Genomic DNA, 57,517 nt, shown 5'->3' on the forward strand with positions numbered 1-57,517 from the left:
CATATTGCCCAGGTGGTATTGGATGGTCAGTGGGCCGGCGTCGAGCCCGGCTGCGGTGAGTTTGGTGCGTAGTTCAAGGATGAGCTCGACAGTTTTCGGGTCGGTAGCTCGTGGGTTGCTCAGCGGCCGGCGTGATTGTGGTTCCAGGGCTTGATCGCCGCCGGCGTCGTACGCTTTGAGGAGCTGGTAGATGCGTTGGCGGGAGATTTTGTATTGGCGTGACGCGGTGGTGACGCTCATCCCGGCATCGCGGATTTGGTGGACGATGACATGATTCTTGGACATGTCTCAGAGTCAAGGATGACGCAGCTCATAGGTCAATGGGTGAGTGTCTAGGATGTCTGGACTCATGTGTCTAATATGTCGTGAATCTACACACCCTTACCTCCACAAATTAAAATCCTGCGATTCGGCTCGGGCCGAATCGCAGGATTTTTTCTTTTCCACAGTCTGGCCGAGCCCGCCTTTGCGCGCTCTGGATTCGGTGCAAGCTGTATCCATGACCACTGACACCGCCAAAGCACTGCAACAGCTCGCTGAAGCCTCCGAGCTCATCGGCGCAGCCACCGCTGTGCTTGGTGCGGGCAATATCCCCGCCGGCCATGCTGCCTGCTACGCCAAATTAACCGAGCGTATCGCCCAGCAGACTTCCCGAGCCCAGGTTCACGCAGCGCACGCGCTGCGCCGCACCGGTGCCCACAAGCTCGACCAGTCTTCCTTCCAGGCTATCGAAGAAGCCGCCGAGCACCCGAAGCTGCAGAACATCGAAGATGCAGCCGGCCGCACCATTACCGGCCGGACCCACTTCAGGAACACGCGTGGAATGATGCGCGACTGGCTGGATATCCCGCTGGGCACCGCCAGCGAACGGCTCATCCTTGCTGACTGCTTGCTAGGCGGCGTCGATGAGGCAGGACTGCCGACGCCCCCGTGGCTGCCCCAGCTTGCGACCGAATTCAATGATCCTGCGTCAGACCCACGTCTGGTCTTTGCGGCCAGCAAGAAACTGCATTCGGCACGCAAGGACTTGGGCGAGGGGGAGGCTGCTGAGGCGAAGAAGGCGCAGCTTGAACGAGAATCCTTGACTTTCATGCATGCGGAGCCCAAATCGGCCCGGAAGCATATCAGCGACTTGGTGGCGCAAGTGAAGGCCGGTAAGCGTTCGATCAAGGCACTGCTGGAAAGCATCGGAATCTTCAAAAAGGGCCTTCGCCATGGCCTCATCGAATATGTGGTGAAGGCGTTGCCTTCCCAAGCAGCCTATATCGAGGCGTTCTTCGCCTCGCTGGACAACCCGGCGACCGTGGCGGGCAACCGCGAGGGCTTGAAGGATGCCGAAGCGCAATTCACGGGAGAAGAAGCCAGCGATTGGGACGACGAGCAGTCCATGCCCGATTGGACTCAAGATCATGCCGAAGGCACCGAAGCCGATGCCGACGAGGCAGAAGCGGACACCGAGGCGCCCGAAGCCACGGACGCAGACGATGCAACAGCTTCCGAAACCGCGAATGAGCATGGAACTACGGAACACCAGCAGGAACCAGGCACCGAATCAGCCCCGTGGGAAGATCTGAATCCTGAACGCAGGCGGCTCATCGGTTTCATGGCCCTGCTGACGAGCGATCGAACGGCAAGACCGCCGAACAAGCAACCGGGACTAGCCACTCCGCAGGTGAGCATCATCCTGAATTATGAGCGGATGCTGGCACGGGCATCCGATTTCGCGGTCACTTCTTCGGGAATCCAGCTATCTCCGGGCGAAGCCAGGGCAGCGCTGTGCCAAGCAGGGATCTATCCGGTGGTGCTGAACGGAAAGAGCCTGCCTCTCGACTTGGGCCGGACGCAACGCTTGTATTCCAAGGCTCAACGCAGGGCGATACGGGCAGCCTATCGGGGCTGTTCCTATCCTGGGTGCAGCATGCCCGCCGAACGGTGCGAAATCGATCATCTGGACGCCTGGGAAAAGGGCGGGCGAACGGATATCAAGAATGCGGCCTTGAGTTGCGTGATCCATCACACGGCCCGTCATTGCGGACTATTCCATGCGGTGAAGATCCCGCAAAGCAGACCCATGGTGCTGCTTTCACCCGAATTGGATCCCGAGCAGAAATTGCGAATCAATACCTATTTCATGACACCGGCAGAGGCGTTGGAAGCTGAAGCGTTGGCCGATGAGGCTACGGAACAGTGGCGTGCCGGAAAGCTGGATGCAGAAATCGTCGACCCCTAGGCTTCGGCCGCCAAGAATCGGCCGTCGCAAAGCCGGAGAACTGATCAACGCCAAAATGCGTTCGGGACTTGCCATACTTGAATGAACGAAGATCATTCAGGAGCAAAATGTCACGACTTCAACGCCGGGCAGCGAACGCCAGAGCAGCCTATGGAACCCATCAGTCATCACATGCCTCGATGGCAGTGCGTTATATTGACGACGGCACCGTGGAATCCGCACCGGAAGGCACCAGCGCAGCCGATGCGTTGGCCTTCGGCCAGTCCGGACCCCAGCGCATCGCGTTGTCACTCTATCCCACCCCGGATGAAGCTGACATCCAAGAACTCACCGAGGCGTGGGACCTGCACCCGGTGCTCGTTGAAGACCTCGTCCACGCCCGCCAGCGGCCGAAGCTCGAACGCTACGGCGAGGTGCTTCTGCTAGTTGTGCGTTCGGCTCTGTACCTGGACGAAACCGAAGAAGTGGAGCTGTCCGAGTTCCACATCCTGGTCCGCAAAGGCGCTGTAGCTGTCCTCTGCCAGGACCACCGATGGATCGATGGCACCGACGGCGAAGGGTTCGTCGAGTCCATCAGGAACGGGCGCCTGCGCAAGGACCAGTTGCTGCTCAAGGACCCGGAACTGCTCCGTCTGGGCGCAGAGGCAGTCCTGTACCGGATCCTGGATGAGATCGTCGATGGATACGTCCCGGTGCTCCACGGGCTGGGTATCGACAAGGAACAGATCGAACGCCAAGTCTTCAGCGGGGACGCTGCGGTCACCGAACGCATCTACCGATTGAGCCAAGAAGTCATCGACATGCAGCACGCGACCGCGTCGTTGCTGGAAGTGGTGCAATCGCTCGATGACGGGTTCAAGAAGTACCCGGTGCCGGACGAACTGGAAACCTACCTCCAGGATGTTACCGACCACCTCACCCGCGCGCATTCCCAAGCCGTGGAATACAGGGATGCACTCTCGCAGATCTTGAACGTGAACTCCACCCTTGTAGCACAGCGCCAAAACGAGGACATGAAGAAGATCTCGGGTTGGGCTGCCATCCTGTTCGCGCCGACGCTGATCGCAGCGATCTACGGGATGAACTTCGATAACATGCCAGAACTTCACTGGTCATTCGGCTACCCGGTGGCAGTCTGCCTCATGCTCGGCTTTGCCGCAGCCCTGTATGGTGTATTCAAATGGCGTAAATGGTTCTAGACGGAAGGCTTCAGGCGAGACCTTGCCGGAGAAAATTGACTTCAAGAAGTCGCTGGACGGATACCGGTCGAAAGCCGGGGAAATCCGTGTCCTGCAGGTGCCAGCAGCACAATACCTGATGATCGACGGAACCGGAGATCCCAACACCAGCGATGCGTACCAGCAAGCCTTGCAAACTCCGTATCCCGTCGCCTACAAGCTCAAATTCGCGAGCAAGGCCCAGGGCCGCGACTATGTCGTCCCGCCATTGGAAGGCCTCTGGTGGGCCGAGGACATGGCAGTGTTTACCGAGCGGCGGGATAAGTCGAAATGGAGCTGGACGATGATGCTCATGGCTCCTGCATGGATCACCGAGGAAGACTTCGCGTCAGCCGTGGAAGCGGCACAGGAGAAGAAGCAGCTGCCATGCCCCGAACGCATCCGCTTCGAGACGCTCCTTGAAGGCCAATGCGTGCAGACACTGCACATCGGCCCCTACGATGACGAAGCCGGAATTCTGGCCACGATGCACCACGAATTCATTCCGGCGCAGGGTTTGCGCATGACCGGCAAGCACCACGAAATCTACCTCGGCGACCCGCGCAAGGTGGCACCGGAAAAGCTTCGCACCATCCTGCGTCAGCCCGTTGAACCGCTTCAGCAGAAGGAAGACACATGGAACTGACACCGCAGAGCACCGTTGCCGACGTGCAGCAGGCCTTGGCCGAACTTGAAGACCCCAAGCACCGGGCAGTCAATGAGAAGCATGGCGACGATTTTGGCGTGAACCTGGGCAAGCTCAGGGCACTGGCCAAGGCGTTGAAAAGCAACCAGGAACTTGCCAACGAGCTCTGGGCGACGGGGGACACCGCAACCCGGCTGGTCGCGCTGCTGATCGCCAAGCCACGCAGTTTTTTACTCGACCAGCTGCAGGCCTGGAGCAAGGACGCCACCACTCCCAAGGTCCAAGCCTGGTTTCTGAGCTACATCGTTAAGAAATCCAAGCTGCTCGAAGAACTCCGCGTGCTGCTCATGGGGGAGTCCGACCCGGTGCAACAGGCTGCCGCGTGGGAATTGACCGCGCACCAGGTCGTGAAGGCCCCGGAACTGCTGGATTTGGAGCAGCTGCTGGACACCATCGAAGCCGAGATGCGTACCGCACCGGACCGCTTGCAATGGGCGATGAATACGACGCTGGCACAGATCGGCATCGAGCATGAGCGGCTGCGCCCGCGCGCGCTGGCGATCGGCGAGTCGCTGCAGGTGCTGGCGGACTATCCGACCTCTGCCGGGTGCATTTCCCCCTTCGCGCCAATTTGGATCACCGAAATGGCAAAGAGAAAAGCCTAGGCCCGGCAATTGCTGGACCTAGGCTTCACGGAGATGTTCAGGCGTCCGCCGAATCCCCGCTCTCATCGCGCAGCGCGATCTTGGAGATCACCCAGATCGCGGCGGTCAGCCCGCCGGTGAGCAGCAGCTGGGTGCGTGCGGCTGGATCGGTCATCGCAATGGCGACAATCGCTGCCAAGAGGACGATCGTCGCGATCGACAAGCCCGGGAAACCCCACAGGCGCAACGGCAGGTGCGCACCGTCGCGGTCCGCACGACGACGCAGGATCAGCTGCGTGACGGCAATGAACGCCCAGATGACGATGATGGTCGAACCGACCACGTTCAGCAGGATCGGCATGACCGCATCCGGCCAGATCCAGTTCAGGCCCACGGCCAGGAACGAGAAGGACACCGAGCTAATGACGGACTTCGCCGGCACGCCCTTGCCGGTCACATGGGTGACGGCGCGCGGGGCGAGCTTGCGCTGGCCCAGCGAGTAAAGCATGCGCGAGGAACCATAGATGTTCGCGTTCATCGCCGAAAGCAGCGCGACCACGACCACGGCGTTCATCATGAAGCCCACGCCCGGAATGTGCATGACATCCAGCGCGGCGGCAAATGGCCCTTCGGCGACGGCCGGGTCATTCCATGGCACCAGGGCGACAATCACCAGGATCGAACCGAGGTAGAAGAACAGGATGCGCAGCATCACCGACTTGACCACGCGCTTGATGTTGCCAGCCGGGTCCTTGGACTCGGCGGCCGCGATCGAGACGACTTCGGTGCCGCCGAAGGAGAAGATGACGATCAGCACGGCCGCGGCAATCCCTGCCATGCCGCCGGGGGCGAAGCCTCCGTGGGCGGCCAGGTTGGCAAAGCCCACCGGTTCAGGGGTGGGGATCACGCCCGCCAGTACTAGTGCGCCGAAGGCCAAGAAGGCGATGATCGCCGCCACCTTGATCACGGCGAACCAGTATTCGAAACGTCCGTAGTTGCGCACGCCGAGCAGATTCGCCCCGGTGAGGATCACCACGAAGCTGAGCACCCATGCCCACTGCGGGAATGCGGGCACCCACCCGGCGGTAATGGCGGCGGCCCCGGTGGCTTCTGCGGCGATCACCACGACCAGCTGGACCCAGTACAGCCAGCCCAGCGTGGAGCCGGCGCTGCGGCCCATGGCCTGGCCGGCGAAGGTCGAGAACGCACCCGAGGAGGGGTTCGCGGCAACCATTTCGGCAAGCATCGCCATGATCACGATGATCACAGTGCCGGCGATCAGGTAGGAGACCAGCACCGCCGGTCCGGCAATGGAGATCGCCTGGCCGGACCCGACGAACAGGCCAGCGCCGATCGCGCCACCCAGGCCCATCATGGAGATCTGGCGCTGGGTCAGCCCGGCATGCAGCTGCTCGGGGGCTTTGACTGCGCTCACGCGGTGGCCTCCTGCACGGCTGGCAGGGCGGCGAGCACGCGGTCGACATCTTCCGCGGTGCCCGAAGAGATCCGCAACCCTTCACCCGGGAAGGCGCGAACCACCACGCCGCCGGCTGCCAGCATGGCTTCGAGCTCCACGGTCGACTCGCCGGCATCGACCCAGACGAAATTCGCCTGCGACTTCACTACCGGGTATCCGGCGGCGGCCAGGGCATCGTGCATCCGCTCGCGCTGGGCGACGACTTCCTCGATGCGCACCGACAGTTCGTCAACGGCGGCCAGCGAGGCCACCGCAGCGCGCTGGGCCAGGTCGGTGACGCCGAACGGCACGGCGACCTTGCGCAGGTTCGCAGCGACTTCCAGCGGACTGATCGCGTATCCCACGCGCAAGCCGGCCAGCCCGTAGGCCTTGGAGAAGGTGTGCAGCACCGCCACATGCGGGTACTTGCGGAACAGCTCGATCCCGTCGGCCCGCACGGCCGAACGGTCGAAATGCACGTAGGCTTCGTCGACGACGACCAGCACATTGCGCGGCACGGCGTTGATGAACTCATCCAGCGCCTGGGCCTCCACGACGGTGCCGGTCGGGTTGTTCGGATTGCAGATGAAGATCAGCCGGGTCTTCTCGGTGATGGCGTCCAGCATGGCTGGAAGATCGTGTCGGCATTCGGCATCCAGCGGCACCTCGACGGGGGTGGCCCCGGCGATGCGCACCAGCGAGGGGTAGGCCTCGAAGGAGCGCCACGCGTACATGACCTCGTCGCCTTCGGCGGCGACTGCATGGATGATCTGGGCCGCGACCTCAACCGATCCGGCACCCAGGGTGATGTGCTCGGCCGGGATGCCGAACTGCGCGCTGAGCGCGCCGGTCAGTTCGGGTGCCGCAATGCTCGGGTAGCGGTGGATGGTGGCCAGGCCGTCCTGGATGCTGTCCAGCACCGATGGCAACGGCGCATGCGGCGACTCGTTGGACGAAAGTTTCGAGGCTCCAGCGGCTGCGGGTTTGCCTTGCTTGTAAGCGGGCACATCCTGCAAGGAGGGGCGCTGGTGAAGGGTCATGAGGTTCCTCTCTGACTGCCAGAGCTGCACGAGGCCGGCAATCGTTCGTATGGCAAAGCCGTGGTGCGTGGTCAGCGGTGGCCCTGCTCATATCCTCGCGTGTCGCGATTCACAAGCATCGACTGTAGGTTGCTTGAATCTGCCGGCGCAATCGCGACCCCTGTTCCTATGCAGGCTGCATAGCGTTCTCCGCCAAGTAGCCCATTTTACTGGTCAATCTGCCCACTCTTTTCCACATCGGCCGCGCTCCTAGCGCACGCTGCGACCAGTGGCAGGGTTCTCCCCTGGAAATGCTCGTGCAGGGCGAAGGACGATGAGGTCCTTGCCACACCTGGCACCTTGTTGATCCGGTTGAAGATTTCCTGCAGGTCCTCGGGGGTCCGGGCCACCACGCGCAACTGCAAATCCGAGCTGCCGGTCACGGTGTACATGTCGACGATCTCCGGGATGGATTCCTCCAGCGCGGTCGCCACCGGGTCATGCCCATAGCGCTGGATGATCTCCACCTGGCAGAACGCGACCAGCGTGTAGCCGAACCCGGCAGGCTTGATCCGCGGGATGATGCCCTGGATGACGCCGGCCTCGTGGAGCCGGGCCAGCCGGCTGCTGATCGTGCCGCGGGCAACACCCAGGCGCCGGGCGCACTCCATCACCGGCAGCATCGGCGATTCGGTAAGCAGTTCGATCAAATCCGCGTCCAAGCGGTCAATGCGCACGGTCGTCCTTTCGACAAGTCGGTCCAATGCTCCAAGGCTAGCGGTGAATGCTGGGCGCACTGAATGAAAATAGCCCAATTGTTAGCCGCGACACAGGCTAGGCTGATGCCATACGGATCCTGAAGGAGTACAGATATGGGCAAGACGCCTCTTGAATCGGTAGCCGGTTTGCATGTCCTGATCACCGGGGCGGCGCAGGGGATGGGCTTGCTCTTCGCCAAGCAGGCCTGCCGCGAAGGCGCGGCGCGCGTGGTCATCTGGGATATCGACACGGCAAGGCTCGACGCGGCCGCCGAAGAATTGCGCCGGCTCGGCGGCACTGTCGAGGCGTACGTGGTGGACCTTGCCGACCCGGCCCAGATCCACCACTACGCAGCCGAAGCGGTTGAGAGCGGGGGAATCGACGTGCTGGTCAACAACGCCGGGGTGGTAACCGGCACGTCCTTCGCGAAACACCGCACCGCGCAGATTACCGCGACCATGCAGGTCAACGCACTGGCCCCGATGTACTTGACCCACGCCCTGCTTCCGCAGCTGGGGCGGCGAGGCAAGGGCCGGGTGCTGACCATGGCGTCGGCGGCCGCATTGGTGTCCAACCCGAACATGAGCGTCTACGCTGCTTCCAAGGCCGCGGCTCTGTCCTTCAGCGATTCGCTGCGCCTCGAACTGGAGGACAACGACCAGATCGCCGTGAGCACGATTTGCCCGACCTATATCAGCACCGGCATGTTCGCCGGCGCCAAGTCGATGCTGCTGACCCCGATCCTGGAACCGGAAGTGGTGGTGGACCGCGCGTGGCGGGCGATGCTTGCGGGCACCCCGCTGGTGCTGATGCCGTGGACCAGCAAGCTGGGCCAGCTGCTGCGCGGCGTTCTGCCCCGAGCGGCGTGGGATTTCGTGGCGGGCAAGGTCATCGGCGTGTACCACTCGATGGACGAGTTCACCGGGCGAACATCGCGGGACGCGCAGGTGAACCGGGGCTGAAAAATCACTGTTCCGCCTGTTGCCAGCGGGCTTGAAGGGGTAGCTTGGGAGCATCGCCCAGCGAGGAGGTCCGTCATGCAAAATCTCACTGTCAACCTATGGATGCAAGGCAATGGCGAGGAGGCGGGGGAGTTCTATGCCCGCTCCTTGCCGGAGGCAACTACCGAAGTTGAATCGCGCTACCCGAACGAAGGGCTGCTGGATTTCCAGCAACCTTTCGCTGGCAAGCCGCTGACCGTATCCCTGTGGGTGCGCGGAACGAAAATCACGCTGGTCAACGCCGGCGGAGAATTCGCGCCCAATCCCTCGATATCGATCATCCTGGTCTTCAACACCGGCCAGCGCGAGTCGCTCGACGCCACCTGGTCCGCGTTGATGGAAGGTGGCACCGCGTTGATGCCGCTGGATGCCTACCCGTTCAGCACACGCTACGGCTGGGTGAAAGACAAGTACGGCGTTTCCTGGCAGCTGATGGAATCCAGCGAACCGGTCGAGCCCCGCGCGTCGGTGATTCCCTCGCTGATGTTCGGCGGTGCCGCGCAGAACCGTGCGGCCGAGGCCATCGAATTCTACGGGCAGGTGCTCGGCGCGAAGCTGGACAGCGCCTACCCGTACGGCCAGCCGACAGAATCCGCCACCGCCGAGGCGCTGATGTACGCCCAATTCACCTTGGGCGAGGATTGCGTGGCGGCCATGGACTCGGGTGTGCCGCAGGACTTCACCTTCACCCCCGGCGTCTCGCTGGAATGGCACTGCGACGGGCAGGCCGAAATCGACCGCGTCTGGGATGCTATGTCGGCGGTGCCCGAAGCCGAGGCCTGCGGCTGGCTCACCGACAAATTCGGGGTGAGCTGGCAGATCGTCCCGTCGAACATGGGCGAGTTGATGGAGCGGCCCGGCGCTTTCGAGAATATGCTGAAGATGAAGAAACTGGTGATCAACGACTTCTAGCGGGGAACAATGGGCGGCGCTGCACGGCGGGCGGTAGTGGCAGGAGCCAGCGGGTTCATCGGCGTGCGGCTGATCGCGCAGCTGCGCGAGGGCGGATACCAAGTGGCGGTGATCGGCCGCGGCGAGAAGTCCGATGCCCAGTGGGGCGATGGCCCGGGGCTGGAGGCACTGGTCGACGGCGCGGATCTGCTGGTGAACCTGGCCGGGAAGAATGTCGGGTGTCGCTATCACGATGCGGCCCGAAACGAGATCCTCGCTTCGCGGGTGGACACGACCCGTGCGCTGCACGAAGCGGTTAGCCGGGCCGCGAATCCGCCGCAGCTGTGGCTGAATGCGTCAACCGCGACCATCTACCGGCACAGCATGGATGCGCCGAACACCGAGGCCGACGGCCGGATCGGTGAAGGCTTCTCGGTGGATGTGGCGCGCAACTGGGAACGCGAGTTCTTCCGCGGCCAGCTGCCCACGCGCCGGGTGGCCCTGCGCATGGCGATCGTGCTCGGCGATGGCCCAGCCACGCGCAAGCTGCTGGCCATTGCGCGGCTGTGGCTTGGCGGGGCGCAGCACGATGGCTGGTGGCCTGCGCATCGGCGGTACCGCGGCATCGGGGAAGACCCGAGCGGATCCGAACGCAGCGGCTGGCATCGCACGCGCGGGAACCAGCGCTTCAGCTGGATCCACGTGGATGATGCGCTCGGCGCGATCAGGCATATCATCGAGCACCCCGAAATCTCCGGGCCGGTCAATCTCAGCTCGCCGTACCCGGTGGCGAATCGGGAACTGATGGCCTCGCTGCGCCGCGCCGCAGGCAGGAAATTCGGGTTACCCGCGTATCGTTGGATGCTGGAACCGGCCATGTTCGTGCTGCGCGTGGAACCCGAAATGCTGCTGAAGTCCCGTTGGGTGCTGCCCGGGGTGCTGCAGGACAGCGGCTACGAATTCCGCTGGCCGCACCTGGACGTGGCACTGGAAGACGTCGCCGGGAATCTGGCCGGAAAACAACTTTAAGGACGCGCATTGGCACCGAGGATCCGCCGCTTCACCCTGCCCGAGCTGGCCCGCGGCTACCGCGGAGACCTGGGAGACGACTACATTGAACTGCTGCACTTCCGGAATTTCGATGCACCGCTGGCGGCCGATGGCGCGCGGCTGGAGGAATGCCGGTTCAGTTCCGTGCAGATCGAGTCCTTGCGCAACGCCCGGCTGATCCAGTGCGAGCTCGAGCAGGCCGGGGCACCGGCGCTGCAGGCTGCCGGGGTGTTCCTCAACGACGTGCGGGTCAACCACAGCCGCTTCGGCTCCGCGGATTTCGCTGAGGCACAGCTTGATGGCGTGGCGTTCGAGAACTGCAAATTCGGCTGGCTGAACCTGCGCGGCGCCACGGTGCGGGACGTGCGCTTCCGCAATTGCCAGTTCGAGGAGATCGATCTGGGCGGACAGATCCAGCGCCTGGGCTTCGCCGATTCGCGGGCAGGGCAGATCAACTGCCATGGTGCGCAACTGCGCGAGGTGGATTTGCAGGGGCTGGATTTCGCTGATGTGGAAGGTGTCGATGGGTTGCGCGGCGCGCAGATCAGCTCGCTGCAGCTGGGCCTGCTGGGCGAGGCGATGGCCAGCCACCTGGGGATCAAGCTAGGTAGCTGATTTGCCCGTGCCTGGCCGCCAGCTGCGCGGCCGTTTCGGACAGCAGGTGCTGCATGGCCGCGGCCGCGCGGGTCAATGAGACATCGCGCCGGTGCGCCAGTCCGATGGTGCGGGCCAGCGGTTCGCGCAGGGCAATGGAGCGCACGCCTGGGGCGTCCAGCGCCACCGTCGCTGGAACCACGGCGACGCCGAGCCCGCGCTGCACGAAGCGCAGCACCGCGTCCATTTCCCCGCCTTCCACGACGATGTTCGGCATCAGGCCGGCAAGCTTGTAGGCCGCAGCGGTGCTGGCGCGCAGGTCGTAGCTGTGCGCGAAGGCTAGCTGCGGCACTGGCGCCAACGCGCGCAGGTCGAGTTCGCTGCCGGCCAGATGCGGGTGCTCCAGCGAGTCGATGACCACCAATTGTTCTTCCAGCAGCGGCAGGTTCTCCAGATGGCTGCCGTTCACCGCGTGTTCCGAGGTCACGATGAGCGCCAGATCCAGCGCGCCGCCGTCGAGCTGCTCCAGCAGCTTGTGCGATCCCGCTTCGAACATTTGCAGCTGCACCCCGGGGTAGCGGGTGCGGAAGATCGACAGCGCTTCGGCCACCAGCGAAACGCACAGTGACGGAGGCGCGCCCAGGCGAACCCGGCCGCGTCGCAGCCCTGCCAGATCAGCCATTTCGGTGCGGATGGATTCCTCGTCGGCCAGCATCCGGCGCGCGCGGGGCAGCACGGCCTGTCCGGCGGCGGTGAGGGTGATGTTGCCGCGGGCGCGGTGGAACAGCTCGGAGCCCAGCTCCTGCTCCAGCGTGGCGATCTGCCGGCTCAGGGAGGGCTGGGTCAGATGCAGCTGTTCGGCAGCCCGGGTGAAGTGCCCCACATCGGCGATGGCGGTGAAGCCGCGCAATTGCTCTAGGTTCATGCTGCATAGCCTACTGCTATGGACATCATGCCAATAATTCATTGGACGTATTCTTGGCGCGGGTCGATGCTGGAAAACATGAGAAATGAACAGCAGATATCCACTTCCGTACTGGTCATCGGCACCGGCGGTTCCGGCTTGCGCGCGGCCATCGAGCTGGCAGAGGCGGGCACCGATGTGCTGGCCGTGGGCAAGCGCCCGCGCCACGATGCGCACACCGCGCTGGCCGCCGGCGGCATCAACGCGGCGCTGGGCACGATGGACGCCGAGGACAGCTGGCAGCAGCATGCGGCGGACACCATCAAGGAGAGCTACTTCCTGGCCGATCCGCGCACCGTGCAGGTCGTCGCCGAAGGCGCGGCCCGCGGCATCGAGGACCTGGAACGCTACGGCATGAACTTCGCCCGCGAAACCGACGGCCGCATCTCGCAGCGCTTCTTCGGCGCCCACAAGTTCCGGCGCACCGCCTTCGCCGGGGACTACACCGGGCTGGAAATCCAGCGCACCCTCATCAAACGGGCCGAGCAGCTACAGGTCCCGATCCTCGACACCGTCTACATCACCGAACTGCTCACCGCCGAAGGCCGGATTTTCGGCGCCTACGGCTTCGACGTCAACGATGGCACCGGCTACCTCATCCACGCTGACGCGGTCATCCTGGCCGCCGGCGGGCACAACCGCATCTGGCGCCGCAGCAGCTCGCGCCGCGACGAGAACACCGGCGACTCGTTCCGCCTGGCTGTCCAGGCCGGCGCCCGGCTGCGCGACCCGGAACTGGTGCAGTTCCACCCCTCGGGCATCATCGAACCGGAAAGCGACGCCGGAACCCTGGTCTCCGAGGCCGCGCGCGGCGAAGGTGGCATCCTCACCAATGCGCTGGGCGAACGCTTCATGGCCCGCTATGATGCGAAGCGCATGGAGCTGTCCACCCGCGACCGCGTCGCACTGGCCGCCTACACCGAAATCCGCGAGGGCCGCGGCACCGAAAACGGCGGAGTATGGCTGGACGTGTCGCACCTGGACCGCGAGGTCATCATGAAGCGGCTGCCGCGGGTCTATCAGACCATGATGGAACTGCAGATGCTGGACATCACCGAACAGAAGATGGAGATCGCCCCGACCGCGCACTACTCCATGGGCGGGGTGTGGGTGGATCCGCTGACGCATGCCACCGAGGTTCCCGGGCTCTACGCCATCGGCGAGGCTTCCTCCGGGCTGCACGGGGCCAACCGGCTGGGCGGCAACTCGCTGATCGAACTGCTGGTCTTCGGGCGCATCGTGGGGCAACACGCGGCGCAGTACTCCGCGTCGCTGGCCGCCCAGCCACGCTCGGCCCAGGCCGTCACCGCCGCCCGCACCCACATCGCCGAGCTGCTCGGATCCCGGGGCCAGGAAAACGTGCGCAGCCTGCAGCGCGCCATTCGGGACCTGATGACTGAGCATCCCGGGGTGGTGCGTGATGAAGCGGGATTGCTGGCAGGCCTGGCGAAGCTGGAGAGAATCGAGCAGCGCATGGAGAACGTGGGAATCCACCCGGACATCGCCGGCTACCAGGACCTGGCGCACGCCTTCGACCTGCAGTCCGCGGCGTTGGCCGCACGCGCCACGCTGGAAGCGGCGCTCGAACGCCGCGAAACCCGCGGCTGCCACAACCGCAGCGACTACCCGGCCATGGACCCGGCCCTGCAGGTGAACCTGGTCTGGTCGCCGAGCACCGGGATCACCCGCGAAGCGATTCCCGAGGTCCCGGAGCAGATCGCGGAACTGATCACCGAAGTCTCCCAGGAGGGCAAGCTGGTCGAGTAGCGATTTCACCCGAATTTGCCAGCCGGGCATCGGTACCTGAAACTGTCGTTAGCGGCAGGAGACGGGTCCGGTTCCCGGATCCGCATCCGGGGGTGAGCCGCGCGAGTGGAGGAATCAATGGCCCACGTCGGGCTGGTCTTCGTAGGCCTGATCTTGTTCATCAACGGGCTGGTGTCCCTGGGCCGAATTCCGGCCCGTTCGGCCGCAGTGCTCAACCTCATGGTGGGCGGCGTTCAAATCCTGCTGCCTACGCTGATCATGGTCCAGGCCGGCAGCGACACCCTGATGGTCAATGGCGCCTGGCCGAGCTACCTGTTCGGAATGACCTATCTTCTGGTGGGCCTGAATACGCTCTGCGGCTTCGATACCGGCGCCTTCGGCTGGTTCAGCGCCTTCGTGGCGGTGATCGCCGTGTACAAGGCGGTGATGTCCCTGAGCACGGATCCCATCTTCGCGGTGATTTGGCTGTCGTGGGCGCTGATGTGGCTGTGCCTGTTCCTGCAGCATGCGCTGGGGGTGCAACGGCTAGGTGGCATCGAGCTGCAGCGCTTCGCCGGCTGGCTGCTGGTCAGCGCCGGAATCCCGTCCAGCACGGTGCCGGCGCTGTTCGCCCAGAACGGGATCTGGACGACCGCCCCGGCCGCCGGCCTTGCGGCGTTGGCGGCTCTGGCGGTGTCACTGGGCTTCAGCGCCTGGCAGGGGCTTCGCTCGGACAGAACGCTGGAGGCGCGCCAGAACCTCGCGGCCTAGCGGTCGCGCTGCACCCGGGCCTCGTCCCACACCGGCGTGTCGGACTCGTAGACTTTGCCGTCGGAGCCGAAGACCAGGAAGCGGTCGAAGCCACGGGCGAACCAGCGGTCGTGGGTGACTGCCAGGACGGTGCCCTCGAACGCGTCGATGGCGCGTTCCAGCGCCTCGCCCGAATGCAGGTCCAGGTTGTCGGTGGGCTCATCGAGCAGCAGCAGCGTCGCCCCGGAGAGCTGCAGCAGCAGGATCTGGAAACGTGCCTGCTGGCCGCCGGAGAGCGAGTCGAATTTCTGCTCCGACTGGCCGGCCAGGCCGTAGCCATCCAGCGCGCCGGCGGCCGCCTCGCGCGGCAGGCCCGAGCGGTGCTCGTCGCCGCGGTGCAGGATTTCCAGCAGCGTGCGGCCGAACAGGTCCGGGCGCGAATGGGTCTGCGCGAAGTAGCCGGGGCGGATGCGCGCCCCGAGCTTCACCGTGCCGGCGTGTTCCACCGGCTCGATGACCACGTCGGAGACCGGCAGGTGCTCGCGCTCCGGGTCGGTGCCGCCGGAGGCCAGCAGGCGCAGGAAGTGCGATTTGCCCGAGCCGTTGGATCCCAGGATGCCGACGCGGTCGCCGAACCAGATCTCGGTATTGAAGGGCTTCATGAGGTTGGTTAGCTCAAGCTTCTCGGCGACGATCGCGCGCTTGGCGGTGCGACCGCCCTTCAGCCGCATCTGCACGTTCTGCTCCAGCGGGATGGCCTGCGGTGGGCCGGCTTCCAGGAACTTCTCCAGCCGGGTGGTGGCCGCCTGGTAGCGGTTGGCCATGTCGGAGCGGAACGCGGCCTTGGTCTTGTACATGTTCACCAGCTCCTTGAGCTTGGCATGCTCCTCGTCCCAGCGCTTGCGCAGCTCCTCGAAGCGCTCGTTGCGCTCCTTGCGGGCGTCCACATAGGAACCGAACGCCCCGCCGTGCACCCAGGCGGTCGCCCCGCCATGGCCCGGCTCCAGGGTGACGATGCGGGTAGCGGCGTTGTTCAGCAGCTCGCGATCGTGGCTGATGAACAGCACGGTCTTGTTGGAGCGGGACATCGTCTCCTCCAGCCAGCGCTTGCCCGGCACGTCCAGGTAGTTGTCCGGCTCGTCCAGCAGCAGCAGCTCGTCGTTGCCCTCGAACAGCGCTTCGAGCACCAGGCGCTTTTGCTCGCCGCCGGACAGGGTGCGCGCCAGCCGGTCCCCGGCCTTGTCGAAGCCGACACCCAAGGCGGCCATGCAGACCTTGTCCCAGGTGGTTTCCAGCTCGTAGCCGCCGGCGTCGCCCCATTCGATGATCGCCTCGGCGTAGCGCATGTGGACTTTCTCGTCCTCGCTGGTGAGCATCTTCGCCTCGTACTCGGCGACCTTGGCGGCGGCCTGGGCCAGCGCCGGGGCGGCGGTGGACAGCAGCAGGTCCTTCACCGTCGACTCGTCGCGCACCTGCCCGACGAACTGGCGCATGATGCCCAGGGTGCCGGTGCGGTTAATGGAGCCTTCGTCGGCCTTCAGATCTCCTGCGATGATCTTGAACAGGGTGGTCTTGCCGGTGCCGTTGGGTCCGATCAGCGCGGTCTTTGAACCGGCGGTGACTTTGAACGCCACCCCGCCCAGCAACTGGGTGCCGTCGGAAAGGAAATACTGGATGTCTGTTACGTCGATATGGGCCACTTGGCAATCCTATCGGGCTTTGGCCGGTTCGTTCCCGCCGCGGCAACCCGCGCTAGGCTAGCGTAGTGCCATGCAGATCGAATTGGACATCTCCGGCGCGCTTCATGCCTGCTGCCATCCGGGCTTCGCAGTGGGCGAGAAGGTGCTCTGGGAGATCGCGCGGCTGCGCTACCCGGATGGCACCGTGGTCTACGAGCTGAATGACCACGACACGTTCAGCGAATCCGGGATGCCGGTGAGTCCGGTGCACGGCATAGTGGCGGACATCCACTACATCGACCACCACTACGAGCCGGCCATCGGCGATCCCGGAGTGCTGCAGCCCTCCGGGGAACCGGCCAGGATCACCCCGACCACCAGCGTCCCTGCGGGCACGGACTTCAATCACGATCTCATCCACGTCATCCTGGAACTTCTCGACCCAAACCAGCTGCCGCAGATCTGCGACTGGGATCCGCAATTGGACTGCCCGTCGGATCCCTCAGCGCGCGAAGACGCCGCTCGCGCGCAGTTCGAGCTCAGCAGCGCAAGCGTCCACTTGCGTGAACTCGCTGAGGAACTGGCGAAGCGCTACGGCCACTTGGCCCAGGTGCGCTCCGATAGCCTAGGCCAGATCTCGATGCTGCCGCGGGCCGCCGGCGCCGCCGAAGTGCACTGGCGGCTGGATTTCAGCGATGTCCCCACGCAGCTGGTGCTCACCGTGGCCGGCGCCGAGTGGACCTGGCCAGCTGATGCGGCATCGATCGGGCAGCTGGCGCAGATCGTGGAAGCGGTCACCGCCGGGCGCCTTGAAGAACAGCGGCAGGCAACCGGCGCCAGCATGGTCCTTGCGATGAGCATCGAGCTGGCCGATGGCACCACACTGATCCAGCGCGACACGGTCCAGGGTTTCGCTGGGCAGGACTCGTTCGCGGTCATCGGTCCATTGGGCGACCGGTTGGCCCGAAGCGGCGCCTTCATACCCTGGGGCTAGCTGCCGCCTGCCTGCTGGATCAGCTTGGTCGAAAGCGACGTCCAGCGGACACTCGCGCGTCACCTGGTGTTCGCCTGCCGGTCTCAAAGGCTTGCGAATCTTGGGAGGTCATCTCAAGCAAACGCCAAGCAATTTTCGGGGGACTACCGACGTGAATCGAACCGCACAGAGGTCAGCGGGCATCCTTGCCGCGCTGGCATTGGGGGCCGGGGGCCTTGCACCGCTGGCACTGGCCGCAGGAGCCAACGCGGAGAGCGGAAGCTATTTCGAGCGCACCGCCACGTACCCGGTGCACCAGAACCATCCTGAGGGCGCAGCGGCCGAAACCGCCGCGGAAATCTCCACGGTCTCGGCCGATGGGCAGACGCTGATCTACACCGATGCGCTCTCGCGCCAGATCGGCTTCGTCGACATTTCCGACGCCGCGAAGCCGGTGGGCCTGGGCACCCTGCCGCTGCACCAGCTGGACAGCGCCGAGGACGAGCCGACCAGTGTCGCCGCCTTCGGCGAGTACGTGCTGGTGGTGGTCAACACCTCCACCAGCTACAGCGAGCCCTCGGGCCGCGTGGACGTGGTGCGCATCGCCGACCGCACGCTGGTGCACAGCATTGCGCTGCCGGGCCAGCCCGATTCCATCGCGCTGTCTGCCGACGGCGCCTATGCGGCGATCGCCATCGAGAACGAACGCGACGAGGATGCCGGCGACGGAGGGCTGCCGCAGGCCCCTGCCGGTTCGGTGGCGATCCTCGACACCGTGGGCCAGTCCCCGGCGGACTGGTCTCTGCGCGAGGTGCCGCTGGCCGGCGGAACCCGCGAGAACCCCGAAGCGCTGGATGAGCTGGCGCAGGCGGGGCTGGATACCCCGCAGGATCCGGAACCCGAATACGTGAGCATCAACTCGCGCAACCAGGCGGCGGTCTCCCTCCAGGAAAACAACGGCATCGTGCTGATCGACCTGCCCAGCGGCACCATCGCCAAGGCCTTCAGCGCCGGCACCGTGGACCTGGAAGGCATCGATACCGAAGAGGACGGAAAACTCGACCCCGCAGGCTCGCTGCTGGGCGTGCCGCGCGAACCGGATGCCATCGGCTGGATCCAGGACCGCTACCTGGCCACCGCGAACGAGGGCGACTGGAAGGGCGGCAGCCGCGGCTTCACCGTCTTCGATTCGAGCACCGGCGAACCGGTGTGGGATGCCGGAAGCAGCTTCGAGCATCTCGCGCTGTCCCAGGGGCTGTTCCCCGACGGCCGGGCGGGGAAGAAGGGCACCGAGCCGGAGGGCCTGGCCATCGGCGAATACCAGGGCACCGACTACGCCTTCGTCGCCTCCGAACGCGGGAACTTCGTCGCGGTATACGATATGGCCGATCCGCGCGCGCCGAAGTACGTGCAGACCCTGCCCACCACCAACGGGCCCGAGGGCATCCTGCCGATCCCGGGCCGCGAGCTGCTCGCCGTCTCCTCGGAAACAGACGAGGCCGAGAACGGGGTGCGTTCGGCGCTGAACCTGTTCAGCTTCGGTGCCGCCGCGCCGCAATTCCCGCAGCTGTCCTCCGATCCGGCCGATCCGGTGCCGTTCGGCGCGCTCAGCGGGCTGTCGGCCAACCCGGCCGATGCCTCGCAGCTCTTCGCAGTCAGCGACAACGCGTACCAGCCGCGCATCTACACGCTGGAGGCCGGCACCCCGGCCACCGTCGAATCCTCGATGGCGGTCACCGGCGCCAGCGTCGAACTGGACCTGGAAGGCATCACCGCCCGCGCTGATGGCGGATTCTGGGCAGCCCATGAAGGGGAAACCGGGGCGCAGAACCTGCTGGTGCGCATCGACGCGGAAGGCGTGGTGCAGGAGGAAATCGCGCTGCCTGAACTGGCGGAGCTGGGCAAGCACGGGCTGGAAGGCATCGCCGCCACCGGCTCGGACGATGAGGAAGAAGTGGTGTTCGCGGTGCAGCGCGAGCTGCCCGGCGAGGATTACGTCCGCCTGGGCAGGTACCTCCCGGCCACCGGCGAGTTCAGCTGGTACGGCTACCAGCTGGAAGCGGCGGTGGACGGCGCCTGGAACGGCCTGTCGGAAATCACCGCCCTGCCCGATGGCTCCTACGCGGTGATCGAGCGCGATAACCAGGTGGGCCCTGGTGCCGCGCACAAGAAGATCTACCAGGTGCGGCTTCCGGATGCTGCGGCCGGGGAAGTGCCGCTGGTGCAGAAGATGCTGGCGGCCGATGTGCTGCCGGCGCTGCAGGAAACCAGCGGATGGACCCAGGAGAAGCTCGAGGGCCTGGCCGTTGCCGATGGCGAGGTCTACGTGGTGACCGACAACGATGCGGTGGACGACGCCACTGGCGAAACCGTGTTCGCGCACCTGGGTGCGGCCGATGAGGTGTTCGACCTGGCCGGCCCGGAACCGAGCGAGCAGCCAAGCGAAGAACCGAGCGAGGAACAGGGCGAAGCGCCGGTTGCGGAACCAACCGCGAGCCCTTCGCAGGCCCCGCAGCAGGATTCCAACCAGCCCCAGGCGCCCACGGATGCGCCGCAGCAATGGCGGCCAACCGAGCCTGAGGCCGGCGGGGACCTCGCGGACACCGGCGCCAACAGCTTCTGGCTGATCCCGGTGGGCGCGGTGATCGCGCTGCTCGGCGCGGCGGCGGCGATCAAGAGCGCACGGGCCCGCGCCAAGTAGCACGGGTCGAGTAGTCCGGGAGCAGCCCGGCCCCGGGCACAGCGAAGGCGTGGCACCCGCAGGTGCCACGCCTTCGCTGATTAAAACTAGTTCTTCTTCTGCGAGATCACGACCGCAGCCACGGCGGCGATGACCAGCGAGATGAGCAGGAACTTGCCGCCCTTGCCGGACTTCTTCTCCGGGGCGGAAAGGCTCTTCTGGGCCGCCTGCACGGCGTTCTCCACGGAGGCGCGGGCCCGCTTGGCGGCCTTGGAGTTCCCGCCGACATTCTCGATCAGGTTGGCGCCGGCCTTGCTGATGGCATCGGTGTTGACGCCGGCGACGGCCTCGTTCCAGCTGCCGCGGATTTCCTTGGGCAGCTCTTCCTTGGCGGTCTTGGCGAGTTTCGCCAGCGACTTCTCAACTTGCTTCAAGCTCTTGGCAGTCTTCGACATGTTGTTCCTCTCTGGTGGACCTGGAGTCGGGTAGACCTTGAGGTCTCTGTTCCAGCCTAGCCAGCCGGAGGTTGGCGCTCAAGGACGTGCCGTTGCGCTCACTGCGAACTGGGAACTTACTGGGAGGGCGGGCGCAGCGCGCGGATCCGGGTGCGCAACGCGCTGAACAGGCACAGCAGCATCAGGATCGCGGCGACCGAGAGCACCGTGGCGAACCCCGGCGAAGTGGACTGCCCGGTATAGCGGTCGGCGATGATCCAGCCGATCACCCACAGCGCACCGGCGTTCAGGTAGATCCCCATCGGGTTCTTGAAGCTGACCGCGCTGAGGAAGAGCGCCAGCAGCAGCACCGCGAGCGCGCAGGCTCCCTTGAACATCAGCGAGCCGGCGTCGGCGCCGGAGTGCGCGGTGAAGGCGACGGCCTCGGCCAGCACGATCACCGAGAGCCACCCGGCGAACAGGCCGAAGCTGGCGCGGGTGATCCACCGGTCCACCTGCCGCAGCGCCGCGGTCCTGCCGACCATCACCACAATGCGGATCAGCAGGGCCAGCAGGAGCAGGCCGAAGGCCAGCGAGGCGCCGATGCGGTCGCGCTCCAGGAACGCCACCCACAGCGCATTGCACAGCACCGCGCCGAGCACCCAGGGCCGCAGCCGGTGGTGCAGCCCGGTGCGTTCTTGCGGCAGGCACTGCCAGATCGCGTAGAACGCCACGGCGGCCATCAGCCCGAACCAGGGCAGCTGCCCGATGGGCGGAACGGAGGCGACGGTGGCGTCGGGCCCCAGCCAGCCGCCGGCGATGTCCTCCAGCCCGGCGGCCGAAAGCACCGCCCATGCCGCCCAGCCCAAGCCGAGCAGGATGGCGGCCGCATAGCCCACGGTAACCAGCCTTGTCTTCACGATTCCGAACGTACCACGGCCCGGGGACCAAAACGGTTCGCCACGGCTAGAGTGGAAGCATGACTGAGCCTTGGGTACGACGTGCCATTTCCCTGCTCGACGCTGACGCGAACCGCAGCGCCGACACCCACCTGCATCGCTTCGAGCTCCCCGGCCACTGGGGGATCGAGCTCTACCTGAAGGACGAGTCGGTGCACCCCACCGGCTCGCTCAAGCACCGGCTGGCCCGCTCGCTGATCCTCTACGGGCTGGTCAACGGAAAGATCGCCGAAGGCACCACGCTGGTGGAAGCCTCCAGCGGGTCCACCGCGGTCTCCGAAGCCTACTTCGCGCGGATGCTGGGGCTGGAGTTCATTGCGGTGGTGCCCAGGTCCACCAGCGCGGAGAAGATCGAGCTCATCGAGTTCTACGGCGGCCGCTGCCACCTGGTGGACGCGGCCGGAGAAGTCGACGCGGCGGCCCGCGAGCTGGCCGCCGGCACCGGCGGCTACTACCTGGACCAGTTCACCTATGCCGAGCGGGCCACCGACTGGCGCGGGAACAACAACATTGCCGAGTCGGTGTACGCGCAGATGGCTGCCGAAGCGCATCCGATTCCCAGCTGGATCGTCGTCGGCGCCGGGACCGGCGGCACCAGCGCCACGTTCGGGCGCTATGCGCGCTACAAGCGGCATGAGACCCGGATCTGCGTGGGCGACCCGGAAGGCTCGTCGTTCTATGAGGGCTGGCGCACCGGGGACCTGGGCTACGCCACGGGCCGCGGATCGCGCATCGAGGGGATCGGCCGGCCCAGCGTGGAGCCGAGCTTCGTCCCCGGGGTGATCGACCGCATGGTGCAGGTGCCCGACGCCGCCTCGCTGGCCGCCATGCACTTCCTGCGCGCCAAGACCCGCTATTTCGCCGGCGGTTCCACCGGAACCAACCTCTATGCGGCCTTTACGATCATCGCGCAGATGCTGCAGCGCGGCGAGCAGGGCTCGGTGGTGACGCTGATCTGCGACTCCGGCGAGCGCTACGCGAAGACCTACTACAACCCCGACTGGGTGGCCGGGCAGGGCCTGGACCTGGCGCCCTATCAAGCGCAGCTCGAGCGCTTCCTCGAAACGGGAGCCTGGGACTAGCTGCGCAGGCTGGGCATCAGCCCGGCCTTGTGCTTGCGCTGGTGCACCGAGAAGTAGCCCAAGCCGGCGTCGCCTGCCACGAACTGCCGCTGGGAGCGGGCGGGCAGGTAGATGATGTCGCCGATGGCCAGCTCGATGGATCCGCTGGCGGTGCGCAGCACCCCGGAACCTGCAAAGACGTGCAGCAGCACGTCGAGCTCCGGGCCCTGGTGCTGCCCGATCTCCTCGCCCGGGGCCAGGGAGATGACGTTGGCGTCCAGGTCGCGCTGCTCGGGTTCCAGCTTCCAGATCGCTCCGTTAGATTTTCCGGCGGCCAGTTCGGTGGTGTTGGCCATGCGGCGCGGTTCGGGCATTGTCTCTCCTTGAAGTGCTGTGCTGCTGCTTCCAGCCTAGCCAATCCCGCAGGGCGCCGGAGCGGCGGCAGGTGCGGACGCAGGCGATTGGTGCCTAGGATGAGAGCCAAGGAGGGAAGATGACTGAAAGTCCAGCAGCGCGGCATGCGAGCACCCAAGCGGATTTCGCAGCGAACCTGGCTTCCATCCGCGCGCGGATTGCCGCGGCGGAGGCCAAGGCCGGTCGGGCGGCGGGCAGCGTGCGGCTGCTGCCGGTTACCAAGACGGTCCCGGCTGAACGGCTGCGCCTGGCGATCGCGGCCGGGGTTCACTGGCTGGGGGAGAACAAGGTGCAGGAAGCGTGGGAGAAATCCCAGGCGCTGGCGGACCTGCCGCAGCTGAAGTACTCGGTGATCGGGCACCTGCAAACCAACAAGGCCAAGTACGTGGCCCGGTTCGCCGACGAGTTCCAGGCCCTGGATAATCTGCGCCAGGCACAGGCGTTGGAGCGCCGGCTGGAGATCGAGGACCGCACCCTTGAAGTGTTCATCCAGGTGAACACGTCGTCAGAAGAATCCAAGTTCGGGCTGGAACCTGGCCAGGCTCCGGAATTCCTCAGGCAGTTGCAGGGCTTCGAGCGGCTGCAGGTTAAGGGATTGATGACCTTGGCGGTGTTCTCGCCACAGCAGGAACTGGTCCGCGCCTGCTTCCGGAAGCTGGTTGCCGTGCGCGAAGAGCTTCGCCAATTGAACCTGGGCAGCGTGGAAGAGCTGTCCATGGGGATGAGCGGGGACTTCGAGCTGGCCATTGCCGATGGAGCCACGGTGGTGCGCGTGGGCCAGGGCCTATTCGGTGCACGGGCCTTGCCTGATTCGCACTATTGGCCAGGGTTCGCCGGCTAGTTTCCGGCGGCGTGGGAGGCCGGTCTGCGCTTGTTCGTCCTGTCACAGGCCGGTGTGCTGGGAAGAACTTGAAGTTGCGGCGTATGCCCATGACAGCAGCCGGTCGACGCAGTAGGGTGAAGAGCAGACCCACTGGAACATTGTGTGCAGGAGGAATGTTTTGCCTACCGTAGCCGACCACCTGATTGAACAGCTCGATACCCAGGGAGTGCGCCGCATCTACGGCATCCCGGGCGATTCCCTGAACGGCTTGACCGATTCCCTGCGGGAGAACGGGCGGATCGAATGGGTCCACCACCGCCATGAGGAAGCCGCCGCCTTCGCGGCAGCGGCGGAGGCGGAAATCACCGGCGAGCTGACCGTCTGCGTCGGCTCGTGCGGACCGGGCAACCTGCACTTGATCAACGGGCTGTACGACGCGAACCGCTCGCGCGTCCCGGTACTGGCGATCGCCGCGCACATCCCTACCGGGGAGATCGGCTCCAACTATTTCCAGGAGACGCACCCGGTCGAAGTCTTCCGCGAATGCTCGGTCTATGCCGAACAGGTTTCCGATCCCAAGCAGATGCCCCGGATGCTGCGCATTGCGATGCGCGAGGCCATCGAGAAGCGCGGTGTGGCGGTGCTGGTGATTTCCGGCGATGTGGCGCTGGCGGAGATGGAACGCACGCCAACGCAGAAGATCATCAAGACCAATCCGCGGGTGCTGCCCAATGAAGAGGAGCTCGAGCGCGCCGCCGAGGTCCTCGAAGCCTCGCGCAAGGTCACCATTCTCGCCGGTGCGGGCGTGGCCGGAGCGCATGAGGAGGTCATCGAGCTGGCTGGCAAGCTCGGTGCGCCGATCGTGCATGCCATGCGCGGCAAGGAGCATATCGAATACGACAACCCGTACGATGTGGGCATGACCGGCCTGCTGGGCTTCGCTTCGGGCGCCAAGGCGATCGCCGAATGCGATGTGCTGCTGATGCTGGGCACCGATTTCCCCTACCAGCAGTTCTACCCGCAGGATGCGACCATCATCCAGGTGGATATCCGCGGCGAGCAGATCGGCAAGCGCACCCGGGTGGACATCCCGCTGGTCGGCACGGTGAAGGACACGGCCGCGGCACTGGCCGCCGTGCTTCCGGTGCAGACCCACCGCAAGCACCTGGAGGCCGCGGTGGAGCACTACCGCAAGACCCGTACGAAGCTCGACGAGCTGGCTACGCCCTCCAAGGCCGGCGCCGCAATCCACCCGCAGTATTTGGCCCGGCTGATCGACCAGCACGCAGATGAAGATGCGATCTTCACCGCCGACGTGGGTTCCCCGGTGATCTGGGCGGCCCGCTACCTCTCGATGACCGGCAAGCGCCGGGTGCTGGGCTCCTTCAACCACGGTTCCATGGCCAACGCGCTGTGCCACGCCCTGGGCGCCCAGGCAATTGACCGGCAGCGCCAGGTGATCGCCTTCGCCGGGGATGGCGGATTGGCCATGATGCTCGGCGAGCTGCTCACTGCCACGCAGAACAAGCTGCCGGTCAAGATCGTCGTGTTCAACAACTCCTCGCTGAATTTCGTGGAACTGGAGATGAAGGCCGCCGGGTTCGTCACCTACGCCACCGATCTGCACAATCCGGACTTCGGGGCCGTGGCCACCGCCTCCGGGCTCAAGGGCTACCGGGTGGATGATTCGGCGCGGCTCGAAGCCACGGTGGAAGAATTCCTGGCTCATGACGGGCCTGCGCTGCTGGATGTGTCGACCGACCGCCAGGAGATGTCGATGCCTCCGGCAATCAAGCTGGAACAGGCCAAGGGCTTTGCCTTGTACGCCTTGAGGACCGTGCTCTCCGGGCGCGGCGATGAGCTGCTGGATCTGGCGAAAACCAACTGGCGCCAACTGTTCTAGCGGATTTGTGCCTATGCTTGTTGCTGGTGCCCTTGGCACCAGCAACACGTTTGTGACATCAGAAAGTTGGCGCTTTGGCTTCGCAACCTGCCGCTCTGCATGCGGCCACCATCGAGGATTTCACCCGCAACCTGGCAACTGTCAACCAGAAGATCGCCGCTGCGGCAACGGCTGCGGGCCGAGACGCCGGCTCGGTCCGGCTGCTGCCGGTGACCAAGACCATCGATACCGACCGCTTGGCCTTGGCCATTGCCGCCGGTGTGGACACGCTGGGGGAGAACAAGGTCCAAGAGGCCCAGGGCAAGTACGAGCATTTCTGCGAGGAGTTCCCGCACCTGCGCTATGCGATCATCGGTCCGCTGCAGACGAACAAGGCGAAGTTCGTGGCGAAGTTCGCTGATGAATTCCATGCGCTGGACTCGCTGAAACTCGCCGAGACCTTGCAACGCCGCTTGGACCTCGAAGATCGGACGCTGGAGGTCTTCATCCAGGTCAATACCTCGGGGGAGGAAAGCAAATCCGGAATCCAGGCTGGCGAGGCAGCCGGGTTGCTTGCCGGTTTGGCGCCGCTGGACCGATTGAAGCCGGTGGGCCTGATGACCATGGCGGCGAATACCACCGATGAAGCATCCATCCGCGGCAGCTTCTCGCTGCTGCGCGAGACCCGTGACCAATTGCAGCAGGATGCTCCTGACGGCTTCCAGCACCTGTCCATGGGCATGAGCGGCGACTACGAGCTGGCCATCGCCGAAGGGGCCACCGTTGTGCGCGTGGGCCAGGGAATCTTCGGTGCCCGCACCTACCAGGCTTAAAGGGCGTCTGCGTCGCTGCTGAGCGTCGTTACCAGGGGCAGCTGATATTGCTCAGCTGTCCCTAGATTCGCGTTCTCCACAATCGGTTCTGCGCTGCCCAAACTGTCCGTGGCGGGGCGGACACTACATGTAGTGGTGCACGTTGTGCACCCGGAACTAGATAGGGGACGCGGAACACGCCGACGAACATCTCACAGAAGAATTTTTAACCCACAATGGAGTTCTGCCAACCTGTGGACAAAGGACTCGAGTCCGCGAGAAATCGCGGTTTAAACGGGGGGTAATATCCACAGATCCTGTGGACGTCTTCGTGGATGAATGACATACTTGTAATACATCATGTTGTGGCCGCTTGACCGGCCAAACACAAGATGTAGTATTGAAACCGTTGGTGTGGCTCGCACCAGAAGCACCTCGAAACAGTGCTTTCGAGGCATCCGAGAGGATGGCTAGGAACTTTCCGAAATTCCGGGAACCTAGCCGAAAATAGACTTTCCAAAGGGGATCAGGGACATGGCCATCACGGTTTACACGAAGCCTTCCTGCGTTCAGTGCAACGCTACTTACCGCGCGCTGGATAAGAAGGGTGTCGAGTACAACAAGGTAGACATCTCTCAGGATGCGGCAGCCTTGGAGCACGTTCGTGGTTTGGGCTACATGCAGGCACCTGTCGTAATCACCGATGACGATCACTGGTCGGGCTTCCGCCCAGACAAGATCGAACTGCTGGCACCAGCCAACTAATTCAGAACTCCATCCGCTAACTTGTAGTGGAGGCGAAAAATAATGGCACCTACAGCACTTGCCGACAGGCAAAATGCTGAGGCCCAGGAACCGCTGGAATTCACCGATTCGAACCTGATCTACTTCTCATCGGTTTCGGAGAATACCAAGCGTTTCGTGGAGAAACTCGAGATGGATGCTGCGCGGATTCCGGTCTATGCGACCGAACCGCAGCTCATCTCGACAGCCCCATATGTGCTGCTCATACCCACTTATGGCGGTGAGGGTGGCAAACGTTCGATCATGCCGCAGATCATGAAGTTCCTGCGGCATGAAGTGAACCGGGCGAATCTTCGCGGCGTGATCGGTGCGGGGAATACAAACTTCGGCGAGTACTACTGCATTGCGGCCAAACGCATTGCCGAGAAATGCAACGTACCCGTGCTTTATACATTCGAAATTATGGGAACCTCAGAAGACGTTCTCAACGTCAAAGAAGGGCTTGAAACCTTTTGGACACCAGCGTCGCAGAACCGGCAGCAACGATGAAGAGCTCTAAGGAGCTTCCAGCCCAGTTCCAGGGCTTGAGCTACAACGACCTGAACGCCATGCTGAACCTCTATGGTCCAGATGGAAAGATCCAGTTCGAGGTAGACCGCTACGCCGCACGCCAGTACTTCCTGGATCATGTGAACAACAACACCGTGTTCTTCCATGACCTGGACGAGAAGCTTGAATACCTGGTCAAGCACGAGTACTACGAGCGCGAAACCCTCGACCAGTACTCGATGAACTTCATCCGGGATCTGTTCAAGCATGCCTTCGGCAAGAAGTTCCGTTTCGAAACCTTCTTGGGCGCCTTCAAGTTCTACACTTCGTACACTCTGAAGACCTTTGACGGCAAGCGCTACCTGGAGCGCTATGAAGACCGCGTCTGCATGGTTGCCCTGCACCTGGCACGTGGCGACGAGAAGCTTGCATTGCACCTGGTCGACGAGATCATCGAAGGCCGCTTCCAGCCTGCCACCCCAACCTTCCTGAATGCCGGCAAGGCGCAGCGTGGCGAACTCGTCTCATGCTTCCTGCTGCGCATCGAAGACAACATGGAGTCGATCGCCCGCGCAGTGAACTCCTCGCTGCAGCTGTCCAAGCGCGGCGGCGGTGTTGCCCTGTCGCTGACCAACCTGCGTGAGCATGGCGCCCCGATCAAGCAGATCGAGAACCAGTCTTCCGGTGTCATTCCGGTTATGAAGCTTCTTGAAGATTCCTTCTCCTACGCGAACCAGCTCGGCGCGCGCCAGGGTGCCGGTGCCGTTTACCTGAACGCGCACCACCCGGATATCTACCGTTTCTTGGATACCAAGCGCGAAAATGCTGATGAGAAGATCCGTATCAAGACTCTGTCCCTGGGTGTTGTCATTCCGGATGTCACCTTCGAACTGGCGCGCAAGAACGAAGACATGTACCTGTTCAGCCCGTACGACGTCGAGCGCGTCTACGGCAAGCCGTTCAGCGAAATCTCCGTCACGGAGAAGTACTACGACATGGTCGACGATGCGCGCATCAAGAAGACCAAGATCAACGCCCGCGAGTTCTTCCAGACTCTGGCCGAGATCCAGTTCGAGTCCGGTTACCCGTACATCATGTTCGAAGACACCGTGAACAAGGCAAACCCAATTGCCGGCCGCATCACCATGTCCAACCTGTGCTCGGAAATCCTCCAGGTTTCTTCCGCTTCGGAATTCTCTGATGACTTGAGCTACAAGACCGTCGGCAAGGACATCTCCTGCAACCTGGGTTCGATGAACATCGCCAAGGCCATGGACGGCAAGGATCTGGCTACCTCGGTTGAGATCGCCATCCGTGCGCTGAGCGCTGTTTCGGACATGTCGGACATCGCTTCGGTTCCTTCGATTGCCGATGGCAACCGCAAGTCCCACGCCATCGGCCTGGGCCAGATGAACCTGCATGGCTTCCTTGCTCGCGAGCACATCTACTATGGCTCCGAAGAAGGCATCGACTTCACGAACATCTACTTCTACACGATCCTGTTCCACGCGCTGACTGCTTCGAACAAGATCGCGATGGAGCGCGGCGAAACCTTCGACAACTTCGAGAACTCGAAGTACGCCTCCGGTGAGTTCTTCGACAAGTACACCGAGCAGGAATGGGCTCCAGCTACCGAGCGCGTCCGTGAATTGTTCGATGGCATGCACATTCCTACCCAGGAAGACTGGAAGTCGCTGAAGGCTTCGGTCATGGAGCACGGCATCTACAACCAGAACCTCCAGGCAGTTCCTCCTACCGGTTCGATCTCGTACATCAACAACTCGACTTCCTCGATCCACCCGGTCGCAGCGAAGATCGAGATCCGCAAGGAAGGTAAGATCGGTCGCGTTTACTACCCGGCTCCTTACATGAACAACGAGAACATCGACTTCTACGAAGACGCTTACGAAATCGGCTACGAGAAGATCATTGACACCTACGCTGCTGCAACCCAGCACGTTGACCAGGGCTTGTCGCTGACCTTGTTCTTCAAGGACACCGTCACTACTCGTGACATCAACAAGGCCCAGATCTACGCATGGCGCAAGGGCATCAAGAGCCTGTACTACATCCGCCTGCGCCAGCTCGCGCTGGAAGGCACCGAGGTTGAAGGCTGCGTTTCCTGCGCACTGTAACCCGGAACCTCAGGCTACGGCCAACGCTATAGCCTATTGAGCAAGTAGCTGCCAATTCTCCAAAAGAATTGGCAGCTACTCGTGTTTAAATGCCTAGTCAAAGGGGATTAGTCTGCGAGAATCACAGAGGCAGAGGTTATGCTTTACGGCGTAAAAGCGGTAGGATTTAAGTCAGTCTTACTGTACATTTTTTGCATATTTCTGCTGATCGATGAGGGGCAATGACCGAGAAGATTCAGCTCGCCAACAAGGTTGAAGCAATCAACTGGAACCGTATCCAGGACGATAAAGACGTGGAGGTCTGGAACCGACTCGTCAATAACTTCTGGCTTCCGGAGAAGGTGCCGCTGTCCAACGACATCCAGTCGTGGGCCACCCTTACCGAAGACGAAAAGCTGCTGACCATGCGTGTCTTCACCGGCCTGACCTTGCTCGATACCCTGCAGGGTACCGTAGGTGCTGTCTCGCTGATCCCGGACGCACTCACCCCGCATGAAGAAGCCGTGTACACCAACATTGCCTTCATGGAATCGGTGCACGCCAAGAGCTACTCGTCGATCTTCTCGACCCTTGCCTCGACCAAAGAAATCGATGAGGCATTCCGCTGGTCCACCGAGAACGTGAACCTGCAGAAGAAGGCCCAGATCATTGAGGGCTACTACCACGGCGAGGATCCGCTCAAGCGCAAGATCGCTTCGACCCTGCTCGAATCGTTCCTGTTCTACTCGGGCTTCTACCTGCCGATGCACTGGTCTTCGCACGCCAAGCTGACCAACACCGCAGACTTGATTCGCCTGATCATCCGTGACGAAGCTGTCCACGGCTACTACATCGGCTACAAGTTCCAGAAGGGCCTGGAAGGCGCCAGCGAAGAGCGCAAGCAGGAGCTGAAGGACTACACCTTCGAGCTGATGTACGAACTGTACGAAAATGAAGTTCAGTACACCCATGATCTCTACGATCCGGTAGGACTGTCCGAGGACGTCAAGAAGTTCTTGCACTACAACGCCAACAAGGCCCTGATGAACCTCGGCTACGAGGCCATGTTCCCATCCACCGTGACCGACGTATCCCCAGCGATCTTGGCTGCGTTGAGCCCGAACGCCGATGAGAACCATGACTTCTTCTCCGGTTCCGGTTCCTCCTACGTCATCGGCAAGGCAGTAAACACTGAAGACGAAGACTGGGACTTCTAGTCCCTGGCTTTCCCGACACCGGCCCCACCATTTTGAACTGGGTCCCAAAAGTTGGACGAGCTAAATAATAGTCCTGCTTAGGCTGCAAGGGTATGGCATCGATATTCCATCGGTGTCATACCCTTCAGTCGTTCCTGACGCCGACTGACGTTGTACCAATCGATGTACGTCTCAATCTCCACCTTGAGATCCTCGAAATCTGCGAAGTGCTCTCCATGGAACATCTCCGACTTGAGATGACCGAAGAAATTCTCCATGACCGAGTTGTCGAAGCAGTTCCCTTTACGAGACATGGACTGCACCGCACCATGCTCCTGCAGCAAAGCCTTCCACGACCAATGCTGATACTGGAATCCTTGATCCGTATGGACCAGCAGCTTCTTCCCAAAATCTTTCGAACCTAAGGCTTGAGCCAAGCTCTGATTAGTGAACGCCGTAGTTGGTGACGAAGCGATCGTGTAGCTCAAGATGCTGTGGTCAAACAGATCCATGATGGGAGACAAATACAGTTTCTCCTGGTCAACCCTGAACTCGGTCACGTCACTGACGTAAACAGTGTCCGGTGTATCAACGTCAAAGTGCCGGGCTAACAGGTTTTCAGCGATCTTGCTCTGCTCGCCCTGGTACGAGTTGTAGCGTCGTTTAGGGCGCGCTTTGGACTGAAAATTTAGGATTCGCATGAGCTTACGGACCAGCTTCATGCCGATGGCCCATCCTTGAGCGCGCAGGTCCATGTGGACTCTTCGGTACCCGTAGCGTCGTTTGCTGTTCTCAAACGACGTGGTGATGGCTGCTTTGAGGTCCGCATACGGATCTGTCTGATCCATCAACTTCAGATGGTAGTAATAGGTTGACCTGGCCAAGCCAGCTACGGCCAGCAAGTCTGCGAGGTCGTGTTCTGACTTGAGGGTGACAATCACCTGGGTTTTCAGCGATGCCCCTGATCCCTCAAGTCTCGGAGTTTTTCCAGGTAAGCGACCTTGGCTAGCAGTCGTTTATTTTCTTGGCGGAGCTTGTCTTCTTCGCTCAAAGGCGATTTAGGTACGGAGCCTTTTGGGCGTCCTTTAGGTTTGGGCATCAGTGCGTCGTCGCCGCCTTTTCGCCATAACCGCACCCAATCGGCAACCAACACGTCGGAACTGACGTTGAACTTTGCGGCAAGTTCCATGGCAGTTTCACCTGCAAGGAACCGGTCAACGATTTCCTTCTTGGTCTCGAAGGAATACTGCTTTTTTGCTGGTTTCTCCATGAGGCATAGCCTGCCATGTAACCGCCACTGATTGTAGAGGCGCTTGCTCGCGTATACACCGACTTTAAACACTGATGCCACAGACCTATATCCATAGCCTTGCTCGAAGAGTTCCACGAGTTGCTCGCGTTGGTACTCGGATAGTGTGCTTAATGCGTGCATGAAAATGCTCCCCTAAAGTTGTTGACTTTTACAGTCCAACTTTCGGGGAGCAGTTCATTTTGGTGGGGCCTTTGTCATGAGCAATGCAATACTCAACGCACAGCGACAATTGGTAGATACTTGGACAGTACGAGCAGTTACCAATGCCTGGGGAGTCAATGTGCAGATCGAATCCACTTCGGATGAACAAAGTTCATTGGACGACCAGCAAATTCAACGGATTCGACGCAAGTCCATTTCTGTCCTTGCTGCAGGACAGATTCTTGGAGGCCTGGGCGGTGGCGCAACCCTGACTTTGGGGTCGTTGCTGATTGTGGATGTCTCCGGGTTCGATGAACTGGCCGGGATGGCAGCAACCATGAATACCTTGGGTGCTGCCGTCATGGCGCTTCCGCTGGCGATGCTCGCTCAGAAATTCGGCCGGCGCGTTTCGCTATCAACAGGCGCATTGCTGGCAGCCAGCGGTGTCACCATCATCATTGCCTCAGCATTCCTTGAATATTGGCCACTACTGCTGCTCGGAATGCTGGTTCTAGGCACCGGCTCGGCAATGAACCTCCAGTCACGATTCGCTGCCACGGACTTGTCCAGCAAATCCACTCGCGGCCGCGATCTCTCCGTCGTCGTATGGTCGACAACGATCGGTGCCGTTATCGGCCCCAACCTGTTCGAACCTGGAGAAGAGCTCGCCAGATTTATCAGCCTTCCGCCGTTTACCGGCGGTTTTCTCATTGCCATGTGTGCGCAACTCATCGGTGTGCTGGTTTACTGGTTGGGCTTACGCCCGGATCCTTTGCAGGTCGCGCAGCGTCGGGCGGCGGCCCATGCACAAAGCGCTCAGCTTCGCCGCCGAGGCTGGAGCATCCTGAAAAGCACTCCTGCAGCCCGGCGTGCGGTGCTCACCGTGGCTTTAACGCATCTCTACATGGTGTCCATGATGTCAATGACTCCAATCCACATGCAGCATCAAGGGGCCAGCCTGACGCTCATCGGCATTACCATTTCTGTTCATGTTGCCGGGATGTACGCGTTGTCGCCACTATTCGGCTGGCTCACGGACAAGGCCGGCCCGCGGACGATCGTCTTTGCAGGACAAGCATTGCTGATCACGGCAAGTATCCTCGTGTGGAGCGATGCAGGCAGCCACACCGTGACCACGCTTGCTTTGCTGAGCCTGGGACTCGGTTGGTCTGCGGCTACCGTTGCCGGTGCAACGATGATTACCGGGGCGGTCGGAATCTCGGAGCGTCCGCAGCTGCAAGGGACTTCGGATCTCTGCATGAATCTTGCTGGTGTACTTGGCGGTCTCAGCGCTGGTCCGATTCTGGGCGCCGTCGGGTTCCAGGGGCTGGCCGTGGTCCTGTTGATTTTTGCGATGGTCATGATCGCTGTGAATCTGAAGCCGAACCGCTCCGATGTTGTCCACGATTAGCGGGTAGTGCCAAGCTGGAAGCAGGCTACTTCATATGGAGGGGAGCAACCTCATGGCAGAGAAAACGCGGTGCATCCTCGTTGGGGGAGGACCGGCCGGAATGGTGGCCGGTTTGCTGCTTGCCCGCAGCGGCGTGCCGGTAACTGTTCTTGAGAAGCACGCTGATTTCCTCAGGGACTTTCGTGGCGACACCATCCACCCCTCGACATTGCAGTTGCTTGATGAAATCGGGTTGATGAGCGAGTTCGAGAAGATCGACTACAGCAAAGTTACCCAGGCAAGCATTCCCGCTAGCGACGGCTCGCCGGCTACCGTTCTCGACCTGTCGCGGATGAAGCATCCTTTTCCATTCATCGCCATGGCTCCGCAGTGGGATTTTCTCGACCTATTGGCCCGCGCAGGTGAAGCCGAACCGAATTTCGAGTTGAGAATGAGCACCTCGGTAACTGATGTGGTTATTGAAGGCGGTCGCATCGTTGGCGTCAGGTATGAAGATTCGTCCGGCAGCGGGGAAATGCGCGCTTTGCTCACCATTGCGGCTGATGGCAGATGGTCGCTCGTCAGAGAGGCAGCAGGGATACCGATGAGAGAATTCTCCGTGCCTATCGATGTGTGGTGGTTCAAGATTCCGAGTGCAGTGGACCGAAAGAACGAACTGACCCCTGTCTTCGCCAAGGATCGCTCTTTCGTATTGATTCCGCGCAAGGGGTACGTGCAAGCAGCGATGCTCCTGCCGAAAGGCCACGATGCCCAGCTGCGCGCCGAGGGTGTTCATCCATGGCGGAAGTCAATTATCCAAGCTGCACCCGAGCTGGAAGAGGGTGTCCGGGATTTGGCCCTGGATGATGCGAAGCTTTTGGATGTGAAGCTAAACCGGGCCAAACGGTGGTGGCGGCGGGGCCTGCTGTGCATCGGCGATTCAGCCCATGCAATGAGCCCAGTTGGGGGAATCGGTGTCAACCTGGCCGTGCAGGACGCTGTGGCAACGGCACGGATCCTGGCTCGGCCCCTTCGGGACAGGACGATCTCTGATCATGATGTGGCAGCAGTCCAGCGCCGCCGAACCATTCCGACCGTAGCTACCCAGATGGTTCAACGCGTTATGCATCGAGGGCTGATCCGCGTCATGGAGGCCATTGCCGACTTCCGGCTGCCGATGCCGGTAGCTTCCGCTTTTCGCTTGGTCCCGAAGCTAACGACCGTGCCAGCTCGATTGCTTGGTGTCGGGGTCCTTCGCGAACGCCCACCGGTCGAAGCATGCGAGTAGAAACCGGTTAACGCAACAAAGGTGCAGTTCCAACCTTGCGGGGAACTACACCTTTGAAGAAAGTCTCTTAGCGAGCCTGGATGTTGGTAGCCTGTGGGCCCTTTGGACCAGCTTCCAGGGTGTACTCAACGGTCTGGCCCTCTTCGAGGCTACGGAAACCGAAGCTCTGGATTGCGCTGTAGTGTGCGAAGACGTCAGCCGATCCATCCGAAGGAGCGATGAAGCCGAAGCCCTTTTCAGCGTTGAACCATTTTACGGTGCCAGTGGCCATAGTTTTATTTCCTTATTTATTGATTGGCCACGATGTGGCCGGGTTGCCGATCCGAAGTTCCGAATCGGAAAATTTAGGGGTTACCTCGCGCAGAGCTGCCGAGAACGATTCGCCTGCCGTCGATACGGACAATCGAATACTGATTTTGCCGGTATCGGCCAAAACGGGGGTCGCTGCACTTGCTTAGACATCGTCGGTTTCCAGGCTGCTAACGGGTAATGACCCCACGCTAGCGGAGTAGAACAAGGAATCCACAGAAAAGTGACGCACGGAGTCGTCGAGATGTTTTATCTGCAGTGAAGAAGAGAAGATGAAGAATTCGTTTCGGTAGGAGTTCATTCAATCTGTTGATCGATGAACCGATTTGCAAAGCACAGACGATTTGTTGGCTGTGCTACAAATCCTACTGCTAACAATTGCTGGCGGGGACTCACACCTGCAACCGTCGAGGTAACAAATAAAGCCTACCATTGATCGCCGGTCGGTGGGGCGTGACGTGCAATACGTGGGCTCCGTACGGACGACAACCACACGGTCGGAAATTTCCACTTGTTTGTTGACTAGTAAGTTAATAAGATGAAATACTCTGCAAAAATGTCGAGCGTTATTATCGTACCCACCTGCTGGCCATGGTTCTGCCCCTTGAACCGGGACTCGAGGGGGCAGAACCAGAAACTGCAGCTACGCTTGCGCCTGGACCTTAGCCAGCTGCTTGCCCAGTAGATCCGCATTGATGGCAGCGCCAGCAATCGTTCCGGATGCGGCCGCGGCCATGACCATCGCGCCCAGGTTGCTGGCGTTTCCTGCCGCATAAACTCCCGGCAGGGCGGTAGCACCCATGTCATCGACTTGGATGAAGGTGCCAAGCGGGTGTTCGGCAAGCTGCCCGCCGAGCGACAAGTAGAGCGAGGCTTGCGCGTTCATCTTGCTGGCAACGACCAGGGCCTGCGCGCTGACATTCCGCCCATCTGCAAGCTTGACTGAGTCCAGATCTCCCTGGGCATCGAATTCGATCTCCTGTACCGATTGCTCGATGACCGGTATGCCCAGAGCGGCCAGTGTTGCACGATTCTCGTCGTTCAATGCGCTCGGGTTGTGGTTGATGAAGGTGATGTTCGGGCTCAGCTGGCTGAACATCATGGCTTGATGGGTGCTCATGGGGCCGAGTCCGAGAACCAGGATCTCCTGGTCGCGAACTTCCCAGCCATGGCAGTACGCGCAATGGGCTGCGGTATCTCCCCATGCTCGATCCAACCCCGGAATTGCAGGCAAGTCATCGACCAGACCCGTCGCCAGCACGATACGTCCTGCACTGAAAGATTGGCCAGAGGCTGTGACTCTGAAGCCGGTGTCCAGCGAACCGGTGAGGCGGTCCACCGCACCTTCGATTATCTGCACGCCATAGCTGATGGCCTCTTGCCGTCCGCGGGACAGGAGTTCCAGGGGATTGATGCCTTCGTTACCCAGGACGTTGTGGGCATGCTGTGCTGCCTCGTTTCGTGGTTGGCCTTCATCTATGACCAAGACTGTGCGCCGCGAGCGGCCCAATGCAATTGCGGCCGCGAGTCCAGCACTGCCGCCGCCGATAACGATCGTTTCGAAATGTTCCATGTCTCTACTCCTTGCTGTATGCCGTGTTGTGTCCAAGGTATCGACGATTTGCGCCAAAAGGTGTACCGTTTTGCGCATGACGCAAGAAGTCGAGGTTGATCAAATTATCAGGCAACGCATTCGAACGCTGCGGCAGAATCTCGGATGGTCGTTGGAATCGTTGGCGAACAAGGCCGCCCTCAGCGTGTCCACGCTCAGCAGGATCGAAACTGGGAGCCGGCGTATTGCCCTTGACCAGCTGATTCCGATCGCCAAAGCACTGAACACCACTCTGGACGAGCTCGCGTCCACTTCTGAAGCCGAGATTATTATCCGACCAGAGCCGATTTCGATGCCCGGGATCACCATGTGGAAGCTGTCCACCGATGGGGCGGTTAACGGGGTGCACGTGTCGAAAATGCGTTTCGATCCTTCGCAAGCTCCTGCTCCCACCGAATTGCGTATTCATCCGGGCAAGGAATGGTTCACGGTGCTCCTCGGCGAAATCCAGTTGAAGCTGGGGGAGCGCACCTATCACGTGAAGGCGGGGCAATCAGCGCAGTTCGACACCATGACTCCTCATGCCATGTGGGCGGTCAATGGCATTGCCGAGGTGCTCGGAATCATGGATCATGCCGGCCAACGAGCCCATGAGCACGACACAGCCGGCTAGTTTAGTGAATTCTATTACTCTTGGATAGCCTGAGGGCAGAGTATTGAACACCGTGATGCCGGGAGGGCAACGATGACGCACCAGCTCAACGAGGAGCTTGAACAGACCCTAGCTGATGGCGATTTCTATTTTGAAGCACTGGGCGAAGGGCGCTATCGCTCGTCGTGGCATTCCCAGGGTGCGTGGAATCCGCATGAGCAGCATATGGCTCCCGCCTCTGGCATCCTGGCTTACGCCCTGGAAAATTTCCAACCCCGCGACGACATGCGCATCGCACGGATCAGCTATGAGATCCACGGTCTTATCCATGCCGGGGAATTCGAGATCGCAACGCGAATGGTCCGACCGGGCCGGACGATTGAATTGATCGAGGCGGAGATGACTGCCAAGGGCCGCACCAGCATCGTTGCACGCGCGTGGCGAGTCATCAAGAGCGACACCAGTGCTGTGGCAGGGATCGAAGATCAGCAAATCCCGGGCCCCGATGCCTGCACGGTTCGAAACATCAGTGAGCAGTGGCCCGGCGGCTACATCAAATCCATCGAGATGCGCGCCGGCGACGAGCTGCGCCCGGGCCGAGGTGTTGCATGGCTGCGTACGCCCTATGCGCTGGTAGACACGGCGGACGCTACAGCGCTGTCCAGTCTGGTGGGAATGATCGACACGGCCAACGGTGTGGTGCCACGCGTGGATCCGAATGAAGGGACCTGGATCTACCCGAACGTGGATCTCCAGATCCACATGTACCGCATGCCGGAAGGCAAGTGGCTGGGCCTGGATGTCCAGCAGAGCTTCGGCACCGACGGCATCGGACTGACCTCAACGGTACTGCACGATGAAACTGGCCCGTTCGGCCGCGCCGAACAGATCTTGACGGTTCGTTCGCGCTAGTTCGATGCGCCGGTTGAAAGCTTGGCCAGCAGCTTCTTGAGCTCTGGCTTGGACTTCAGCGTGAACTCACGCTCGCGGTACTTTTCCCGGTCTGCACCGTGGGCCTGGAAAAGTGCATAGCCGCGCTTGACCAAGAACAAGATCGGCTTCCGGCGCTGTGCCACGTCGCGCACGAATCGACGAAGAGCGGTTACCAGTGCCGGTTCGTCGACGTAGTAGGCCTGGACATTAATGCCCTTGGCGCGCAGCGGTTCAAGGATTTCGTAGAGGAAAATGCCTTCGGCGACGATCGGGCCACCTGCGCAGGAGATTTCTCGATGCCCGGTGTAGCTCGAGGTCGCGATGGAGTAGTTGGGAACCATGGTGCTGCCGCGCTTGAGCAAATCATCGATTGCCTGCAGCGCGGCTTCCTGATTCCAGGTAGCCGAATCGTCCCAGTCGATTTCTCCGTAACCGGTGCGAGGGAACCGCACGGGATTCCCGTCTTCGCTGATCTGGCGGTAGAACTCGTCCAGCGGCAGATGGGGCTGGCCGAATTTCGACGCGAGATAGGACTTGCCGGATCCGGACGGCCCGGCAATCAGGATGACAGGGGTTGAAGAATTTGGCACGCCTTTCATTATGGCCCAGAAATGCCTGCCTTCGGCAATCAGCTGCTGTGACATCTACTCCACCTGAAGCGTTTCGCTGAATTAGACTCAGTTTCATGAGTTTGTGGAATGCCCAGTCAGATGCGCCGTTATCCGTGGAAATCGAAGTTCCGAGCGGAGACCCGGCAGCTGACCTAGAACGCGGAGTGCAGCTGCTGCGCGACGTCCAATCGGGCGAAAAAGGCTCCCTGCTGCGGCTCTATCGCCCAGACCCGACCATGGCTTTCGGCCAGCGTGATGTGCGGCTGGATGGTTATGAGGCGGCTCGGGAGGTGGCGCAGCAGCACGGCTTCGCGCCATTGGTGCGCAAAGCCGGCGGCCGGGCCGCAGCGTATCACCGCGGCACACTAATTGTTGACCACATTGAGCCTGAAGCCGAAGCAGTGATGCACCAGCAGACGCGTTTCGAAGTATTTGCCCGGGTGTATGCCAACGCTTTCCAGCGCCTTGGCGTGAATGCGCAGGTCGGGCCGATCCCGGGGGAGTATTGTCCGGGGGACTACTCGGTGCACGGCTTGCCGGATGGGAACTCGCCGCGCAACTATCCAGTGAAGCTGGTTGGCACGGCTCAGCGTGTAGTTTCCGGCGCATGGCTGTTCTCATCGGTCTTTGTTGTCGAGGATTCTGCGTCCTTGCGCCAGGTCCTCGATGAGGTCTACCAAGCCATGGGTGTACCCATGGATCCGACGACTGTGGGCGCGGCGAACGATTTGCTCGCAGGGGTCACCACTGAAGCATTTATTTCCGCCTTGCTCGAGGAATACCGCGAGCACGCAACGTTGCACGGCGCATAGCGCAGATTAAAAAGGCATCGGCACCCGCTTGGAGTGCCGATGCGTGGTTTTGCAGCTGGAACTATGCCCCGACGCGCTGGACAACCTCGTCGATGCGCGGGTTGGTGGCTGCGGTGCCGTCCGGGAAAATCAGGGTTGGCACGGTCTGGTTGCCGTTGTTGAACGACTCGACGATCTCCGCGGTGCCTTCAACTTCTTCGATATTCACCTCGGTGTAGGCGACACCCTTCTGGTCCATCAGGCGCTTGAGGTTGCGGCAGTAGCCGCACCAGCTGGTGGTGAACATGGTGACTCCGCCGGCAGCGGGAACGTACTGGTCAAGGTTCAATTCATTGCTCATAGTTGGTGTAACGGCACGCATGTTGACTTTGTTCCCGGCTGGCCGGAAAAAGTTCGCTGAATTCTCGGACGCTGCTCGCTAGACTGGGGAGCAGATTTTCCTTGAGGCCGGACTAGGGGGCAAGCGATGTGCGGACGATATGTGATGGCCAAAGCTATCGGCGATCTGGTGGCGGAGGCCGAGGCCGAAGCTGACGACAACCTGGAATTGCGCCAGTCATGGAACGTTGCGCCAACCACCGATGTGCCGATTGTGCTCGAGCGGCTGATCGGCGATGATCTGCACCGCCAGGTCCATGTAGCCCGGTGGGGGCTGGTGCCAGGTTGGGCGAAGGAGCTTTCGGTTGGGGTGCGTGCCTTCAACGCGCGCAGCGAGACCGCCAGCACCAAGCCGACCTTCCGTTCCGCGGTGAAGAAGCGCCGTGCGGTGGTCCCGGTGGAAGGCTATTACGAGTGGAAGAAGGAAGGCAGCAAGAAGCGTCCGTTCTATGTGCACCGCGAGGATGGAAAGCTGATATTCTTCGCCGGCCTCTACGAATGGTGGAAGGACGAGGACGGATCCTGGATTCTTTCCACCTCGATCATGACCATGGACTCGCCTTCGGCAGAAGAACCAGGGGTGCTCGGCGAACTTGCCGGCCTGCACGACCGCCTACCCATTCCGCTGGGCAAGGAGATGATGGGCCGATGGATGAACCCTGCCGAGGAAGATGGCGAAGGACTGATCGAGCAGATTCGTGCAGAAGCGTTCGATGTGGCTTCAGAATGGACCATGCATGAGGTCGACAACGCTGTCGGCAATGTGCGCAACAACTCTCCGGAGCTGATCGAAGCGCACAGCAACTCGCTGTTCTAGCGCTGGTGCCGGGCGGCGTGCTTCACCATCCAGGCGCCGTTGGCCATTGCGAATACTGCCAGCCCCAGTCCCATCAGCCGCCGAGCGGCAACGCCCGCCGGGGAGGTGGCCAGCGAGGACAGCTGTGCGCGCGTCAGCGGCTCGTAGGCGAACCATCCCAAAGGCACTGGCTGCAGCGTATCCCAGATCTTCAACCCGGCCCCTGCCAGGAACAAGGCCAAGGCGAGCGCGGCCAGGATCCAGGGCACGACTCTGAGGGGGCGCACCGCCAGGGTGCGGCGCATCAGGAGGATCCCGGCAGCCAAGCAGAGAGTGACGACGCCGAAGAACAGCAGCGCTCCTCCGGCAAGAAGCACCGGGCTCGGCGACTGCGAGATCGCTCCTGCGGCCGAATGGAAGCTATCTGCGGCAGCGGCCACCGGTTGGCGGCCGTCGTGCCAGATCAAGACGAGGCCGCAGAGCAGGCCGGCAAGGCCGCCATAGCCTGCCGTTCTCTGGATCCGCAAATGCGTTTCAGGCATGGATTCATTATTCCATCGATGGTGCGGGAAACAAGGATGGCGGCAGCAGCCGGCCCGCAGGCCGGCTGCTGCCGCCATTTGGTGGAATCGCTGTCGCGGGTCAGTGCCCGTGCTTGATCCATTCATCCAGGTTCGGCGCTTCGGCGCCGATGGAAGTGGCATCGCCGTGACCGGTATTGACCACCGTTTCAGCTGGCAGCACCAGCAGCTTGGTACGGATCGATTCAATGATCGTCTCGAAGCTGGAGTAGCTGCGCCCAGTGGCACCCGGCCCGCCGTTGAACAGGGTGTCGCCGCTGAACAGCACGCCGAGGTCTTCTGCATAGAAGCAGGTTGAACCTGGCGAGTGCCCCGGGGTGTGCAGCGCGGTCAGCGAGGTGCCGGCGATGGTGAATGAATCGCCTTCGCTGATTTCTGCGTCCACGTCGCGCTCAGGGTAGACAGCTTCCCAGAGCATGCGGTCTTCCGGGTTCAGGAACAGCGGTGCATCTACGGCGTCGGCGAATTCGCCGGCGGCGCGGATGTGGTCGTCGTGCCCGTGGGTCAGCAGCACGGCCATGACCTCGCGATCGCCCACGGCTTCGCGGATCTTGGCAACATCGTGTGCCGGGTCGATCACCATGACCTCGGAATCATCGCCGATGATCCAGACGTTGTTATCGACATCCCAGGTGCCGCCATCCAGCGAGAAAGTGCCGGAGGTGACGACGTTCTCGATGCGGGCAGCCATTAGAGTTCCACCACCGAACGCAGCACGGTGCCTTCATGCATCTTCTTGAACGCTTCTTCGATTTCATCGATCTTGATGCGTTCGGTGACGAAGGAGTCCAGATCCAGGCGGCCGAGCTTGTACTGCTCGACAAGCATCGGGAAGTCGTGGCTTGGCAGGCAGTCGCCGTACCACGAGCTCTTCAGCGAGCCGCCGCGGCCGAAGACGTCCAGCAACGGCAGCTCGAGCTTCATCTCCGGGGTCGGGACGCCCACCAGCACCACGCGGCCGGCGAGATCGCGGGCGTAGAAGGCCTGCTTGTAGGTTTCCGGACGGCCTACCGCGTCGATCACCACATCGGCGCCGAAGCCGCCGGTCAGTTCCTGGATGGCTTCTACGGCGTCGACCTTCGAGGAATCCACGGTGTGGGTGGCGCCGAAGGTCTTCGCGGTTTCCAGCTTGTCAGGGTTGACGTCCACCGCGATGATGGTGGTCGCGCCGGCCAGCTGCGCGCCGGCGATGGCGGCGGCTCCGACGCCACCGCAACCGATCACGGCAACGGACTCGCCGCGCTTGATTTCGCCGGTGTTGATCGCCGCGCCGATGCCGGCCATGATGCCGCAGCCGAGCAGGCCGACGGCTGCCGGATCCGCTTCTTCATCCACGATGGTGCACTGGCCGGAGTGGACCAGGGTCTTCTCGGCGAAGGAGCCGATGCCCAGGGCGGCCGACAGCTCGGTGCCGTCCTCGAGGGTCATCTTCTGGGTGGCATTGAAGGTATTGAAGCAGTACTTCGGCTCGCCCTTGGCGCAGGCGCGGCACTGGCCGCAGACTGCACGCCAGTTCAGGATCACCCGGTCGCCGACCTTCACGTTGGTGACGTTCTCGCCGATCTGGCTGACGACTGCGGTGGACTCGTGGCCCAGCAGGTAGGGGTACTCGTCGCCGATGCCGCCGAGCTTGTAGTGCAAGTCGGTGTGGCAGACACCGGTGGTGAGCACGTCGACGACTACTTCTCCGGGACCCGGGTCCGGAACGATGATGTCGAGGACCTCTACCGGCGCATCCTTGGCGCGGGAAACAACGGCTTTGACCTTATGAGGCATGGGATTTAGCTCCTGGAACGATTGACTGTTGCTGTCTCGATGCTATCGGTGTCCCAGTCGCTTATGGAACATTCGTGACACAATGACGCAGGCTGTTTCGCCCAGAGCCAATTTGCGCAGGTGCGCCACGGGTTTCCCGGAAAGTATGTGACGGTGCAAGGGCTGCGCCTCGGGCTCAGGCTCCGATAGCCAGCGGGGCACCGCTCCCATCGGGTACCTCGCCATTTGCGTTCAGCACGGCCTTTCGCAGGGCGTATTCAGCCAGCCCGTCGGCGCTGCGAGCCGCTGCGCTCGGCTAACCCAAACTGTCGGTCGCGCTGACTAGTGTAACTGTCATTCGAACACGTGTTCGAATAGAATAGTTCTACTAGGTAAGGAGTGCGCACGTGGGGATGTTCACCGAGTCGATCGAGGTAGCTCGCGCAGCGAATGGAATGCCGTTGCGCGTGAGCTGGCAGGGGCAGGACTATCGCTTGGTGGCCGAACCGCAGCGCTGGTTCGAGCGCCGCAAATGGTGGGACGAGAACCTGCGGATTCCCCGCGGGGCTGGTGCGGGGATTGCCGACTATGAGATGTGGCGCCTGCAGCTGGTCGCCGTGCGCGGATCCAGCCAAGTGCGCAGCGTTGATGTGAGTTTTGATGCGCAAACTGAGCGGTGGCGCCTGGTGCGCGTGCATGGCTCGCTGGCCCGCAGCGCCTGATGTCCCGGCAGGGGAACATATTTTCGAAGGACCTCCATGAGCTTTACCCATCTGAACGTCAGTTCTTCATATAGCGCCCATTACGGCGTCTCGCACCCAAAGCAGCTGGCCCAGGCGGCCAAGGCACAGGGGGCGCAGATGCTTGCGCTGACTGACCGGGATGGGCTGTATGGGACGGTCAAGCATGTGGCAGCCTGCATGGCAGAAGGCCTGCATCCGATTCTCGGGGTGAACCTTGCGATGCTCGATAGCCACGGGGAAGCCCAAGGGCGGATTGTCCTGCTGGCCCGTGGGCGCTGCAATGGCGCCGGGTATGCGGCACTGTGCCGGGCCATCACCCTCGCGCATGGCACTGCGCATGGCACTGCGCATGGTGTTCCGGGCCTGGGAGCCGGGCAGCTGGCGCACCTGGGCGCCAGCGGAAACCTGATGGTCCTGCTCGGCGGGGAATCGGACGTGGCCCGTGCAATCCTCAAGGGAAACTATGCCCATGCCCGGGCGCTGCTTGCCAACTGGAAGAAGCGGCTGGGAAAGATGCTGCGCGTGGAGATCACCACGCACCTGTCCAGTCCCGGATCGCGCTACAGCCTCGGCGAAGCAGCCCGCTTGCTGCGCTACGCCCACGAGCGGGGGATCAAGGCAGTGCTCACCAATGCCGTCCGCTACGTGGACCCCGACGGGGCGGTCACCGCAGACATCCTGGACTCGGCGCGCGCCCTGCACAGCCTGAAGAACCTGGACTCCTGCCAACCCAATGGCCAAGGCTGGCTGAAAACCCCGCAAGAGATGCGCCAGCTGGCCAAGGAAATCGGCCAAGCCACCGAAAGAAGCTGGGCGCACCAGCTCTTGCGGGAAACCGAAGCGCTCGCCGAATGGGCTGCGGCCGACCCGGTGGCCGATCTCGGATGGAAGAAACCGGTCATCCCCGAGGCCAAGGTCCTCGGCTTGGATCGCCCGGCCATGCAAGAGCTCACCAGCCGCGTCTACGGTGCGGTGCCAGGGCTCTTGGGCGATGCGGACCCGAACCTGGTTGAAGAGTGCCTGGCCCGGGAACTCGGGGTGATCGACCGGCTGGACTTCGCCGGGTATTTCCTGACTGTCGCCGAAACCGTCAAGCTGATCACCGGCATGGGAATCCGCGTGGCCGCCCGCGGCTCCGGCGCTTCCTCGCTGGTGAACTACCTGCTGGGCATCAGCCAGGTGAACCCGCTAACCCACGACCTGGTGTTCGAACGCTTCCTCTCCGATACCCGCACCACCTTGCCGGATATCGACATCGATGTGGAATCCGCACGCCGCCATGAGATCTACCGGGAGATCTTCGCCAGCTTCGGCGAAGAGCGCGTGAGCCTGATGAGCATGCAGAACGCCTACCGTGCCCGCGGCGCGGTCCGCGATGCAGGAGCCGCCCTCGGGGTGGAGCAGGAGCAGGTCGACGAGATCGCCAAGCAGCTCTGGCGCTTCTCCGCGTCCTCTTTCCGCGAAGCGCTCACCGAGAAGCCGGAACTGGCGGCATTGGCCGAACGCATCACCGATGACACCCAGCTCGATATCCTCATCGACGCCACCGAACGCCTGGACCGGCTGCCGCGCCATATCTCCATGCACCCCTGCGGAGTGATCCTCTCCGACGCGAGCCTGCTGGACCGCACCCCGGTCCAGCCGTCGGGCATCGGGCTGCAGATGAGCCAGTTCGACAAGCACGACATGGACCTGATGGGGCTGATCAAGCTCGACGTGCTCGGGGTGCGCATGCAATCAGCCATCGCCTACACCCTGGAAGAGATCGCCCGCATGCACCCGGACAAGCAGTCGGTCGCGCGCGCCGGAGGGCATGTGGATGACAGCTATATCTCCGCTGCCGGAGCGATCGACCTGTCCCGGGTGCCGCTGGATGACGAACCCACATTCGAATTGATCCGCTCAACCCATACCCTGGGCTGCTTCCAGATCGAATCCCCGGGCCAGCGCGAGCTGATCGGCAAGCTCGCCCCGCGCGAATTCAACGACCTGATCATCGACATCTCGCTGTTCCGCCCTGGCCCCATGCAATCGAATATGGTCAAGCCCTACCTGGAGCACCGCCACGGCTTCGCCCCGGCCCAATACCTGCACCCGGACCTGATTCCAGCGCTCGCCGAAACCCATGGGGTCACCGTCTTCCATGAACAGGTGCTGCGCATCCTGGACGTGATGACCGGTTGCGGGCTGGGCATGGCCGACGTCTACCGCCGCCTGCTGGGTAACCCGGAAAAGGAACCAGCCGTAGAACGCTATGTGCGCACCGAAGCAACCAAGCGCGGCTACAGCCAGGAGACGATCGACAAGGTCTGGGACGTGCTCTCCGGCTTCGGGTCCTTCGGTTTTTGCAAAGCCCACGGGGCGGCCTTCGCCGTGCCCACTTACCACTCGGCCTGGCTCAAGGCCCACCATCCCGAAGCCTTCCTTGCCGGCATCTGGGAACATGACCCGGGTATGTACCCCAAGCGGCTGCTGGTCTCCGAAGCCCGGCGCATGGGCATCCCCATCCTGCCGCTGGACATCAACCGCTCTACCGGGCACTACCGGGTCGAACGGGTGTTCGAATCCGCTCCAGCGAAGCTCCCGGTGGTGCCACGCGCGCCCAGCTCGCTGCGCCCTGGACGCTACGGGGTCCGCCTGGCCTTCCGCGACATCCATCAGATGAGCGAACGCGAAGTCGAACGCCTGGTCGCCGGCCAACCCTATGAGCACCTTGCAGATGTCCGCGCCCGCGCGGGGCTCTCGCGCCGCACCTACCAGAACCTCGCGGCCCTCGGCGTCTTCGACTCCCTGCTCGCCGGGACCTCGCGTGCCGACACCATCGCCCACACGCAATCCATGGCCCACAGCTCCCTTCCGGCCAAATACCGGCCCGGCCCCGGACAGCTGGCGCTTGACCTCGGGAACATCGAGCACATCAATGCCACGGGAACTGAGCTGGAACCTGCCGAAGTGGTGCGTACCGAACTGGACCTGATGCACCTGGATGCCAGCGAGCACTTGATCTCTTCCTACCGGCAACGCCTGGCGCACCTGCCTATTACCCAAGCGGCCGAGCTGCTGCAGTTGCGCAACGGAACCGAGGTCCTCGTCGCCGGAGTGCGCGTGGCCACCCAGACCCCGCCCATGCGCGGAGGCAAGCGCGTGGTCTTCATTTCCGTGGACGACGGGACCGGCTGCATCGACGCGACCTTCTTCGATGACACCCAGCAACGCACCGGGCCATTGCTTTTTTCCACCCGCATGCTGCTCATCCACGGAGTCACCCGGCGCACCGGACCACGTGGCATCTCGCTGCAGGCGCTGAATGCCTGGGACCTGCACCAGCCGGACACCTTGCCCGCTGCGGGGTACCTTGAAGAGCAGGGCCGCCCGCAAGTCAGTTACCGGCCAAAGCTCGGCGAAGGCGCTCATGCCATCGAAAGCGTCGGAGAGCTGGCCAGGCGGATGGAAGCCGAAGGGCTGGACCAGAGAGGGGCGTGATGCGCTGGTCCGCTGACAGGGTTTGCCCAACAAATACATTGGGTCTCATGGAGCGAGTACCTGAGGCGAGGAGCAGGAGAACGTGAGCGCACAGGACGAACAATTCTTTCTCAAATGCGTCCAGGAAAACCCGGTCAACCAGCAAATCCTCCACCTTGCGCCACAGCTAGGTGTTTCGGACTGGTGGCTCACCGCAGGCGCACTGTTTCAAACGGTATGGAACGTGCTTGAGGGCAAGGATCCGCAAAACGGAATTCGCGACTACGATTTCTTCTACTTCGATGAAGATACGTCCTATGAGGCGGAAGGCGCAGTCATACGCCGGGCCAAAGAACTCTTCAAAGGCATCGACGCAGAAATCGAAGTCCGCAATGAAGCACGCGTCCACATTTGGTACGAGCAGCACTTCGGCGTGCCTGCTATTCCATTCACCAGCTCCACGGATGCCATCGATCATTTTGCAGCGAAGACCTGCTGCTTTGCGGTCACTCGTGATGCACATGGGCAAGTAGCCACCTATGCCCCGCATGGGTTTGCAGATCTATTCGCCAGGAGGATTATTCCGAACCCAGTGCTTGCCCCGCGGGAAGTCTACGAAGCCAAGACCGAACGGTGGCTAGCCCAGTGGCCGTCGCTGACCGCAGAGCCCTGGCCCGAGTCGGAAACTTCGAGAAACATCACCCAAGGCCGAAAAACCTCAAACCGAGGACACATGCCCGTCCGCATCAATGACGAATGACGGATTGTGCACGAAATCCCAGCGGAACCCGTCCGGGTCGGCCACGCAGGCGCTCATTCCACCCCACGGCTGCACAGCCGGAGCTGTCACGGATTGTGCTCCTGCATCAAGCGCTCGCCGGTAGAACCGTTCGACTTCCGCATCGGTGTGCACGTTATGTCCTAGCGACACAGGGGGAGCCTTCTCGCCGTGCCCGATGTCGCCATACTCGCTGGGCATCTGCGTAATATCCCACAAGGCCAGCATCAAGGAATGCCCGGCGCGGACAAAGGCAATCTCCGGGTGGGCTGGCTGCACCAGCTCGAAACCCAGTCCCTCGGTATAGAACCTGGTTGAAGCACCGACATCACGCACGCCAAGGGTGATCGCGCTGATGGTCGGCGGGGCCGACTTGTTCATGTAACCAGCCTAGGGTGCCCTGATCTCGAATGATAGGCCTAGAAGGCGCACACCTCATGGCGTGGGGAAGGTTTTGCGCGAGCGCGTTCGTTGCGAGTACTGCGTCTCTCTACTTCTATACCTCAGGAGGGCTCGTCACTGCCGCAGGGGGAAGTCACGCTATTCGCGGTGCTGATCATTGGGGTCGTCCGCATGATGCGAGCTTCAGGGAAAATTGAAGACAGCGCAACTTCTGCCTGACTACAAGTGGATCCACTGCTCATTGCGCGGTGATGACAGGACGCGCTCGCGCTGGGCACGGAGTTCCAGGTCGACGCGGCTCGGCACGTGATGGTTGCGCTGTACACTGCTGGGAGTGCGGCGCAAGCCAAGCCGCCGGGACGAAACGGATGAGTTTGATGCTGGATGGTTTTTCATGCTCGGTTCTCCTTGAACCTGCGTCGGCTCGTCTTCTGCAGAAACCAAACCTGCAGATTCCTTCGCCTCCACTTCGATCTGAGAATTTGCGCTCGCCGGTTCGCTGGACCAGTGATCCGGGTGCGGGATGCCGCGCACGTGCCCTGAGCACCAGGCGGCGACAGTTGCAACGATCACCAAGGAGCCGAAGAACAGCAGTGTCGGTCCCATGCCCAGCCATTGCAGGCCGAGCCCGGTGAAGAACGGCGCCAGCGGCAGAGCCGACAGGGCCATGAACAAGATCAGGGAATTGGCTCGTCCTGCCATTTCCCGCGGGACTACTGCCATGAAGTAGCCTCCGACCGACGCGTTCAGCGCCGGCACGCTCAGGTAGGCCATCAGCAGCATGGAACCCAGCCAGAGCAGATTCGTGTTGAAGCCCATCAGCAGCATCGCTCCGCCCAGAACGCTCAAGCAGCTGCAGGCCAGCACGCCCGTCCGGAATTTCTCGATCATGCGTCCGGCGAACAGCGAACCGGCGAACATGCCCAGACCCATGAATGTGGATACCAGGCCGATCACCCAGGGGGATTCGCCGCGTTGCTGCAATCCGTAGATCAACGTCGTGTTCAGCCCGTTGGTTCCGATATTGATGACAGTGATCAGGATGAGCAGGCTGCGCAGCTGCGGCCTGGCGAAGCACCATCGCATGCCCGCTGCGATGCCGGAGGAGACCGGACGGCTGCCGGCTGGGGAGTGCTCCATGGGCTTTGAACTGGCTTCGGCTGCGCGCAATGGTCCGCGCAGCGCGAACCCAGAAGCGGCTGCGAGCAATTGCAGGAAACTGACGGCGAGCAGGGCAAACCCTGCGCCCAAACCGAGCAGGAGCCCGCCCAGCGGAGCCGCACCCAGCATGAGCACCGAGTCGCGTCCCTGGTTAGCCGCCATGGCCCGTCCCAGCTGCTTGGGATGGACCACATCCTTGAGTGCGGCATTCGTAACGGCGCCGAAATAGCCTGAACGCAGTTCCATGAGCACGTGGGCCACGCAGAGCACTGCCACGCTCAGCGAGCCGCTCATGCCGGCCACTACAAGTGCCGCAGTCAGTGCCGCTCCGCAAATCCCTCCGGTGAGCATCATGCGCGCCCTGTCGGAACGGTCGGCAACGGAGCCGCCGAGCAGCGTCAAGCTGGCCCGCGCAGCCAGTCCCAGAGCGGCCAGCGTGCCGGCCTGCACCGTCGAACCGGTCAGCCCCAGCAAGATCAGCGGCAGCACGAAGGAGTAGATGCCGCCAGCCAGCAAGGCCGTCGTGTCGGCGACCCACCAGATGCGGTAGCCGCGCTGATGGCGCAATGCCAGCAGCCGTCGTGCGCCGGCAGCGGCCGTCTGCCGCTCAAGCAGGGGAGTTTGGTCCGTGGTCATGCCTCAACCATAGACCGGCAAATAAAGTTGCGCAATAGAATTTGCGCAACTTTATTTGGGCAATTGCTATGCTGATCCCATGACCCAAGCACAGTCGAACGTCACGTTCACCACGCCAATGCTCAAGGCCATGGCCAACCCGTTGCGTCGGCAGATCTTCGATGCGTTGGCGGCGATGGGCACCGGGCGAGCCTCCGATATCGGCGAACTGCTGGGTCTGGCTCCGAACAAGGTCAGCTTCCACCTGCGCGAGCTGGCCAAGGCCGAAATGATCGAAGAGGCACCCGAACTGGCGCGCGACAAGCGCGACCGCGTCTGGCGTCCGGCGGCTATCGGCTACACCACGGGCCAGCCAGCGGACCGCACCGGGGATGAATCTGCCACCGCCATGAACGCCTACCTCGGGCAGGTCATGCACGACGAGCAGCGGCGCTTGGAAGCGGCCTTGGCCCACGCCCAGCGCTGGTACGGCGCCAGCGAACCCAGGCCGGACCTGGCGCAGCTAAGCACCAGCAACCTGATGCTCACCGAAGATGAGCGCCAGGAGCTGCAGCGCCGCCTGGATGAGGTGATCCCGGCCTTCCGCAAGGACCAGCAGAGCGGGAAGATCGCCAGTTCGCAACCCGCTTCGGAGCGCAGGCTGTGGCACTACTCGGGGCTTCTCTCGGCGGACGAGCTGTTGAACGGGTCACACTCGGGCGAACAATCGGCACAAAACCCGAAGTGAACCGGTTGCGCAGCGCAATGCTGAACTAAACTGGATTCTGGCTGGCTGTGGCCAAGGTATGCCACAAGCTATGAAGCCATCACAGATTGAAAGGTAGAACCCGATCTCATGAGCGAGCAGCTGACTCTCACCATTGACGGCGAGCAGGTACAGGTGGACGCGGGAACGACCGGTCTGCAGCATTTCGCCAATGACAAGGACGTGGTTGTCATGCACGTCGATGGCGTACTGCGCGACCTGGCCCGTGAACTGGAAGCCGGAACCACTGTCACCCGCGTAACCATCAACGATCCAGAAGGATTGGAGGTGCTGCGCCACTCGACCGCCCACGTGATGGCCCAGGCTGTGCAGCAGCTGCGCCCGGATTCCAAGCTGGGCATCGGCCCATACATCACCGACGGTTTCTACTTCGACTTCGATGTCGAAGAACCGTTCACCCCGGAAGACCTCAAGCAGCTGGAAAAGATGATGCAGAAGATCATCAACCAGAACCAGCTCTTCGTCCGCCGCGAAGTTTCCCCAGCGGAAGCCAAGGCCGAGATGGCCAACGAGCCCTACAAGTGCGAGCTGCTGGCCAAGGCCGACTCCGCTGACACCTCCGGCGAAGGCGTGACCGTTGAGGTCGCCGCCGGCGAGACCACCATCTACGACAACGTCGACCGCAAGTCCGGCGACACCGTCTGGAAGGACCTGTGCCGCGGCCCGCACCTGCCGAACACCAAGCTGATCAAGAACGCGTTCGCACTGACCCGCTCGGCCGCCGCCTACTGGCTGGGCAGCGAGAAGAACAAGCAGCTGCAGCGCATCTACGGCACCGCCTGGCCAACCAAGGAAGACCTGAAGGCCTACCAGGAGCGACTGGCCGAGGCCGAGCGCCGCGACCACCGCAAGCTCGGCGCCGAGCTGGATTTGTTCTCCTTCCCGGACGAGCTGGGCTCCGGCCTGCCGGTGTTCCACCCCAAGGGCGGCATCATCAAGCGCGAGATGGAAGACTACGTGCGCGACCGCCACGTCGAAGAGGGCTTCCAGTACGTTGGCACCCCGCACATCTCCAAGGACGGGCTGTTCCACACCTCGGGCCACCTGCCGTACTACGCGGATACCATGTTCCCGGCGCTGCACATCGATGAGGAGCGCGACGAAGACGGCAACATCACCAAGCAGGGCCAGGAATACCGCCTGAAGGCGATGAACTGCCCGATGCACAACCTGATCTTCCGCGGCCGCGGACGCAGCTACCGCGAACTGCCGCTGCGCCTGTTCGAATTCGGCCACGTCTACCGCTACGAGAAGTCCGGCGTGGTCCACGGCCTGACCCGCGTGCGCGGTTTCGCCCAGGACGACTCGCACTCCTACGTCACCAAGGAGCAGGCCCCGGCCGAGGTCGAGCACCTGCTGAACTTCATGCTCTCCCTGCTCAAGGACTTCGGCATGGACGACTTCTACCTGGAGCTGTCCACCCGCGATCCGGAGTCGGACAAGTTCATCGGCACCGACGAGCAGTGGGCGGAAGCCACCGCGGTGCTTGAGCGCGTGGCCACCGAATCCGGCGTCGAACTGGTTGCCGACCCGGGCGGCGCAGCGTTCTACGGACCGAAGATCTCGGTCCAGGCCAAGGACGCCATCGGCCGCACCTGGCAGATGGGCACCGTGCAGTACGACTTCAACCAGCCGGCGCGCTTCGGCCTGGAGTACCAGGCTGCCGACGGAACCCGCCAGGAACCGGTGATGATCCACGCGGCGAAGTTCGGCTCCATCGAACGCTTCCTAGGCGTGCTCACCGAGCACTACGCCGGTGCCTTCCCGGCATGGCTCTCGCCGGTGCAGGTGCGCGCGATCCCCGTGGCCGAGGCCTTCAACGGCTACCTCGAAGAGGTTGTCGCCAAGCTCAAGGCGCAGGGTGTCCGCGTGGAGCTGGATGACTCGTCGGACCGCTTCCCGAAGAAGATCCGCAACGCGTCCAAGGACAAGATTCCATTCGTGCTCATCGCCGGCGGCGAAGATGCTGATGCGAACGCCGTGTCCTTCCGCTTCCGCGACGGCAGCCAGGAAAACCAGGTGCCCATCGATGATGCGGTAGCCCGCATCGTCGAAGCCATCAAGAACCGCGACAACCATAACTAGTTCGGACAGGGAGTCCATTGAGCATGCAGGAACACGCAGACCAGTCCGTCACCGACGACTTCGAACTCGCCGGAGTGCCGGATTCGTTCCAGCGCCTGTGGACTCCCTACCGGATGGCCTATATCAAGGGCGGGCAGGACCAGGTCAAGGATGAGGCCAGCTGCCCATTCTGCGCAGGTCCCGGCCGTACCGACGAGGAGGCGCTGATCGTCCACCGCGGCAAAACCTGCTACGTGATCCTGAACCTGTTCCCGTACAACCCCGGCCACCTGCTGGTCTGCCCTTACCGCCACGTGCCGAACTACACCGACATCACGGTTGAGGAGACGGCGGAAATGGCGGCGCTGGCGCAGCAGTCCATGCGCGTGCTGCGCAAGGTGTCCAATCCTGCCGGCTTCAACCTGGGCATGAACCAGGGCGAAGCCGGGGGAGCCGGCATCGCCGCCCACCTGCACCAGCACATCGTGCCCCGGTGGAACGGCGACGGGAACTTCTTCCCGATCATCGCGCAGACCAAGGCGATCCCGCAGACCCTCTCCGAGGTTCGCAGCGCCATTGCCGAGGCATGGGACAGCGAAACACTGAACTAGGCATTAGCCGGCTCACGGGCCCGGCAGGACATCAATATGTCCTGCTGGGCCACTGGTTTTTAACTCGATTTTAACGCGAGAATCGCGATGCTGGCCTGAATCAAAGCAGTGTCTCATAGATAGTTGCGGAAACTTGGCGCAACGACTCGCAGTCGAGGCGCCGAGCGAGTCCCAATACCATCTAGGGCTCTTGGGCGCTGTCCCGGCAGATGATCGCGCGCGGCTTCAGGTCATGGAAGCGGGGAACCCTGGGATTGATGAGTTCGCGGAATGCCTCGCAGGCATCCAAGAACGTGTCGACGACCCGGATCCGTCTTATACCCGCGCCTGGACCACGCGGCTCTTGGGCGATGCCTGATAACTGCGGGAAGCGGCTGCAACGATTCAAAGAGGCATGAGCCTAGTGCAATGCATGTCCGATGAAGCGGTGCGATGGGATGCCGGGGAATATGACGCGGGTGAAGGGGCGGCAAAAGGGGCTGTGGCTGAGGTACTGGAAGCAAACCCTCAACTACGTGCCTAAAATATGTTTGACTAGTACATTTGTGCCGAAAGACTATGTTACGCACTAACCTCTGATCGGTAGACAAGTCTCCCGGTGCTGCATTGTGACGCAACACGTGAGGTAATAAAGCAAAGCGATCCTACGATTACTGGCGTACCACCTCGCTTAAAACCCTGAAATTCTGGGGCAAAACGAGTCACCGCAGTGTCGAAAGGAACCATTCCTCCATGTCTACGAACAACCAGAACTCCGTCGTCGGTTCGGACCGCGTCAAGCGCGGCATGGCCGAAATGCTCAAGGGCGGTGTCATCATGGACGTAGTTACCCCGGAGCAGGCACGTATCGCAGAAGACGCCGGTGCCGTGGCAGTCATGGCGCTGGAGCGCGTTCCCGCCGACATCCGTGCCCAGGGTGGCGTCTCGCGCATGAGCGACCCGGACATGATCGACGGCATCATTGCCGAGGTCTCCATCCCGGTCATGGCCAAGGCCCGCATCGGCCACTTCGTCGAGGCGCAGATCCTGCAGTCCCTGGGCGTCGACTACATCGACGAGTCCGAGGTCCTCTCGCCAGCTGACTACGAGAACCACATCGACAAGCAGCCGTTCACGGTGCCGTTCGTCTGCGGTGCCACCAACCTCGGTGAGGCCCTGCGCCGCATCAACGAGGGCGCTGCAATGATCCGCTCCAAGGGCGAGGCCGGCACCGGCGACGTCTCCAACGCCACCGGCCACATGCGCAAGATCCGTGCAGAGATCGCCAAGCTGTCCGCCCTGCCAGAGGACGAGCTGTATGTTGCAGCCAAGGAATTGCAGGCTCCATACGAACTGGTCAAGGAAGTTGCCGCCAACGGCAAGCTTCCGGTCGTGCTGTTCACCGCTGGCGGCATCGCCACCCCGGCCGATGCAGCAATGATGATGCAGCTGGGTGCCGACGGCGTCTTCGTCGGCTCGGGTATCTTCAAGTCCGGCAATCCGGTGCAGCGTGCCGAGGCCATCGTGAAGGCCACCACCTTCTTCGATAACCCGGACGAGCTGGCCAAGATCTCCCGCGGCCTGGGCGAGGCAATGGTCGGCATCAACGTGGCCGACGTTCCAGTGCCTCACCGTCTGGCTGAGCGCGGCTGGTAAGCTCTGCCGCCGTTAGCGCTAAAGGCCTACGCTACCGAATTCCCGGTGGCGTGGGCCTTTGTTGCAGGTTGCCGGTTAGAAGCCCAACCTTTTGCCCATGCACGAGCAGGTTCTGGGTAGAACCATTTTCAGGTTTTAGTCGGGTCCGGCAGGGCGGACTGCTGGAGCGGCTGCCGACTAGGCCGACGCTCGAACTTACTTTGTCTCGTTTGGATGACTGGTGTGCACCTGTTCCAAGTACACCGTATGGTCGCTCACGTAGAACCAGATCCGAGCGGTACCATTCGCAGTTGGCTTATGCTGCACCTCTCATGGATCGACCCACCGCGATGGACCGTCCCGAGTTCACCTTTCAGCCGATAATTCGTCGGAGTGGTGGCATAGGGTTTGCGTGTGAGGAAGTCCCAGGCGTCCGACATTGGATTTCGGATCGCCTCAACCAGGTCCCGCCATCCTTTCTGGGCATCGGCGGTAGCGAAGCGGATCTCGTATCCGACCTTCTTCGGAGGCCGGGGACCAGATTCCCCTTCTTGGCAGCAGCCACGATCAGGGGCGCTCCACGGCGATCTCAACGTCATCGAGCTACTCAAGATCGGCGCTGCCGAGTCCCGCGGCGACTGCCGTAGCAGTCTCTTTCCATGAGGTCAGCTCCGAGATCGGCAATTGAAGCTGGTTGGTGGAGAATGAGGCCCGAGCAGCATCGACAAGCTCTTGCGCACAGGACTCGCGATCAGCAGGCGACAGGGCAAGCACCATGGCAAGTTCTGGTTCATGCGCTCGGCAAGTATACCCCGGTCGTCGAGGGGCACGATGATCAATTGCGCAGCAAAGTGCAGTAGTCGGGCGCGTCCATCGGCCTCCCGCTGTGACATCAGGACCGGTGTCTCCCCGTCACGACGGGTTACCGTGACTGGATGTTCTTCCGCCTCGGCGAAGACCTCGGCCGAGTGCTTGCTCAGATCCGAGGAGCGCCTAGTCCGGGTTGGAGGCTCAGCTGCGATGGATATATTTCAATGCTATTAGGAATGTATTCGGAAGCCTAGAAGATGGGCGGTTGGCGACCGTAGGTCGAATTCCCGCGATCGGAGACGAGTTCTCGGGTCGAGCCAAGCAGAAAATGTCGATTGAGAATTCGATCAGACCTTGCTGTTGGTCGCACTGGTGTCTACCAACCACGTGTATTGGGCTAAAGCTCGGAGATGCCGATCAGGCGTTGCCGGCAAATATCAACCCGGAGTGCGGCACTCGGCGGCGCAGATCGTTTTGTGTACGTCAAGGCCCATGTGCCGGTCTCGAGTGGGGCCATCGCTGAGCAGGCACACTACACCTTCGTTGACGATGGCTTGGCGTTCGAGCATTATCGTCCGTCACGGAACTTGCGTGGTGCAAGTGCGAATTGATCCCAGTGGAGTCGTACTTAATAGTGCTTGGGACATGGCAGACTGGAGAGCATGGGCGAGAT

At 62.3% G+C, this 57,517-nt stretch carries 52 protein-coding genes and 1 pseudogene (1 of these 53 cut by a window edge); 34 read left to right on the plus strand and 19 right to left on the minus strand.

The annotated features are described in order from the left end of the window. Positions 1-285, minus strand: a 285-nt coding sequence (locus EKH49_RS15560) for a helix-turn-helix domain-containing protein (protein ID WP_145964453.1), incomplete at its 3' end; no start/stop codon positions are given. 214 nt (positions 286-499) lie between these two features. On the opposite strand from EKH49_RS15560, the gene EKH49_RS15565 reads away from it, so the two are divergent. The 4 genes from EKH49_RS15565 (at position 500) to EKH49_RS15580 (ending at position 4,758) form a co-directional block, all read left to right on the plus strand. Further along, positions 500-2,230 (plus strand): HNH endonuclease signature motif containing protein, encoded by a 1,731-nt coding sequence (locus EKH49_RS15565; RefSeq protein ID WP_128471574.1) that lies wholly within the window; start codon positions 500-502, stop codon positions 2,228-2,230. A gap of 179 nt (positions 2,231-2,409) precedes the next feature. Further along, entirely contained in the window at positions 2,410-3,429 is a 1,020-nt protein-coding gene (locus EKH49_RS15570) for a magnesium and cobalt transport protein CorA (RefSeq protein WP_236641203.1), read from the plus strand. Positions 3,430-3,451: 22 nt separating this feature from the next. Then, on the plus strand, positions 3,452-4,093 hold the full coding sequence (locus EKH49_RS15575; RefSeq protein WP_236641204.1) for a GyrI-like domain-containing protein: 642 nt from the start codon (positions 3,452-3,454) through the stop codon (positions 4,091-4,093). After that, the gene (locus EKH49_RS15580; protein WP_128471577.1) at positions 4,084-4,758 is read left to right on the plus strand and encodes a DNA alkylation repair protein; all 675 of its coding nucleotides are present in this window, start codon (positions 4,084-4,086) and stop codon (positions 4,756-4,758) included. The genes EKH49_RS15575 and EKH49_RS15580 overlap by 10 nt, the downstream gene beginning before the upstream one ends. 37 nt (positions 4,759-4,795) lie before the next feature. Here EKH49_RS15580 and EKH49_RS15585 read toward each other — a convergent pair whose 3' ends face one another. The 3 genes from EKH49_RS15585 to EKH49_RS15595 form a co-directional block, all read right to left on the minus strand. Then, positions 4,796-6,172, minus strand: a complete 1,377-nt coding sequence (locus tag EKH49_RS15585) for an amino acid permease (protein WP_128471578.1) — start codon at positions 6,170-6,172, stop codon at positions 4,796-4,798. Next, complete coding sequence (gene hisC / locus EKH49_RS15590) at positions 6,169-7,233, minus strand: histidinol-phosphate transaminase (protein ID WP_128471579.1); 1,065 nt, start codon at positions 7,231-7,233, stop codon at positions 6,169-6,171. Before hisC ends, EKH49_RS15585 begins: the two co-directional genes overlap by 4 nt. Before the next feature lie 206 nt (positions 7,234-7,439). Then, positions 7,440-7,949, minus strand: a complete 510-nt coding sequence (locus EKH49_RS15595) for an Lrp/AsnC family transcriptional regulator (protein ID WP_038991263.1) — start codon at positions 7,947-7,949, stop codon at positions 7,440-7,442. Between the two features lie 135 nt (positions 7,950-8,084). Here EKH49_RS15595 and EKH49_RS15600 point away from each other — a divergent pair, with 135 nt between their 5' ends. The 4 genes from EKH49_RS15600 (at position 8,085) to EKH49_RS15615 (ending at position 11,528) form a co-directional block, all read left to right on the plus strand. Further along, the gene (locus EKH49_RS15600; RefSeq protein ID WP_128471580.1) at positions 8,085-8,933 is read left to right on the plus strand and encodes an SDR family NAD(P)-dependent oxidoreductase; all 849 of its coding nucleotides are present in this window, start codon (positions 8,085-8,087) and stop codon (positions 8,931-8,933) included. A gap of 75 nt (positions 8,934-9,008) precedes the next feature. Beyond that, positions 9,009-9,884 carry a VOC family protein gene (locus tag EKH49_RS15605; RefSeq protein ID WP_128471581.1) on the plus strand — a complete coding sequence of 292 codons (876 nt, stop codon included), beginning with the start codon at positions 9,009-9,011 and terminating at the stop codon, positions 9,882-9,884. A 9-nt stretch (positions 9,885-9,893) separates the two neighbouring features. Beyond that, positions 9,894-10,892 carry an epimerase gene (locus EKH49_RS15610; RefSeq protein WP_128471582.1) on the plus strand — a complete coding sequence of 333 codons (999 nt, stop codon included), beginning with the start codon at positions 9,894-9,896 and terminating at the stop codon, positions 10,890-10,892. 9 nt (positions 10,893-10,901) lie between these two features. After that, positions 10,902-11,528, plus strand: coding sequence for a pentapeptide repeat-containing protein (locus tag EKH49_RS15615; protein WP_128471583.1), 627 nt, complete (start codon positions 10,902-10,904; stop codon positions 11,526-11,528). Here the strand turns inward: EKH49_RS15615 and EKH49_RS15620 are convergent. After that, the gene (locus EKH49_RS15620; protein ID WP_128471584.1) at positions 11,512-12,432 is read right to left on the minus strand and encodes a LysR family transcriptional regulator; all 921 of its coding nucleotides are present in this window, start codon (positions 12,430-12,432) and stop codon (positions 11,512-11,514) included. The genes EKH49_RS15615 and EKH49_RS15620 overlap by 17 nt on opposite strands. A gap of 78 nt (positions 12,433-12,510) precedes the next feature. Here EKH49_RS15620 and EKH49_RS15625 point away from each other — a divergent pair, with 78 nt between their 5' ends. After that, on the plus strand, positions 12,511-14,238 hold the full coding sequence (locus EKH49_RS15625) for an L-aspartate oxidase (protein ID WP_128471585.1): 1,728 nt from the start codon (positions 12,511-12,513) through the stop codon (positions 14,236-14,238). A 117-nt stretch (positions 14,239-14,355) separates the two neighbouring features. Continuing rightward, on the plus strand, positions 14,356-14,988 hold the full coding sequence (locus EKH49_RS15630) for an AmiS/UreI family transporter (RefSeq protein WP_128471586.1): 633 nt from the start codon (positions 14,356-14,358) through the stop codon (positions 14,986-14,988). On the opposite strand, the gene EKH49_RS15635 is transcribed toward EKH49_RS15630, so the two are convergent. Further along, on the minus strand, positions 14,985-16,667 hold the full coding sequence (locus tag EKH49_RS15635; protein ID WP_121866888.1) for an ABC-F family ATP-binding cassette domain-containing protein: 1,683 nt from the start codon (positions 16,665-16,667) through the stop codon (positions 14,985-14,987). The two genes, EKH49_RS15630 and EKH49_RS15635, sit on opposite strands and share 4 nt — an antisense overlap. Positions 16,668-16,737: 70 nt before the next feature. Between EKH49_RS15635 and EKH49_RS15640 the strand changes: the two genes are divergently transcribed. Next, the gene (locus tag EKH49_RS15640) at positions 16,738-17,640 is read left to right on the plus strand and encodes a hypothetical protein (protein WP_128471587.1); all 903 of its coding nucleotides are present in this window, start codon (positions 16,738-16,740) and stop codon (positions 17,638-17,640) included. Between the two features lie 151 nt (positions 17,641-17,791). Then, complete coding sequence (locus EKH49_RS15645) at positions 17,792-20,320, plus strand: esterase-like activity of phytase family protein (protein ID WP_128471588.1); 2,529 nt, start codon at positions 17,792-17,794, stop codon at positions 20,318-20,320. A gap of 86 nt (positions 20,321-20,406) precedes the next feature. Here EKH49_RS15645 and EKH49_RS15650 read toward each other — a convergent pair whose 3' ends face one another. Then, positions 20,407-20,754 (minus strand): hypothetical protein, encoded by a 348-nt coding sequence (locus EKH49_RS15650; RefSeq protein WP_038991245.1) that lies wholly within the window; start codon positions 20,752-20,754, stop codon positions 20,407-20,409. 116 nt (positions 20,755-20,870) lie between these two features. Beyond that, the gene (locus EKH49_RS15655; RefSeq protein WP_128471589.1) at positions 20,871-21,653 is read right to left on the minus strand and encodes a hypothetical protein; all 783 of its coding nucleotides are present in this window, start codon (positions 21,651-21,653) and stop codon (positions 20,871-20,873) included. 59 nt (positions 21,654-21,712) lie between these two features. Here EKH49_RS15655 and EKH49_RS15660 point away from each other — a divergent pair, with 59 nt between their 5' ends. After that, the gene (locus EKH49_RS15660) at positions 21,713-22,774 is read left to right on the plus strand and encodes a PLP-dependent cysteine synthase family protein (RefSeq protein WP_073706163.1); all 1,062 of its coding nucleotides are present in this window, start codon (positions 21,713-21,715) and stop codon (positions 22,772-22,774) included. Here the strand turns inward: EKH49_RS15660 and EKH49_RS15665 are convergent. Further along, the gene (locus EKH49_RS15665) at positions 22,771-23,127 is read right to left on the minus strand and encodes a cupin domain-containing protein (protein ID WP_038991241.1); all 357 of its coding nucleotides are present in this window, start codon (positions 23,125-23,127) and stop codon (positions 22,771-22,773) included. The two genes, EKH49_RS15660 and EKH49_RS15665, sit on opposite strands and share 4 nt — an antisense overlap. A gap of 119 nt (positions 23,128-23,246) precedes the next feature. Between EKH49_RS15665 and EKH49_RS15670 the strand changes: the two genes are divergently transcribed. From EKH49_RS15670 to nrdF, 7 genes are all read left to right on the plus strand, one after another. After that, positions 23,247-24,008, plus strand: coding sequence for a YggS family pyridoxal phosphate-dependent enzyme (locus EKH49_RS15670; RefSeq protein WP_128471590.1), 762 nt, complete (start codon positions 23,247-23,249; stop codon positions 24,006-24,008). A 160-nt stretch (positions 24,009-24,168) separates the two neighbouring features. Next, complete coding sequence (poxB, locus tag EKH49_RS15675; RefSeq protein WP_128471591.1) at positions 24,169-25,893, plus strand: ubiquinone-dependent pyruvate dehydrogenase; 1,725 nt, start codon at positions 24,169-24,171, stop codon at positions 25,891-25,893. A gap of 74 nt (positions 25,894-25,967) precedes the next feature. Then, positions 25,968-26,705: a YggS family pyridoxal phosphate-dependent enzyme gene (locus EKH49_RS15680; protein WP_128471592.1), complete on the plus strand. Its 738-nt coding sequence runs from the start codon at positions 25,968-25,970 to the stop codon at positions 26,703-26,705. 513 nt (positions 26,706-27,218) lie between these two features. Next, positions 27,219-27,449: a glutaredoxin-like protein NrdH gene (gene nrdH / locus EKH49_RS15685; protein WP_013349130.1), complete on the plus strand. Its 231-nt coding sequence runs from the start codon at positions 27,219-27,221 to the stop codon at positions 27,447-27,449. A gap of 42 nt (positions 27,450-27,491) precedes the next feature. Further along, positions 27,492-27,977, plus strand: a complete 486-nt coding sequence (gene nrdI, locus EKH49_RS15690) for a class Ib ribonucleoside-diphosphate reductase assembly flavoprotein NrdI (RefSeq protein ID WP_128471593.1) — start codon at positions 27,492-27,494, stop codon at positions 27,975-27,977. Next, positions 27,974-30,112 (plus strand): class 1b ribonucleoside-diphosphate reductase subunit alpha, encoded by a 2,139-nt coding sequence (nrdE, locus tag EKH49_RS15695; protein WP_128471594.1) that lies wholly within the window; start codon positions 27,974-27,976, stop codon positions 30,110-30,112. The genes nrdI and nrdE overlap by 4 nt, the downstream gene beginning before the upstream one ends. Positions 30,113-30,333: 221 nt before the next feature. Further along, positions 30,334-31,308, plus strand: a complete 975-nt coding sequence (gene nrdF / locus EKH49_RS15700) for a class 1b ribonucleoside-diphosphate reductase subunit beta (protein ID WP_128471595.1) — start codon at positions 30,334-30,336, stop codon at positions 31,306-31,308. Between the two features lie 77 nt (positions 31,309-31,385). On the opposite strand, the pseudogene EKH49_RS16750 reads toward nrdF, so the two are convergent. Next, positions 31,386-32,652: pseudogene (locus EKH49_RS16750) on the minus strand (IS3 family transposase). A 227-nt stretch (positions 32,653-32,879) separates the two neighbouring features. On the opposite strand from EKH49_RS16750, the gene EKH49_RS15710 reads away from it, so the two are divergent. Together EKH49_RS15710 and EKH49_RS15715 are read left to right on the plus strand one after the other, a co-directional pair. Then, the gene (locus EKH49_RS15710) at positions 32,880-34,151 is read left to right on the plus strand and encodes an MFS transporter (RefSeq protein ID WP_128471596.1); all 1,272 of its coding nucleotides are present in this window, start codon (positions 32,880-32,882) and stop codon (positions 34,149-34,151) included. Positions 34,152-34,203: 52 nt separating this feature from the next. Then, the gene (locus EKH49_RS15715; protein WP_128471597.1) at positions 34,204-35,418 is read left to right on the plus strand and encodes an FAD-dependent oxidoreductase; all 1,215 of its coding nucleotides are present in this window, start codon (positions 34,204-34,206) and stop codon (positions 35,416-35,418) included. A gap of 67 nt (positions 35,419-35,485) precedes the next feature. On the opposite strand, the gene EKH49_RS15720 is transcribed toward EKH49_RS15715, so the two are convergent. Continuing rightward, positions 35,486-35,689: a cold-shock protein gene (locus EKH49_RS15720; protein WP_013349123.1), complete on the minus strand. Its 204-nt coding sequence runs from the start codon at positions 35,687-35,689 to the stop codon at positions 35,486-35,488. A 681-nt stretch (positions 35,690-36,370) separates the two neighbouring features. Next, a complete protein-coding gene (locus tag EKH49_RS15725; protein WP_128471598.1) occupies positions 36,371-37,300 on the minus strand; it encodes an NAD(P)/FAD-dependent oxidoreductase in 930 nt (309 codons plus the stop codon). A gap of 76 nt (positions 37,301-37,376) precedes the next feature. Here EKH49_RS15725 and EKH49_RS15730 point away from each other — a divergent pair, with 76 nt between their 5' ends. Then, positions 37,377-37,952: a helix-turn-helix domain-containing protein gene (locus tag EKH49_RS15730; protein ID WP_128471599.1), complete on the plus strand. Its 576-nt coding sequence runs from the start codon at positions 37,377-37,379 to the stop codon at positions 37,950-37,952. A 72-nt stretch (positions 37,953-38,024) separates the two neighbouring features. Continuing rightward, positions 38,025-38,843: a thioesterase family protein gene (locus EKH49_RS15735; protein ID WP_128471600.1), complete on the plus strand. Its 819-nt coding sequence runs from the start codon at positions 38,025-38,027 to the stop codon at positions 38,841-38,843. Here the strand turns inward: EKH49_RS15735 and EKH49_RS15740 are convergent. Next, positions 38,840-39,463 (minus strand): uridine kinase family protein, encoded by a 624-nt coding sequence (locus EKH49_RS15740; protein ID WP_442903517.1) that lies wholly within the window; start codon positions 39,461-39,463, stop codon positions 38,840-38,842. The two genes, EKH49_RS15735 and EKH49_RS15740, sit on opposite strands and share 4 nt — an antisense overlap. An 86-nt stretch (positions 39,464-39,549) precedes the next feature. On the opposite strand from EKH49_RS15740, the gene EKH49_RS15745 reads away from it, so the two are divergent. Continuing rightward, complete coding sequence (locus EKH49_RS15745; protein WP_128471602.1) at positions 39,550-40,287, plus strand: lipoate--protein ligase family protein; 738 nt, start codon at positions 39,550-39,552, stop codon at positions 40,285-40,287. A 61-nt stretch (positions 40,288-40,348) separates the two neighbouring features. On the opposite strand, the gene EKH49_RS15750 is transcribed toward EKH49_RS15745, so the two are convergent. Continuing rightward, on the minus strand, positions 40,349-40,627 hold the full coding sequence (locus EKH49_RS15750; protein ID WP_128471603.1) for a glutaredoxin domain-containing protein: 279 nt from the start codon (positions 40,625-40,627) through the stop codon (positions 40,349-40,351). A 126-nt stretch (positions 40,628-40,753) separates the two neighbouring features. Between EKH49_RS15750 and EKH49_RS15755 the strand changes: the two genes are divergently transcribed. After that, positions 40,754-41,482 carry an SOS response-associated peptidase gene (locus tag EKH49_RS15755; protein WP_128471604.1) on the plus strand — a complete coding sequence of 243 codons (729 nt, stop codon included), beginning with the start codon at positions 40,754-40,756 and terminating at the stop codon, positions 41,480-41,482. On the opposite strand, the gene EKH49_RS15760 is transcribed toward EKH49_RS15755, so the two are convergent. The 3 genes from EKH49_RS15760 to EKH49_RS15770 all read right to left on the minus strand — a co-directional run bounded on the left by EKH49_RS15760 (position 41,479) and on the right by EKH49_RS15770 (position 43,818). Next, positions 41,479-42,003, minus strand: a complete 525-nt coding sequence (locus EKH49_RS15760) for a hypothetical protein (protein ID WP_128471605.1) — start codon at positions 42,001-42,003, stop codon at positions 41,479-41,481. The genes EKH49_RS15755 and EKH49_RS15760 overlap by 4 nt on opposite strands. Positions 42,004-42,103: 100 nt before the next feature. After that, positions 42,104-42,733, minus strand: coding sequence for an MBL fold metallo-hydrolase (locus tag EKH49_RS15765; RefSeq protein WP_128471606.1), 630 nt, complete (start codon positions 42,731-42,733; stop codon positions 42,104-42,106). After that, entirely contained in the window at positions 42,733-43,818 is a 1,086-nt protein-coding gene (locus EKH49_RS15770; RefSeq protein WP_128471607.1) for an S-(hydroxymethyl)mycothiol dehydrogenase, read from the minus strand. Before EKH49_RS15770 ends, EKH49_RS15765 begins: the two co-directional genes overlap by 1 nt. A 392-nt stretch (positions 43,819-44,210) precedes the next feature. On the opposite strand from EKH49_RS15770, the gene EKH49_RS15775 reads away from it, so the two are divergent. From EKH49_RS15775 to EKH49_RS15785, 3 genes are all read left to right on the plus strand, one after another. Then, complete coding sequence (locus EKH49_RS15775) at positions 44,211-44,519, plus strand: DUF6504 family protein (RefSeq protein WP_236641205.1); 309 nt, start codon at positions 44,211-44,213, stop codon at positions 44,517-44,519. Positions 44,520-44,555: 36 nt separating this feature from the next. Beyond that, positions 44,556-48,023 carry a DNA polymerase III subunit alpha gene (locus tag EKH49_RS15780; protein WP_128471609.1) on the plus strand — a complete coding sequence of 1,156 codons (3,468 nt, stop codon included), beginning with the start codon at positions 44,556-44,558 and terminating at the stop codon, positions 48,021-48,023. 82 nt (positions 48,024-48,105) lie between these two features. Beyond that, entirely contained in the window at positions 48,106-48,762 is a 657-nt protein-coding gene (locus tag EKH49_RS15785) for a nucleotidyltransferase family protein (protein ID WP_128471610.1), read from the plus strand. Here EKH49_RS15785 and EKH49_RS15790 read toward each other — a convergent pair. Both EKH49_RS15790 and EKH49_RS15795 read right to left on the minus strand, forming a co-directional pair. Then, positions 48,721-49,161, minus strand: a complete 441-nt coding sequence (locus EKH49_RS15790) for a VOC family protein (RefSeq protein WP_128471611.1) — start codon at positions 49,159-49,161, stop codon at positions 48,721-48,723. The genes EKH49_RS15785 and EKH49_RS15790 overlap by 42 nt on opposite strands. 240 nt (positions 49,162-49,401) lie before the next feature. Then, positions 49,402-50,979: an MFS transporter gene (locus EKH49_RS15795; protein ID WP_128471612.1), complete on the minus strand. Its 1,578-nt coding sequence runs from the start codon at positions 50,977-50,979 to the stop codon at positions 49,402-49,404. A gap of 79 nt (positions 50,980-51,058) precedes the next feature. Between EKH49_RS15795 and EKH49_RS15800 the strand changes: the two genes are divergently transcribed. From EKH49_RS15800 to EKH49_RS15835, 5 genes are all read left to right on the plus strand, one after another. After that, on the plus strand, positions 51,059-51,706 hold the full coding sequence (locus tag EKH49_RS15800) for a helix-turn-helix domain-containing protein (protein ID WP_128471613.1): 648 nt from the start codon (positions 51,059-51,061) through the stop codon (positions 51,704-51,706). 108 nt (positions 51,707-51,814) lie between these two features. Continuing rightward, complete coding sequence (gene thrS / locus EKH49_RS15805; RefSeq protein ID WP_128471614.1) at positions 51,815-53,830, plus strand: threonine--tRNA ligase; 2,016 nt, start codon at positions 51,815-51,817, stop codon at positions 53,828-53,830. Between the two features lie 23 nt (positions 53,831-53,853). Beyond that, positions 53,854-54,420, plus strand: a complete 567-nt coding sequence (locus EKH49_RS15810; protein WP_128471615.1) for an HIT family protein — start codon at positions 53,854-53,856, stop codon at positions 54,418-54,420. 732 nt (positions 54,421-55,152) lie between these two features. After that, entirely contained in the window at positions 55,153-56,055 is a 903-nt protein-coding gene (gene pdxS / locus EKH49_RS15820) for a pyridoxal 5'-phosphate synthase lyase subunit PdxS (RefSeq protein ID WP_073706185.1), read from the plus strand. A 1,451-nt stretch (positions 56,056-57,506) separates the two neighbouring features. Next, on the plus strand, positions 57,507-57,517 hold the start of the coding sequence (locus tag EKH49_RS15835; RefSeq protein WP_128471617.1) for a dihydrofolate reductase family protein. It continues 550 nt past the right edge of the window; 11 of the gene's 561 nt are visible here — the first part of the coding sequence; the start codon lies at positions 57,507-57,509; its stop codon lies beyond the right edge, outside the window.

The sequence above is a fragment of the Glutamicibacter sp. HZAU genome, assembly GCF_004100365.1.
GTDB classification, from domain to species: domain Bacteria; phylum Actinomycetota; class Actinomycetes; order Actinomycetales; family Micrococcaceae; genus Glutamicibacter; species Glutamicibacter nicotianae.

Excerpts from the sequence above, each read along its gene's own strand:
- hisC (WP_128471579.1), bottom strand. The coding sequence starts at position 7,233 with ATGACCCTTCACCAGCGCCCCTCCTTGCAGGATGTGCCCGCTTACAAG.
- EKH49_RS15630 (WP_128471586.1), top strand. The coding sequence starts at position 14,356 with ATGGCCCACGTCGGGCTGGTCTTCGTAGGCCTGATCTTGTTCATCAAC.
- EKH49_RS15775 (WP_236641205.1), top strand. The coding sequence starts at position 44,211 with ATGTTCACCGAGTCGATCGAGGTAGCTCGCGCAGCGAATGGAATGCCG.
- EKH49_RS15750 (WP_128471603.1), bottom strand. The coding sequence starts at position 40,627 with ATGAGCAATGAATTGAACCTTGACCAGTACGTTCCCGCTGCCGGCGGA.
- EKH49_RS15745 (WP_128471602.1), top strand. The coding sequence starts at position 39,550 with ATGAGTTTGTGGAATGCCCAGTCAGATGCGCCGTTATCCGTGGAAATC.
- EKH49_RS15600 (WP_128471580.1), top strand. The coding sequence starts at position 8,085 with ATGGGCAAGACGCCTCTTGAATCGGTAGCCGGTTTGCATGTCCTGATC.
- EKH49_RS15765 (WP_128471606.1), bottom strand. The coding sequence starts at position 42,733 with ATGGCTGCCCGCATCGAGAACGTCGTCACCTCCGGCACTTTCTCGCTG.
- EKH49_RS15670 (WP_128471590.1), top strand. The coding sequence starts at position 23,247 with ATGACTGAAAGTCCAGCAGCGCGGCATGCGAGCACCCAAGCGGATTTC.
- EKH49_RS15730 (WP_128471599.1), top strand. The coding sequence starts at position 37,377 with ATGACGCAAGAAGTCGAGGTTGATCAAATTATCAGGCAACGCATTCGA.
- EKH49_RS15610 (WP_128471582.1), top strand. The coding sequence starts at position 9,894 with ATGGGCGGCGCTGCACGGCGGGCGGTAGTGGCAGGAGCCAGCGGGTTC.
- EKH49_RS15810 (WP_128471615.1), top strand. The coding sequence starts at position 53,854 with ATGCAGGAACACGCAGACCAGTCCGTCACCGACGACTTCGAACTCGCC.
- EKH49_RS15790 (WP_128471611.1), bottom strand. The coding sequence starts at position 49,161 with ATGAACAAGTCGGCCCCGCCGACCATCAGCGCGATCACCCTTGGCGTG.
- EKH49_RS15570 (WP_236641203.1), top strand. The coding sequence starts at position 2,410 with ATGGCAGTGCGTTATATTGACGACGGCACCGTGGAATCCGCACCGGAA.
- EKH49_RS15735 (WP_128471600.1), top strand. The coding sequence starts at position 38,025 with ATGACGCACCAGCTCAACGAGGAGCTTGAACAGACCCTAGCTGATGGC.
- EKH49_RS15780 (WP_128471609.1), top strand. The coding sequence starts at position 44,556 with ATGAGCTTTACCCATCTGAACGTCAGTTCTTCATATAGCGCCCATTAC.
- EKH49_RS15740 (WP_442903517.1), bottom strand. The coding sequence starts at position 39,463 with ATGAAAGGCGTGCCAAATTCTTCAACCCCTGTCATCCTGATTGCCGGG.
- nrdF (WP_128471595.1), top strand. The coding sequence starts at position 30,334 with ATGACCGAGAAGATTCAGCTCGCCAACAAGGTTGAAGCAATCAACTGG.
- thrS (WP_128471614.1), top strand. The coding sequence starts at position 51,815 with ATGAGCGAGCAGCTGACTCTCACCATTGACGGCGAGCAGGTACAGGTG.
- EKH49_RS15640 (WP_128471587.1), top strand. The coding sequence starts at position 16,738 with ATGCAGATCGAATTGGACATCTCCGGCGCGCTTCATGCCTGCTGCCAT.
- EKH49_RS15770 (WP_128471607.1), bottom strand. The coding sequence starts at position 43,818 with ATGCCTCATAAGGTCAAAGCCGTTGTTTCCCGCGCCAAGGATGCGCCG.
- EKH49_RS15660 (WP_073706163.1), top strand. The coding sequence starts at position 21,713 with ATGACTGAGCCTTGGGTACGACGTGCCATTTCCCTGCTCGACGCTGAC.
- nrdH (WP_013349130.1), top strand. The coding sequence starts at position 27,219 with ATGGCCATCACGGTTTACACGAAGCCTTCCTGCGTTCAGTGCAACGCT.
- nrdE (WP_128471594.1), top strand. The coding sequence starts at position 27,974 with ATGAAGAGCTCTAAGGAGCTTCCAGCCCAGTTCCAGGGCTTGAGCTAC.
- EKH49_RS15720 (WP_013349123.1), bottom strand. The coding sequence starts at position 35,689 with ATGGCCACTGGCACCGTAAAATGGTTCAACGCTGAAAAGGGCTTCGGC.
- EKH49_RS15580 (WP_128471577.1), top strand. The coding sequence starts at position 4,084 with ATGGAACTGACACCGCAGAGCACCGTTGCCGACGTGCAGCAGGCCTTG.
- nrdI (WP_128471593.1), top strand. The coding sequence starts at position 27,492 with ATGGCACCTACAGCACTTGCCGACAGGCAAAATGCTGAGGCCCAGGAA.
- EKH49_RS15605 (WP_128471581.1), top strand. The coding sequence starts at position 9,009 with ATGCAAAATCTCACTGTCAACCTATGGATGCAAGGCAATGGCGAGGAG.
- EKH49_RS15795 (WP_128471612.1), bottom strand. The coding sequence starts at position 50,979 with ATGACCACGGACCAAACTCCCCTGCTTGAGCGGCAGACGGCCGCTGCC.
- EKH49_RS15800 (WP_128471613.1), top strand. The coding sequence starts at position 51,059 with ATGACCCAAGCACAGTCGAACGTCACGTTCACCACGCCAATGCTCAAG.
- EKH49_RS15760 (WP_128471605.1), bottom strand. The coding sequence starts at position 42,003 with ATGCCTGAAACGCATTTGCGGATCCAGAGAACGGCAGGCTATGGCGGC.
- EKH49_RS15565 (WP_128471574.1), top strand. The coding sequence starts at position 500 with ATGACCACTGACACCGCCAAAGCACTGCAACAGCTCGCTGAAGCCTCC.
- EKH49_RS15620 (WP_128471584.1), bottom strand. The coding sequence starts at position 12,432 with ATGAACCTAGAGCAATTGCGCGGCTTCACCGCCATCGCCGATGTGGGG.
- EKH49_RS15625 (WP_128471585.1), top strand. The coding sequence starts at position 12,511 with ATGAGAAATGAACAGCAGATATCCACTTCCGTACTGGTCATCGGCACC.
- EKH49_RS15650 (WP_038991245.1), bottom strand. The coding sequence starts at position 20,754 with ATGTCGAAGACTGCCAAGAGCTTGAAGCAAGTTGAGAAGTCGCTGGCG.
- EKH49_RS15725 (WP_128471598.1), bottom strand. The coding sequence starts at position 37,300 with ATGGAACATTTCGAAACGATCGTTATCGGCGGCGGCAGTGCTGGACTC.
- EKH49_RS15755 (WP_128471604.1), top strand. The coding sequence starts at position 40,754 with ATGTGCGGACGATATGTGATGGCCAAAGCTATCGGCGATCTGGTGGCG.
- EKH49_RS15715 (WP_128471597.1), top strand. The coding sequence starts at position 34,204 with ATGGCAGAGAAAACGCGGTGCATCCTCGTTGGGGGAGGACCGGCCGGA.
- EKH49_RS15665 (WP_038991241.1), bottom strand. The coding sequence starts at position 23,127 with ATGCCCGAACCGCGCCGCATGGCCAACACCACCGAACTGGCCGCCGGA.
- pdxS (WP_073706185.1), top strand. The coding sequence starts at position 55,153 with ATGTCTACGAACAACCAGAACTCCGTCGTCGGTTCGGACCGCGTCAAG.